Below are 54,055 nucleotides of genomic sequence, written 5' to 3' on the forward strand. Positions count from 1 at the left end.
CCCGCGCCAAACGGCCCGCGGTGGCCAACGCGGCCATCGCCCGGGAGCTGGCCGGCTGGTGCTGGTCACTGGCCGTGCTCGAGGAGTAAATCCCCCACAACGTTCAGTAGCTGACGTCGATGCCGGGGTACTGGCGGGCACGCTGACGGTGACCCGCGAGAATGCTATGAGCAACCCCACCCTCGGGGCCACGCTCGTGAATAGACAGCGGTCCACCGTCACTCGAAACACCGTCCTGCGGTAACCAACCCGCGCATTTCAGACTGACAAGCCGTCGCCAAGACACGCGCGCCAGTCCCGACACTCGACACCCAGCACTGACCGACGAAGCGGCGGCCGCAACGACGGTTGAGGCCGCCGCTTCACCCTGCCCACTTGACACAACGCATTCCATATCAGCGTTCCTGGCTGCCGGCCGGCCCGAATCGCAGCCCTGGCTTCTCACTCACGCCGATGTGCCCCGCACCACACCTCTTGGTACAAAGTGCAAAATTTGTAACACTGTTCGCATGACGGAGTTGGCGCAGCAGACCGAACCCCTCGACGACGCGCTGCCCCTGGGCCCGGGCTCGCTGGTGTGGAAGTACTTCGGCGACAACCGGATGTATCTCATCGGCCCGCGTCCGGCGGTGCTGCAGAACATGCTCGCCGAGCTCGGGCAGGGCGTCTACGACCACTCGACGTTCTTCGCCGACACCGCCGAACGGCTGCGGCGCACCATTCCGCCGATCTTCAACACCGTCTACGGCTCCGACACCGACAACGCGGGGACCCAGGTTCGCGACTTCCATCACCACGTCAAAGGCGAACTGCCCGGTACCGACCGCCGCTACCACGCGCTCGACCCGGACACCTATTTCTGGGCGCACGCGACGTTCGTCGAGCAGATCTACTACTTCGTCGACACCTTCGTGAAACGTCTGAGCCCTGCCGAGCGCGAGCAGATCTGGCTGGAATCCAAGACCTGGTATCGCCGATACGGGGTCAGCGACCGGCCGATGCCCGCGACCTATGCCGATTTCGAACGCTACTGGGACACGATGATGGAGCGCGTGCTCATCGCGCACCCGTCGGCGAAGTACGGCGTCGGCTATGTCACCAAGGGGTTCCCCAAGCCCAAGGCCGTGCACCCGCTGGTGTGGCGGATCGTCGCACCGATCTTCAACCCGATCGCCGCCTTCCTGACCACCGGCGGACTCCCGCCCCGAGCCCGCGAGCTGCTCAACCTGCCCTGGTCCGAGCGTCAGGATCGGCGCTATCGACGATTCGCGGCCTTCTGGCGGTCACGGCCTGTCACCTGGACGTGGGACCATCTGCCGATGCGTGTGCGGATGACCGGATATGCGCTCAAGGGCTATGCCCGCGGCTGACGCGACGACACAGATCCTCGACGCCGCCGTGCTCGAGTTCGAGCGGCACGGCTACCGACGTGTCGCGCTCGACGACGTCGCCCGTCGCGCCGGGGTCAGCCGCACCACGATCTACCGGCGCTTCGTCAACAAGGACGAGCTCGTCGGCGCCGTGATCGAACGGGAGAACATCAGGCTGTTCGCGCACATCGCTTCCGAGCTGAAAAGCATTGCGCCGCAAGAGGACTACTATGTCGAGGCGTTCACGCTCTCGATCATGGAGTTCCGCAACCATCGGGTGCTGCACCGCATGGTCGGCGACGATCCCGGGCTGGCGCTCGAACTCGCCGGGCGGTATCACCGCGCCGCCGTCGCGCGGATGATCGACGCGCTGCAGCAGATCTTCCCGCCCGGCTTCGCCGAACGCATCGGCCCCGATGCCGTCGAGGACTTCGCCGACTGCATCCTGCGGTACGCCGAGATGGTGCTGCTACTGCCCAGCGCGCAGCCCGTCGAGACACCCGACGAGATCCGCGCGTTCGCGCGCCGCCACTTCCTGCCGAGCCTCCCCACAGTCCTGCGTGGCGCGCTGGCCTGAGCGCCGTCGACTGTTTCGTTGCTCACACTTTCGGGCAGTCCCATGGCCATGAGCGCCGACGACACCTCCACCGAACAGCGGTCCCCGGACGACACACCCGACGTCCAACTCGAGCACGTGACCGAGACCCCGGATCCCGACAATCAGGAACTCACCGAGAAGCCCGAGGTCACCGACGAGCACCGCGAGAAGGCCAAAGAAATGGCCGAGGCCTACAAAGAAGAGAACCTGCAGACCACCACGCTGCCGGGCAGCAGTGGCACCGTGTCGGGCACGTCGGTGACGGACTGGGTGGACGACGACGACAAGGGCAAGATCGAGACCAGTGCCGACATCGGCAACGTCGAGTACCGCAACACCGAAGAGTTCAAGAAGAAGCTCGACAGCTGACACCTCCGTCGCGACGCGGCGCGTTTGCCTAGGCTTGACGGTCGTGACCCCTCTGGCTCAGATCGCGCCCGCGTTCGTCGAGATGGCCCACTCGATCGTGTGGGCCTCGGTCGCCACCGTCGACGCGGACGGCAAACCGCGCACGCGCATCCTGCACCCGATCTGGGAGTGGGACGGCACCGATCTGTTCGGCTGGATCGCCACCGTCCCCAGCCCGGTGAAGCGGGCTCACCTGGCCGTCCATCCCGAGGTATCGGTCAGCTACTGGACCACGACGCATGACACCTGCAGCGCGGAGTGCCTCGTGGAGTGGTACACCGACGAGGAGACGCGCCGCGATGTCTGGCAGCGGTTCGCCACGGCACCGCAGCCCGTCGGCTATGACCCGGCGATCATCCCGTTCTGGGCCGACGGGCCCACCAGCGAGCAGTTCGCCGTTCTGCGGTTGGCGCCCTACCGCCTGCGGGTGATGCCCGGGTCCACGATGACCGCCGGCGCCGGCGAGGTGCTGACCTGGCGGTCCACGTGACGGTGCGCGACGATCGCACGGTCGACGTGCGGTCGCTGCCTCCGGTTCCGCGCAATCCGTTGCCGTTGCGTGACCTCGTCAAGCTGGTCCGGCGACTCGACACTGGGCAGGAGGTCATCCGCGACGCGGGCGGTCCCGTCACCCGAATCCAGCTGGGGCCCACCGGCGTCGTCCCGGCGATCGTCGCGGTGATGTCCCCGGCCGGAATGCGAGATGTGTTGGGCCGCAACGACGCCGCAACCGATCGGTGCATCATCCACGACGAGGTGCGCCAGATGGCAGGCGACAGCCTGTTCGTGCTGCCCAATGAACAGTGGCGTCCGCGCAAACGCGCGCTGCAGCCGGTGTTCACCAAGCTCAACGTGCGTACGTTCGGCGGCCACATGTCCGGCGCAGCGCAGGCATTCGTGGATCGCTGGCCGGCAGGCGGCGAGGTCGACCTGGACACCGAGTGCCGTCGCGTCGCGATGCAGTCGCTGGGCCGCTCGGTGCTCGGCGTCGACCTCAACGAACGCGGCGACACTATCGCCCGGTGCATGCACGTCGCGTCCTCGTACACCGCTGACCGCGCGTTGCGTCCGGTGCGGGCACCGCGGTGGCTGCCCACCCTGGCGCGGCGGCGCGCGCGCCGCGCCGTCGACGAGATGCGCCGCATCACCGACGAGATGGTCCAGGCGTGCCGGGCTGATTCGGACCGGGACGCGCCGCTGGTGCAGGCGCTGCTCCGGGCGACCGATCCGCAGACCGATCGCCCGCTCACCGACGAGGAGATCTCCAACGATCTGCTGATCTTCATGCTGGCCGGGCACGACACCACGGCGACGGCGTTGACCTACGCGCTGTGGATTCTCGGACGCCACCCCGACATCCAGGACCGGGTGGCCGCCGAGGCCGCAGCGATCGGTGACGGCGAGCTGACCCCGGCCGACGTGTCTCGCCTCGGCTACACCGTGCAGGTGCTGCACGAGGCGGTCCGGCTGTGTCCGCCGGCCGCGGGGGTGGCCCGCGTGGCCACCCGGGACATCGAGGTGACGGGCTATCGGGTGCCGGCGGGCAGCCTGGTGGCTCTCGGCTTGTACGCGCTGCACCATGATCCTGCCCTGTGGCCCGATCCGATGACGTTCGATCCGGACCGCTTCAGCCCGGAGAACGTTGCCGCCCGGGACCGTTGGCAGTTCCTGCCCTTCCTGGGCGGCTCGCGGCCGTGCATCGGCGAGCACTTCGCCCGCCTGGAGACGACGTTGGCGCTGGCCACGGTGGTCCGCGCGATGACCGTGGAGTCGCTCGACGACGACTTCGCCTGCGAGGTGCCGTTCACCACGGTGGCCAAAGGCCCGATCAGGGCACGGCTGACTCCGCGGCGATAGGCGCCCGCCGCCTCGCGTCGGGGTGTCGACCGCCCTCCGCGATCCACACCGACGTCAACCGTGTGATCGGGCAGATGATCAGCAGGGTGAGGGGCACCAGATACGACATGTTCACGCTCTCGTGCTGCCGATGCGTTCATCCGGGGTCATCGTCGTCGTACGTCCTTTCGCTCTCGCGTCGCCACCGATTGTGTTCGGCATACGGGCTCGTCGGGGCGTCCTTGACGCTTCCCTGACGGTCGGACGCGGAACTTTTGCGATGTCCTGACAGCGCGTCGACAGCCGTCGATTCGGCGCCGTAAAAAAGCGCGGCGGGGCCGTAAAGGTTCCGTCAGCGAGCCCGAACTCGATGACCGGCGGGGGTGGAATGTGACTGTGAACCCTGCTCACGCACCCGAAATGAGTGACTTCGTCGAGACCCTGCTCGTGATGGCGGTGCCGGTCGTCGTGATGGTGCTGTTGCGCTACCTGGTCCGACGTGACAATCGCCTGGCGGAGATGGAGTCACCAGGATCGCGCGTCAGTTCCGACGCAACAGCACCGCCTGCTCGAACGGCAGCGCTGCGAACAGCGGCCGCATCCACCCGGTCACCGTCGGTGCCGCCTCGGCCCTACTCACCACCTGCGGATCGGTGACCGTAAACGATCGGCCGTAGCGGCGCATCGTGCCGCAACCGGCCGCGGTCAGGTTCTTCAGCCAATCCCGGTCCGGGCCGTAGGTCAGCAGCACGGCGATCCCGTCGCGGGTCGGGAACACCGTCAAGGGCGTGCGGTACTGCCTGCCCGACGTGCGACCGACGTGGGTGAGAATCCCCATCGTCGGAGCCCAGCCGGCCCACAGCCGCTGAATCGGGTTGGTGACGTGGCGGTTGAACCGCGCCAGTCGTTGCGGCAACTGCATGTGACCATCATCGCCCCGGGGCCGACCACTACACCCTGTAGTTGACCGTTTTGACCCGGCTGGGACACTGGGTGCCATGAGCAGTACCGACGTCTCCGCGAAGCTCTTCGCCGATGCGGCCTCGGTCATCCCCGGTGGCGTGAACTCGCCGGTGCGTGCCTTCGCCGCTGTGGGCGGCACCCCACGGTTCATCACGTCGGCGCAGGGCTGCTGGCTGACCGACGCCGACGGCAACCGCTACGCCGACCTGGTGTGCTCGTGGGGCCCGATGATCCTGGGCCACGCGCATCCCGCCGTGGTCGAGGCCGTGCAGCGCGTCGCCGCCGACGGGCTGTCGTTCGGGGCGCCGACGCCCTCGGAGTCCGAGCTGGCCCGCGAGATCATCGACCGAGTCGCGCCCGTGGAGCGGCTGCGCCTGGTCAACTCGGGCACCGAGGCGACGATGAGCGCGATCCGGCTGGCGCGCGGATTCACCGGCCGGGCCAAGATCGTCAAGTTCTCCGGGTGCTATCACGGCCACAGCGATGCGCTGCTCGCCGACGCCGGCTCGGGGGTCGCGACGCTGGGTCTGCCGTCCTCACCGGGGGTGACGGGTGCGGCCGCCGCTGACACGGTCGTGCTGCCTTACAACAACGTCGCCGCGGTCGAGGACGTCTTCGCCCGGTTCGGCGACGAGATCGCTTGCGTGATCACCGAGGCGAGCCCCGGCAACATGGGCACCGTCCCGCCGCTGCCCGGCTTTAACGCCGCGCTGCGCCGCATCACCGCCGCGCATGGCGCGTTGCTGATTAGTGACGAGGTGATGACGGGATTCCGGGTCAGCCGGTCCGGCTGGTACGGCCTCGATCCGGTCGATGCCGACCTCTTCGCTTTCGGCAAGGTGATGAGCGGCGGGCTGCCTGCGGCGGCGTTCGGGGGCAGCGCCGAAGTCATGGGCCGACTCGCCCCGCTGGGCCCGGTCTATCAGGCCGGCACGCTGTCGGGAAATCCCGTCGCGATGGCGGCGGGGCTGGCCACGTTGCGGGCCGCCGACGATGCCGTGTACGCGACGCTGGACGCCAATGCCGACCGGCTGATCGGCCTCATCGGTGGCGCGTTGACCGAAGCCGGTGTCGCCCACCAGATTCCGCGCGCAGGCAACATGTTCAGCGTGTTCTTCGGCGACGCCGATCCGGTCACCGACTTCGCCTCGGCGAAGGCCACCGAGACGTGGCGGTTCCCGGCCTTCTTCCACGCGTTGCTCGACGCGGGTGTCTACCCGCCGCCCAGCGCTTTCGAATGCTGGTTCGTCTCCACGGCTCTCGATGACGACGCGTTCGCGCAGATCGAGAAGGCGCTGCCCGGTGCGGCGCGCGCCGCGGCTGCGGCGAGCCGCCCGTGATCAAGACTGTGGTGCACGTGATGCGGCACGGCGAGGTGCACAACCCGGAGAAGATCCTCTACGGCCGGCTACCCGACTACCACCTCTCTGAGCGGGGGCAGGCGCAGGCGCGGCGGGTCGCCGAGTGGCTCGCCGGCCGCGACATCACCCACGTGGTCGCGTCACCGCTGGAGCGGGCGCAGGAAACCGCCGCGCCGATCGCCGCGCACCACGGCCTGCCGGTCGGGACCGACGAGGAACTGATCGAGTCGGCCAACGTGTTCCAGGGCCAGAAGGTCTCTCCTGGCGACGGCGCGCTGCGCGATCCGCGCAACTGGTGGCATCTGCGCAACCCGCGCACCCCGTCGTGGGGGGAGCCGTACACCGAGATCGCCGAACGCATGATCCGGGCCGTGCGACGCGCCAGGGGTGCCGCCGCCGGTCACGAGGCCGTCTGCGTCAGCCATCAGCTACCGGTCGAGACGCTGCGCCGCGCGATGACCGACAAGGCGTTGCACCACTTCCCGACGCGGCGCATGTGCAACCTCGCCTCGGTCACGTCGTTCTATTTCCACGACGACGCCTGCGTGGGCTGGGGGTACGCGGAGCTGGCCGGGCAGTGACTCGTCTGGTTGCCCTGCTGATGGCGGCGGTCGTGCTCGCGGGATGCTCGACCGGCAGCGACGCCGTCGCCCAGGGGGGCAGCTTCGAATTCGTCGCTCCCGGCGGCAAGACGGACATCTTCTACGACCCGCCGGCCGAGCGCGGCACACCGGGTCCGGTGTCGGGCCCCGACCTGATGGACACCGGCAAGACGTTGTCGCTCAGCGACTTCACCGGCAAGGTGGTCGTGCTCAACGTGTGGGGTCAGTGGTGCGGGCCGTGCCGCACCGAGATCACCCAACTCGAACAGGTGTACCGGGCGACGAAAGACCGTGGCGTCGCGTTCCTCGGAATCGACGTGCGGGACAACAACATCGATGCGGCGCGTGACTTCATCGTCGACCGCGGTGTGACGTTCCCGTCCATCTACGACCCGGCGATGCGCACCCTGATCGCGTTCGGTGGGCGCTATCCGACCACGGTGATCCCGTCCACGGTGGTGCTCGACCGCCGGCACCGGGTCGCCGCGGTGTTCCTGCGGGAGTTGTTGGCCACCGACCTGCAGCCGGTCGTCGAACGGTTGGCGGACGAGAAGTGAACATCGCCGAGATCGCCTCCAGCGGACCGCTTCTGATCGCCGTCGGCATCAGTGTGCTGGCCGGTGTGGTGTCGTTCGCCTCGCCGTGTGTGGTGCCGCTGGTGCCGGGCTACGTGTCGTATCTGGCCGCCGTCGTCGGTGTCGAGGATTCGCCGGCCGCACCGGGGGCGTCGGTGACGATGCGCGGGGCGCGCCTGCGGGTCGCCGGCGCCGCGGCGTTGTTCGTGGCCGGTTTCACCGCGGTGTTCCTGCTCGGCACCGTCGCAGTGCTGGGGATGACGACGACGTTGATCACCAACGAGGTGCTGCTGCAACGTCTCGGCGGCGTGGTGACGATCCTGATGGGGCTCGTGTTCGTCGGGCTGGTGCCCGCGCTGCAGCGAGATACCCGGTTCACCCCGCGTCAGATCTCCACCCTCGGCGGCGCTCCGTTGCTCGGGGCGGTGTTCGCGCTGGGGTGGACGCCGTGCCTGGGGCCGACGCTGACCGGGGTGATCGCGGTGGCCTCGGCGACCGAGGGCAGCAATGTCGCTCGCGGCGTGGTGCTGGTGATCGCCTACTGCCTGGGCTTGGGAATCCCGTTCGTACTGCTGGCGTTCGGTTCCGCCCGTGCGGTCAGCGGCCTGGGCTGGCTGCGCCGCCACACCCGCGCCATCCAGATCTTCGGGGGCGTGCTGCTGATCCTGGTCGGCACCGCGCTGGTCACCGGCCTCTGGGGCGAGTTCGTGTCCTGGGTGCGCGATGCGTTCGTCAGCGACGTGAGGCTCCCGATCTGATGGTCACCTCCTCTGCGCGAGCAGACATGAACTCGAGCAATCGGGGCCCGCAGCGCTCGAGTTCGCGTCTGCTCGCCCTGATCCGGAACACCTGGCGGACGCTGACGTCGATGGGCACCGCGCTGGTGCTGCTGTTCCTGCTGGCGCTCGCCGCGATCCCGGGCGCACTGCTGCCGCAGCGCAGCCTCAACGAGAGCAAGGTCGCCGAGTACCTCGCCGAGCACCCGACGATCGGGCCCTGGCTGGACCGCGTGCAGGCCTTCGACGTGTTCTCCAGCTTCTGGTTCACCGCGATCTACGTGTTGCTGTTCGTATCGCTGGTCGGCTGTCTGACCCCCCGGCTGGCCGAACACGTACGCAGTCTGCGCGCCGACCCGGTCGCCGCACCGCGCAACCTGGGACGGCTGCCCAAGCACCACATCGCACAGGTCGACGGCGAGATCACTGCGGTGGCCGAGGCGATGGACCGGCAACTGTCCGGCTGGCGGCGGTTCACCCGCAGCGCGGGGAGCGCAACAGAGATCTCCGCGGAGAAGGGCTATCTGCGCGAGTTCGGCAACATCGTGTTCCACTTCTCGCTGCTGGGTCTGCTCGTCGCGGTCGCGGCCGGCAAGCTGTTCAGCTACGAGGGCAACGTCATCGTCGTCGCCGACGGTGGGCCCGGCTTCTGCTCGGCGTCGCCCGCAGCGTTCGACTCCTTCCGGGCGGGCAACACCGTCGACGGCACCTCGCTGTATCCGATGTGCGTGCGGGTCAACGACTTCCAGGCGAATTACCTCGACAACGGACAGGCCACGTCCTTCCAGGCCGACATCGACTACCAGGCCGGTGACGATCTGACGTCGGGCACCTGGCGGCCCTACCTGCTGAAGGTCAACGAGCCGTTGCGCGTCGGCGGTGACCGCGTCTACCTGCAGGGCCACGGCTACGCACCGACGTTCAGCGTGACGTTCCCCGACGGCCAGACCCGCACGCAGACACTCCAGTGGCGCCCCGAGGACCAGATCACCTTTCTGTCCTCGGGCGCGATGCGCTTCGACCCGCCGGGCGGGACGTATTCCGACGAGCGGGAGCGGCGCCGCAACCAGATCGCGATCCAGGGCCTGTTCGCCCCGACCGAGCAACTCGACGGCACGCTGCTGTCGTCGAAGTTCCCGGCGCTGAACGATCCCGCGGTCGCCATCGACATCTACAAGGGCGACACCGGACTGGACACCGGCCGTCCCCAGTCGCTGTTCTCACTGGATCCTCGGATGATCGACCAGGGCCGGTTGACCAAGGTCGCCCGCGTCAACCTGAGCAAGGGCCAGGACACGCGGCTGCCCGACGGCACGATCGTGCGCTTCGACGGCGCGGTGCCGTTCGTCAACCTGCAGGTCTCCCACGACCCCGCCCAGGTCTGGGTGCTGGTGTTCGCGATGACGATGATGGGCGGACTGATCGTGTCGCTGGTGGTGCGTCGTCGCCGCGTCTGGGTGCGTCTGACGTCGGGACCGCCGGGTACCGTGAACGTCGAGCTCGGCGGGCTGGCGCGCACCGACAATTCAGGGTGGGGCGACGAGTTCGAGCGCCTCACGGCGAAGTTGCTCTCGGCTGCCGGGGGCACCACACCGTCCAGGGAGAAGGAAACGGATCGGGCATGAACACCACCCACATCGATCTCGGGCTGGCCCGCTACTCCGACTGGGCGTTCACGTCGTCGATCGTCGTGCTCGTGGTGGCCCTGCTGCTGCTCGCCGTCGAGCTGGCCTACAGCCGTGGGCGCCGGGTCGAGCATCGCGATCTCGTGGCCGCCGGCTCGGTGGCCGGTGACGGACCCGGTCGGGTGTACGACGCGCCGCGGCGGCCGTTCGACGAGCGGATCGGGTCGGCCGGCCTGGCCATGGTGTACGTCGGCATCGGCCTGTTGCTGGCCTGCATCGTGCTGCGCGGACTGTCCACGGCGCGGGTGCCGTGGGGCAACATGTACGAGTTCATCAACCTGACCAGCTTCTGTGGTCTGGTGGCGGGTGCCGTGGTCCTGCGGAAACCGCAGTACCGGTCGCTGTGGGTGTTCGTGCTGGTGCCGGTACTGATCCTGCTGACGGTGTCGGGCAAATGGCTGTACTCACATGCCGCCCCCGTGATGCCGGCGCTGCAGTCCTACTGGCTGCCCATCCACGTCTCTGTCGTCAGCCTCGGCTCCGGGGTGTTCCTGGTGGCCGGGGTGGCGAGCATCCTGTTCCTGCTGAAGATGTCTGCGCTGGGAGATGCCGGCCGCACCGACACCATCGGCCGCATCGTGTCGCGGCTGCCCGACGCGCAGACACTCGACCGCATCGCCTACCGGACCACCATCTTCGCGTTCCCGATCTTCGGGTTCGGCGTGATCTTCGGCGCCATCTGGGCCGAGGAGGCGTGGGGCCGCTACTGGGGTTGGGACCCCAAGGAGACGGTGTCGTTCATCGCCTGGGTCGTCTACGCGGCGTACCTGCACGCCCGGTCGACGGCCGGCTGGCGCGACCGCAAGGCCGCCTGGATCAACGTGGTCGGCTTCGTCGCGATGGTCTTCAACCTGTTCTTCATCAACCTGGTGACGGTCGGACTGCACTCGTACGCCGGCGTCGGCTGAGACCGGGTGTAGGAATGATCGGGTGGTGACCGATACGCCGGGGAGCTTTCGCGCGCAACATCGATTCTCCGACCCGATGGCCGAGGTACCGGCGGAGTGGACGGCGCCGACGCCGCCGCGGGGCTTGCCGAGGGTGACCGTCGCCGACGCTGCCCCCCGACCCGGCTCCGACGTTCCCGATCCGCCGCCGTATCTGGATCTGTCGACGGTCGCGCTGCTGGGCAAGGCCCGCAAGGGGCCGTCGTCGGGATGGCGGAAGTGGCTGTACCGGGGTTCCGGTGGTCTCGTCGACGCGGGGGAGAGCCCGCGCGCCGTGCGGCACGACCAGCTGGTGGCGCAGGTCCAGACACCGCTGCGCAGCTGCTACCGGATCGCGATGCTGTCGCAGAAGGGCGGCGTGGGCAAGACGACGATCACCGCGACGCTCGGTGCGACGTTCGCGAGTACCCGTGGCGACCGGGTGGTCGCGGTGGACGCGAACCCCGACCGCGGCACGTTGAGCCAGAAGGTGCCGGTGGAAACCGCCGCGACAGTCCGGCACCTGTTGCGTGACATCGAGGGCATCGACTCCTACAGCGATGTGCGGCAGTACACGTCGCAGGGCGCCAGCCGGCTCGAGGTGCTGGCGTCGGAGAGTGATCCGGCGGTGTCGGAGGCGTTCAGCGCCGACGACTACGGGCGCACGCTCGACCTGCTCGAGCGGTTCTACAGCGTGGTGCTCACCGACTGCGGGACGGGCATGCTGCATTCGGCGATGTCAGCCGTGCTCGACAAGGCCGACGCGCTCGTGGTGATCAGTTCGGGCTCGGTGGACGGGGCGCGCAGCGCGTCGGCGACCCTGGACTGGCTCGACGCGCACGGGCGAGAAGACCTGGTGCGCACCTCGATTGCGGTCATCAACGGGGTGCGGCCGCGGTCGCGGCGCAGCGACAGGAAGGTCGACCTCGACAAGGTCGTCGACCACTTCACCCGACGCTGCCGAGCCGTCTGCCAGGTTCCGTTCGATCCGCATCTGGAAGAAGGCGCCGAAGTGGCCCTCGAGCGATTGCGCCCCGCGACCTCAGAAGCGCTGCTGGAGTTGGCTGCGACCGTCGCGCAAGGCTTTCCGGGCGCGCGGCAGTCGTCGCCGTCGCCGGCCTAGCCGATCAGGACCGCGGTTTGTCGTCGCGCGGGGTGATCCGGCGCAGGAAATCGGGATCGTCGTCGGGTCCGATGGTCCGCGTGCGCGGGCGCTGCGCAGACATCCGGGCCACCCGCCATCCGACGTAGACCAGTGCGGCCAGCACGAGAATCAGGAGCAAATAGGCCACTCGAAACCTCCTTCCTGTCAATATACGCGCCCTCGGTAGGCTCGGACCGTGACTGACGAACGGCCTCGATCCCGGCTGCTGCTCGACGTCGCGGCGTACGTGGTGGCCCGCCTCGTCCTCGTCGTGGTGGTCACCGCGGCCATCCTCGGCATCGGAGCACTGATCGGGCTACAGGACTTCCCCGTCGTGGTGGCACTGATGTTCGCGATCGTGATCGCACTCCCGCTGGGCATCTGGTTGTTCGCCCCGCTGCGGCGGCGGGCCACCGAGAGCATCGCCGCGTTCGACGAGCGCCGCCGCACCGAACGCGCGCAGCTACAGGCCCGGCTGCGGGGAGACGATCCGTCCGGCCCCGAGAAGGGCTGACCGGCCCCAGCAAACTTCAGCGGAATACTCACCGGAAGCGGTGGGTAACCCGCGTCACATGAGCGAGCACGATCTCATGACCGAACAGGGCGCCACCGGCGAGGGTGACGCGGGGGGTGCGGTAGCGCTGTACCAGCGCTGGATCAAAGAGCTGTGGGCCGGCAGGACCACCGCAGCCGAGTTGGTGTCCGACGATTTCGTGGGTCATTGGCCCACCCGTGACGTGCAGGGGCCCGACCAGCTGCAGGCGATCGTCGACGACACACGCAAGCGACTGCGCGAATTGATGTTCGTCATCGATGTCGGGCCGCTCGTCGACGGGGATCTCGTGGCGGCCCGGTGGATCAGTACGGGGGCCACTACCTCGGGTCCGGCACGCTTCACCGGCAACGACATCCTGCGGGTGGCCGACGGCAAGGTCGTCGAGTACTGGACCGGCACGGCCCCCGCTTAGCGGGGTGCGGCGTCGGTGAGCAGTCGCTGCAGCGCGTCGAGGGGATCGCCTTGGCCCGGGTCGAGACGACGTGTCTGCGGCGACTGCTCAGGGTTCGTTCCGCCGCTCGGCGCCGGCGGTGCGGCGGCTACCGCGGGCGGGGGCGGCGGGGGCGCAAGAGGTGCGACGGTCCCCAGGTTCTGGAGCTTGGCCGCGATTCGACCGGCGGCGTCCGCCCGCACCGCACGCCGATCCGCGTCCGGGTCGTCGTTGCCCGTGAAGCATCCCGGCGGGGCACCGTCGATGACGTCCAGGGCGGCCGCGTAGCGCTCGCGGGCGTCGTCGAGCCGCGCTTCCCACGCCGCGACGTCACCTTGGCGTTCCCGTACCAGTTCGAGGTTGACCCGCACCGGGCAGGAGCGGTCGAAGGCGCTGTGCGCCAACGACTCCGAGAACTCGGCGTCGGCGTCGGCGAGCCGGTCCTCGCGCACCGCCAGCGCGCCCGCGGCGAAATGTGCTGTCGCCGGTTCGATCACGCCGAATCTCTGCAGTACCGCGACGTCGTCGGAGAGCGCTCCGGTGGCGCCGGAGGCGAAGTCCTGCTGCGCCGATCGGCCTGCGACGACGACGGAGATCAGTATGCCGCCGATGACCAGCGCGAGAACGGCGGGCAGCGCCGACAGCAGCATGACGCGTCGCCGCCGCCGCAGCCGAGCGGGGCGGGGAGAGCCGGTCATGTCAGTACCTCGCGTGCCGTGGCGCGGGCGCGCCGTAGATCCCGCAGCGACCAGCCGATCTCGACGAGCAGCAGGGCCGACGCGACGAGCGTGAGCAGCCAGTAGAACTCGTCGCGCCGCTCACCGGCGATGCCGTCGGTCGGTGACGATTCGCTGGGCTGGTCCGTCGGTGGGAGCGGCTGGCCGGGGGACCGTGCCGACATTCCGACGCCGAGTTGGTCGGCGACCTCACGCAGCCGCTGCTCGCCGAGTGCGTCCGAGCCGTACCCGAACACCTGACCGCCGTCGATCCGTCCGACCTCGAACTGCCCTTGAGGGACGGTGGACTGCGGCGCCCCTGAGCCGAAGTAATAGACCAGGTTGTCAGAACCGGGGTACTGCTGAGCCGCGGAGATGAGCTGGTAGCGCAACACCGTGGCAGCGGCGGCAGCGTCGACCGCATCGACGTCGTCACCGGCCACGGGCTCGAGTCCGGCGACGACGGGACGAAGGCTCCAGGTGTCCGCGGACAGCGGCCAGTCGATGGCGGGCCGGTCGGCGAAGGAGATCAGCGCGAACCGGGCGTCGGGATGGGCGTCGATCACGGCCCGGATGTCGTCGCGGATGCCGGTCATCCGGGGCCGGCCGGCGAAGTCCGGGATGGCCGAATCGGGGGAGCGGTCCACGACGAGGTAGATGTTCTCGCCGCCTCGAGCGGACGACGGTGCGCGCACCTCGGAGCGCATGCCGCCCGCCGGGCGCGCTGCGGCCAGCAAGAGCAGGGCCACGGCGAGTGTCATCGCGCCCCAACGCAGCGGTGCCCACCCGCCGGACGTGATCGCGGGCCAGGCGGACAGCGCGCGCAGGAGCAGCAGCACCGCGGCGACCGCGGCCAAGACCAGGGGAGGCAGCACCGGGTCGAACGTCATCGCCGCACCGCCAGCAGGGAGACCCCGAGCAGTCCGGCCAGCGCGAGACCGGCCACGAGGACCACGGTGGGAGCGTCGCGTCGCTGGTCTGCGACACCGCGCCCCCCGGCGCTCATGGCGTCGAGCTCGCCGTCGAGGGTTGCCGCATCGAACCGGACGAACGTGCCGCCGCTGGATCGGGAGATGGCGGCCAGGTCGTCGGTTCGGCGTCCGGCTGTCGCGACGGCGTCGATCTGGATGCCGCCGCGGCGGGCCATGTCGATCACCTGCTGGTCGGTGAACAGCGACGGCCTGTCGTCACCGGGCGCCCGCAACGATCCCGGCCCCAGGTAGATCACGGAGCGGCGGGTGTCGCCGGGCGCGTCGAAGCCGGGAAATCCGGTCAGGCACAGCGACAGGACGTCGGCGACGGTCGGGGCGTAGTCGGTGTATTCGACCGCGCCGGTGAAGGATTCCAGGCGCGACCGATTGTCGGTGCGGCCCGCGTCGGCGTATTCGCCGAATCGTCCTGCGGCGAACTGGTAGTCGCGGGTCAGGGGCACGAGCCGGCGGTCAGCGGAGGTGAGCCCGATGCGCTGGGTGCCGTAGGTCAGTGCCTGGCGCGCGAAGTACCCGAGGAATTGTCCGGTCGCCGGATCGGTGGCGGGTTGACCGACGCAGAGCATGATGTCGTCGCGCGGTCCGGCCCCGGTGTCGACCGGCGCAGTCGGTCGCGCGGTGGCCCAGACCGCCGTTGCGAACAGGAGGATCAGCAGCGCGACGGCGATCGCCGTCGCCCGGGTCTGCCGCCGCACCACCGCGCGGTATTCCGGGAGCCGCGTCATACGGCTGGTGTGAGCCAGCGGTTCTCGTCGCTGCGCCGCGCGCGGGGTCGGGAGCGCCACCGCGGCCACGACGACCAGAGTCAGCACGACCGCCCCGATGACGGGCACGGTCCACCAGGTCAGCCCCATGAGCGGATCACGTCCTCGGTGTCGGCGCCGAGCTCGTCGACGTCGGCCGCCGGGTCGGCGCTGAACTGGGCGTCACCGAGCGCTTCGAGAATCGGGGCCGCCGCGGCGAGATCGCTTGCGGCGATGTCCTTGAGCTGCATGTACTGGGCGCGTCGGCCGGTGGCCTGATGCAAGAAACTACGCAGCGTCCGGCTCAGGGCGGCGCTGGCGGCGACGTCGGTGAGCTCGCCGGCCCGGTGGCGACGCAGGATCGTGCGGACGCGTCCTGCGAAGCGATGCCGCAGTAGACGTGCGTGGGCGTCTCGCACCAGGGGCATCGTGCGCAACCGCCCTGACGGCAGCGTCGAGACGAAAACGGCGGCGTACCAGAGGAGTACGACGAGGATCAAGCCCAGTCCGAGCCACAACCACCACAGGGAGTAGCCCGGCGGTCCACTGACGAAGCGCAGGAGATCATCCGGCACGGGATCGCACCCTCGTCAATTCGGCTACGCGAGAACGCAACTCGGCGCTGCTCACCACCCTCACATGGGGAATCGCGTGCTCGGCCAACATCTCGGCAAGGCGTTGCCGGCGCCGGTGTTCGGCCCGCTCGTAGGCTCCGACCACTCGGGGATCGGCAGCGGCGGTCGCGAGCACCGGTCGACCGTCGCCGACGTCGTAGCCGCCGTCACGACCCACCTCCGTCGGCGAACGGTCGGCGACCATCGCCCAGAGCACGTCGTGGCGGGCTGCCAGGCGGCCCACGACATCGCCGAGCCGGCCGTCCACCTCGGGTTCGTCGGAGACCACGACGATGAGCATCGGGTGTCGGTAATGCGTTGCCACATACTGTAATTGGCACGTGATGTCGCTTCCGGCGCGATCACTGCCGGCGTCGTGGAAGCGGTGCAGCATGCTCTCGATGTGGGTCTCACCGCGGCGCAGCCGGATGTTCACGCTGCCGCGCCGGTCTCCGAACACCATGCCGATCTCGTCGGATCGGCCCAGCGTGATCAGTCCGATCGCACCGACGATGAGCCCGGCGATGTCGCTTTTGGTCTCTCCGCTCGGGGTTCTCGCGGTCATGTCGCGACCGGTGTCGGCCACCACGAGCACCTTGTGGTGCTTTTCGGAGACGAAGCGTTTGATCAGCACGTCGCCGGAGCGCGCGGAGGCCTTCCAGTCGATGTCGCGGACGTCGTCGCCGGGAACGTAGGGCCGCAGTTCGTCGAACTCCAGGGTGCGGGTGTGCACCAGCGCGTGCCGACCCCCGTCGAGCATGCCGCGGGTGTCGCCGCCGATAAGCGACCGGACCCTGCCCAGGTACTTACCCACCGCCGCCCCGCTAGGGCACCCGCACCGCAGCCAGCGCCGCGTCGATGACCCGGCCGGGCGTCACGCCCGTACTGGCTGCCTCGAAGCTCAGGATCAACCGGTGCTGCAGGACGCGGTGCGCGAGATCGGCGATGTCGCCGGGCAAGACGTGGGTACGGCCCGACAGCAGCGCCAGCGCACGCGCCGCCGTGCACAGCGCGATGGTGGCGCGCGGGCTCGCGCCGTATTCGACGACGCGGGCGACGTGGGAGGGCAGGTACTTCTCGGCGTCGCGGGTGACGCCGACGAGGCGGCCGGCGTAGAGCATCAGATCCCGGCTGAGGTGCACCTCGCGTACGACGCGCTGGACGGTCCGGATGTCGTCGAGCGTCGCGACGGGGCGAGTGCGGTGCCCCCGGTCGTACAGCCCGGTGTCCCGCCGGATGAGCACCTCGACCTCTTCCTCAGGCGAGGGGTAGCTGACGATCTCCTTGATCAGGAACCTGTCGGTCTGCGCCTCCGACAGCGCGTAGGTGCCCTCCTGGTCGACGGGGTTCTGCGTGGCGATGACCAGGAACGGCTCCTCGATCGGATAGACGGTGCCCGCGATCGTGGTCTGGCGCTCTTCCATCGCCTCGAGCATCGCGCTCTGGGTCTTGGCGCTGGAGCGGTTGATCTCGTCGAGCAGCACCACGTTGGCGTGGACCGGTCCGAGTTGGGTGACGAACGATGTGGTCGACGCGTCGTAGACCTGGGTCCCGATGATGTCGCTGGGCAGCAGGTCGGGGGTGCACTGGATGCGGCGGAACTGTCCGTCGATGGATTCGGCGATCACCCGCGCGGCGGTGGTCTTGGCCAGACCCGGCACGCTCTCGAGCAGCACGTGGCCGCTGGTCAGCAACCCGATCAGCAGGGATTCTCGCAGGTGTTGCTGGCCCACCACCTTCGCCGAGAATGCCGTCGACAAGGCGGCGACGACCTGCTGCGCGGCGCGCGCGTCGTCGTCGAACGCTCGGGGTGCGGGGGCTGCGGTCATCCCGCGGTTAATACCACCGGGATCGGGCCGGCAAACGGGCGAGGCAGCGGGACGGGTCTTTATCCTGGTGGGCGTGGCCGAGGGAATCTCTGTCGCCGCGTCAGCCGAGGGCCAGCGCGGCGGCCACCGCCACCGACCAGACCAGCATCGTGAGGCCCGTGTCGCGCAGCACCGGGATCAGGTCCCGGCCACCCAGCCCGGCGCGCACGGGCCGGGTCGCGCGCACGGCCAGCGGTGTCGCCAGGTACCCGGCCCCGCACGCCGGCGTCGCCACGAAGCACAGCACCAGCGTGAGAAGCACCCAGACCATGAGCAGCCCCTGATACAGCACCCGGGTCCGCGCATCGCCCAGCCGGACCGCCAGCGTGATCTTGCCGGTCTGTGCGTCGGTCGGGATGTCGCGCAGGTTGTTCGCCACCAACACGGCGGAGGACAGGCAGCCCATCGCGACGGCGCACAACACGCCCACCCCGTCGATGCGCAGCGCCTGGGTGAACTGGGTGCCCAGCACGGCGACCAGCCCGAAGAACACGAACACCGCGATCTCGCCGAAACCCAGGTATCCGTAGGGCTTGGAGCCGCCGGTGTAGAGCCAGGCGCCGGCGATGCAGAAGGCTCCGACGGCGATCAGCCACGGTGCGGAGAACCACGCGAGCACCAGCCCGGCGACCGCGCCGACGGCCAGGCTCACCACCGCGGCCGTGAGGACGGCGCGGGGCGCCGCGAGCTTCGAACCGACCAGTCGCAGCGGCCCCGCCCGCACGTCGTCGGTGCCTCGGATGCCGTCGGAGTAGTCGTTGGCGTAGTTGACCCCGACGATCATCCCGACCGCAACGAGCAGCGCCAGCAACGCTTTCCACCACGACGCCGCATCGAGCCACGCCGCGGCGCCGGTGCCGGCGATCACGGGTGCGACGGCGTTGGGCAGCGTGCGTGGACGTGCCCCTTCCACCCACTGGCCGAATGTCGCCACGAGGTCAGTCTTGCAGGTGCCTGCCGTGGCAGACTGAGCGCATGGACGACCGGCTCAGCAAGGGCGAGATCAGCAAGGACATGGTGCAGGAGATCGTCGGTGCGGGTGCCACGGCAGTCGGTGAGGTCGCCTCGATCATCACGACTGCGGTGCGTGATGTCGCGAACGCGATCGGTGGTTTCGCCACGGACGTCTTCGAGATCCGTGACGGCGCCCGCCGCGCCGCGGAGCAGCACGTCGACGGGGAGTGATCCTCACCGCTCGGGCCGTGGGCCGGGACTGCCGACACCCCAGTTCGTCGATCTCGTCGTGGCACGCGCGTAGCGGTCCTGCACGGGCGGGGACACTCGTACGCTGCCCCAATCGATCTCGGGGTGACCGACGACTCGGCTCGGAATCTCGCCGAGCGACGCGAACTCGCTGAGCCCGGCGAAGGTGCCGCCGATCGCGGGGTTGCGATCGTCGGTGAGCCACGGCCGCGGTGACTCGATCACCGTGCGCGGCGTCTGGGCCACGCCGCCGGAGACCACGGCGTTGTTGTGCACGCACGGGAACAGGAAGGCTTGTGGCCAGCTGATCAGCACCGGGCCGTTGGCCGCCAAGAAGGTGGACAGCGGAACCGTCGAGCGCAACCGCGGACCGGTGAAGGCCAACCATCCCCGCTCGTCGGTGCGGCCGTCGGTGGCGCGGATGCGGACCCGATCCGAACCTGCGGGCACCTCGGCGGCATCGACGCCGATCGAACGCCACAGCGGCTTGTCGGGCGTCTCGTCGGCTGCGGGCCGATCGACCGGAACGCGCGCACCGGTCGGTGCGACACCCGAGCCGCCCGCGGAGCCGAACTCCAGGCGCAGCGCGTTGCCATCGGTGGTTCGGCCCGACACCGACAGTGCCAGACCGGAGTCGTCGGCGAGCGGGGGCAGCGTGAACCACGGGGTGGTGACGTCGGCGGTGGCGCCCGGGCCGGTCGTCCAGCTGCCCCAGAGGTACTGCGACGTGCCCGAGCCAGGGGCGTCCGGCGGTGGTGCGCCCGGGTAGAAGCCCGCGCCGATGGCGAAACCCGAGTCCGAACTGTCGGATTCGGCGGCGGTGAGAACTTCGCCGTCGGGCAGGACCTCGATATCGTCGGCCAGCCCGCACACGCGGGTGGACGCGATGCGGTGCAGGTTCGCCAGCGCCAGAGAGCCTTCGGGTCGCCGGACCGGCGCCGCGGCGAACGATGCGACGAGCACGGTCAGCACTGTGCCGAACGCGACCAGGGTCAGCACGGCCGGGCCGAGGGCCAGTAGCGGCGCCGGCGTGCTCCGGCGGAGACTGAGCATCGCGAGGGTCCCCGCCGCGAGCAGCCCGATCCACAGCACGGGGTTGTCGAGCGGCACATCGGCGGGCCGGATCGGGCTCGACGCCCACGGCAGGTCGTACAGGTTCGGCAACCACCACGCGTTCGGTCCCGCGAAGGCCAGCGCGACGGTCGCGGCCAGCAGCACCGATCCGACGACGCCGACGACGACCTCGCGCCGGCCCGCAATACGGGACCGGCACGCCAGCGCCACGATCGCGACCGTCACGAACGCCGCGACCACGCCGGCGCCCGCGCCGAAGTGGTAGGACCACTTCGACGGCACCACGGCGAACAACGCGAGCATCACCACCAGGACGGCCGCGAGTCGTCGCATCGCCGCGGCCGTGCGGTCACGGCGGCGCAGTGCCAGCAGCGTCGCCACCGGCAGCAGCGCGACACCGACCAGGATCGGCATCCGCTTGGCGAAGCTGCCCTGCTGGTCGGCCTGCAGGAGATAGCGGTACCGCGTCGGCTCCTCATACCACGGCAGCGACGGCCCGAAGAAGGCGTGCCAATCGGTCGCGGTGACCAGCGCGTCCCAGGTCTGGTCGGCGAAGATCACGGTGAGTCCTACGGCGCCGACGGCGCCCACCAGCGCGGCGACGGTCAGTCGCGAATGAGGTCCGTGCCGCGCCGCCGCGCGCAGCCGGCCCGCGAAGACCAGGACCGGGGCGAGCACGAGCACCCCCGTCGGGCTGATCGGCACGGTCAGCGCACAGACGAGTGCCAGCCAGCCCAGCGAGCTCGGGGTGCGTGCGCGCCAGGCGAGCGCCAGCGCGGCAGTCACCCCCAGGGCGACGAAGGACTCCGGTCGCGTGCCGAGGTTGAACGGCAGCCATGCGCACAGCAGGGCCAGCGCTGCGAGGATGCGGACCCGGGCCGTCGCGGCGATGGTCGGCAGCGCCGCGGCGAGCACGCCCCGGCTGAGCACGAACCAGGTCGCCGTCGCGAGCACGGTGCTGGGCAGCCGCAGCCACAGGGGAGCGATGCTGACCTCGGTCAGCGGGGCCAGCAGTTGCTGGCTGAAGGCGAACGGCACCTCGGCGGCATCCCACCACCGGTAGTAGTTCCCCGGGTTGCCGGTCATCGCGGCATGGCGGGCGATCATGGTCGCCCACCCGTCGTCGACGGCGAGCGGGCCGATCACCGCCCAGCCACAGAACGTTGCGATCATCGCTGCGTCGATCAGCCACAGCCGGGACCACCTGCTCGGGAGCGGCAACGGGGCGCCTCGACCGGAGCGCAACAGAACCAACGCCGCGCCAGCGGCGAGCAACTGCACGGTCAGCAGCGCCGCCTTGATCGCCGTCGGCGTCGTCGTGAACGGAGCCGCGATGACCGCTGTCAAGGAAAGACCCTCGGCTGCGGCGGGATCGAGGTCGGTGTGCATGCCGAACACTCGAGGCACCGGCTGGCCGGCGAGGCGGGTGACTCGGCCGTCGGCCTGGGTGATCGAGACCCCCGCGGGGCCGGCCTGGAAACGGACCGCGCAGTCGGTCCGACCGGGCAGGGGCACGCGCACCTCGACATCGCCCGTCCGCAGCGTCGCGCCGTCCGCGCCGTCAGTGATCGACAATCCACCGGTTCCGGTGTCCAGCACGCTGACCGCGGTCGGCGACACGGTGCGTAACGCCGCACACGGCACCGTCGCCGTCAGCTGCTGGGGCCGGTAGGGCACTACGAGTGCGGCGCTCGAGAGGGTCGGCTGCCCGGGGGCGGGCCAGCTGATGGTCGTCGTATCGGTGAACACGGGCGCGAACGGCAGCGCCAGCCCACTCAGGACACCGACGAGTCCGATCAGCGCAGCGATCCAGGTCCGAGGGCTCCGCTGTCGGTGTCGCATGGCTGTCGGCCAGCCTGCCGAGCCCGGGGCGGTTTTCCCCGCACTCAGGCCGAGACGTCACGCCACCGTCACCGTCGCAGCGGCAATCGCATGCACCACAATGGTCTCCAGTGTTCGACAGACGTGAGGAGCAAGTGAGTGCTGGGAGTCATCGGCGGCAGCGGGTTCTACTCGTTCTTCGGTCCCGACGCGCGGACGGTGAATCTCGACACGCCCTACGGTGCACCGAGCGCGGCGATCACCATCGGGACGGTGGGACAGCACGAGGTCGCGTTCCTGCCCCGGCACGGCGTCGACCACGAATTCTCTCCGCACACCGTGCCGTACCGCGCCAACATGTGGGCGTTGCGTGCGCTGGGGGTGCGCCGCATCTTCGGCCCGTGCGCCGTCGGCAGTCTCGACCCGGCGCTCGGTCCCGGCGCGATGGTGGTGCCCGACCAGCTCGTCGACCGGACGTCCGGCCGTGCGGACACCTACTTCGACTCCGGCGGCATCCACGTCGGCTTCGCCGATCCGTACTGCCCAACGCTGCGTGAGGCGGTCACCGGACTGCCCGACGTCGTCGACGGCGGCACGATGGTGGTGATCCAGGGCCCGCGCTTTTCCACCAGGGCGGAGAGCCAGTGGTTCGCCGGACAGGGCTTCCATCTGGTCAACATGACCGGCTACCCGGAGGCAGTGCTCGCGCGTGAGCTGGAAATGTGTTATGCAGCAATAGCTTTGATCACCGACCTCGACGCGGGCATCGAGTCGGGGGGTGGCGTGACGGCGGTCGACGTGTTCGCCGAGTTCGAACGCAACCTCGTGCCGTTCAAACAGCTCGTGCACGAGGCGATCGCCAACGTCGACTCCGAGCGCACGTGCACCCACTGCCTGCCGCACGCCGGCGTCACGCTGCCGTTCGAGCTGCCGTGAGGGTGCTGCTGACCGGTGCTGCCGGCTTCATCGGTTCCCGCATCCGGGCCCAGCTCGGCGATGCCGGGCACGACGTCGTCGCGGTCGACGCGATGCTGCCCGCCGCCCACGGGGAGGGTGCCGAACTCCCCGCCGGGGTCACACACGTCGACGTCCGAGACGCGGCGGCCGTTGCGCGCGTGCTGGACGGCGTCGACGTGGTCTGTCATCAGGCGGCGGTCGTCGGGGCCGGGGTGAACGCTGCCGACGCGCCCAAGTACGCGTCGCACAACGACCTGGGCACCGCGGTGCTAGTGGCGGAGATGTTCGCTGCCGGCTGCCGACGTCTGGTGCTGGCGTCGTCGATGGTGGTCTACGGCCAGGGGCGCTTCGTCTGCCCCGAGCACGGCGACGTCGAACCGCAGCCGCGTCGACGCGAGGATCTCGACGCGGGCATGTTCGATCACCTCTGCCCCGTCGGCGGTGAGCGGGTGGACTGGGCGCTGGTCGACGAGGACGCCGCGCTGCGGCCGCGCAGCCTGTACGCGGCGAGCAAGGTGGCGCAGGAGCACTACGCGCTGGCCTGGACCGAGTCGACGGGTGGTTCGGTCGTCGCGTTGCGCTACCACAACGTCTACGGGCCGGGTATGCCGCGCGACACCCCGTACTCCGGCGTCGCCGCGATCTTCCGGTCGTCTCTCGAAAAGGGCGGCGTGCCAAGGGTTTTCGAGGACGGCGGGCAGATGAGGGACTTCGTCCACGTCGACGATGTGGCGGCGGCCAACGTCGCGGCCGTCGAGGCGGATGCACAGGGCTTCGACGCGTTCAACGTGTGCTCGGGGCGCCCGATCTCGATCCTGGACGTGGCGACTGAACTGTGCGCTGCGCGAGGTGACGTGACCCCGGTCGTGACCGGGCAATACCGCAGCGGCGACGTGCGACACATCGTCGCCTCTCCTGCCAAGGCGGCGGAGGTGCTCGGCTTCCGCGCGGCGGTCGACCCGGCCGATGGCCTGGCCGAGTTCGCCACGGCGCCGCTGCGGGGCCTTCCCTCTTGACACCTTCCTTTGCTCTTCGCGCAAGCGCTCATCGGCCGTCAAGCGATACTGGGGCCCATGAGCTCAGCGCTGTGCGACCAGTTCGGTATCGACTTTCCCCTCTTTGCGTTCAGCCACTGCCGGGATGTGGTGGCCGCCGTGACCAACGCCGGCGGGTTCGGCGTGCTGGGCGCGACGGCGTACAGCCCGTCGCAGCTGGATCGCGAGCTGGCGTGGATCGACGACGCGGTGGGCGGCAAGCCCTACGGCGTGGACCTGATCGTGCCGGCGAAGTTCGAGGGCAAGGGGGAGAAGCTCTCGCGCGCCGACCTCGCCTCCCGGATCCCCCAGAGCTACCGCGAGCTGGTCGACGATCTGCTGCGCGCGCACGACATCGAGCCCGAGCCGGAGCGGCGGCTGGGCGGTTCGTCGCTGTCGGGCAACACCGGTCCGGAGCTTCTCGACGTGGCGCTGACGCACCCGGTGAAGCTGATCGCCAACGCACTCGGCGTACCGCCGGACTACATGATTGAGGCGGGCAAGGAGCGGGGCATCCCGGTCGCTGCGCTGGTGGGCGCCAAGGAGCACGCGGTCAAGCAGGTCGCCGCGGGCGTGGATCTGATCGTCGCGCAGGGCACCGAGGCGGGCGGCCACTGCGGCGAGGTGAGCACGCTGGTCGTCGTGCCTGAAGTGATCGAGGCCGTCGACGGCGCGGTGCCTGTGTTGGCGGCCGGCGGCATCGTGACCGGACGGCAGATGGCCGGCATGGTGGCGATGGGCGCGGCCGGGGCGTGGACCGGTTCGGTGTGGCTGACCACCGAGGAGGCCGAGACGGCGCCGCACACGGTCGCCAAGATGCTGGCCGCATCCTCCCGCGACACCGTGCGATCGGCGGGCCGTACGGGCAAGCCCTCGCGGCAGCTGAAGTCCGAGTGGACCGACGCGTGGCTGCCGAGCGCGCAGGGCCATCAGCCGCTGCCGTTGCCGTTGCAGTCGATGCTGTGCGAGCCGGTGATCCGCCGCATCGACGTGCTCGCCGCGCAGGGGCACGAGGGTGCCCAGGCGCTGGCCACCTACTTCGTCGGCCAGGGCGTCGGGCTCATGAACAAGGTGAAGCCGGCCCGCGAGGTCGTGCGCGAGTTCATCGAGGACTACCTGGCTGCCGCGGAGCGCCTCAGCACCTCACTGCCCGGCTGACCCACCCGCGACAGTGCTTTCTCGGTAGCCGCGCAGCAATCGCCGCTACCGCCACGGCACTCTCGCGGAAGCCCTCTCAGTCGACGGCCAGCGGCAGCCGCACCTCGAAGCGGGCGCCCGTCGGAAGGTTGTGCGCCGACAGCGTGCCGCGGTGTGCCTGCACCAGCCCGGCCGCGATCGCCAGACCCAGCCCGGAGCCGCTCGGGAGCGAGGAGTCGGCGCGGGGCACCCGGCTGTTCGAGCCGCGGTAGGCGACGTCGAACACCCGCGGCAGGTCGGCCTCGTCGATGCCCACGCCGGTGTCGTCGACGCGCGCCCACGCGCTGTTCTCGTCGGCGCCCAGCGCCAGCTCGACCCTGCCGCCTTCGGGCGTGTGCGCGATCGCGTTGGCCACCAGATTGGACAGCACCCGCACCAGCGCCCGGTCGCTGCCGACCACCCGCACCGGCTCCTCGGGCAGGTTCGCCTCGAGCTGCACGCCCGCGCGTTCGGCGGCGATGCGGTGCGCCGCCAGGACGTCGTCGACGACCTCGTCGAGGGCCACCTTGTCGAACGACGGCGACAGTGCCCCGGCGTTGATCTTCGACATCTCGAACAGGTCGTCGACCATCTCGGACAGGCGCACCGATTCGTGCTCGATGTGCTTGGCGTGCACCCGCACCTCGTCGTCGGGGACCACGCCGTCGGCGATGGCCTCGGACACGGCGCGGATGCCGGCCAGCGGCGTGCGCAGATCATGACTGACGAATGCGACGAGCCGGCGCCGCGAATGCTCGGCGGCGCGTTCGGAGTCGCGGATCTCGGCTTCCCAGACCGTCCGCCTAGCCTGGTAGCGGCCCAGCATCACGGCGGCGGGGATCGTCACCACCGAGACGATGACCAGCACCACCGCCGTCCGCTCGAAGGTCTCGGTGATCATGAATCCGCTGGCGCCGATCACCCCGGCCAGCGTGGCGAGCAGTGGGATCAGGACGAGCATCACCATGCTGACGGCCAACGACCACGTCCGCGCCAGCCGGATCATCACCCCGCCGACCAGGACCACCGGCACCGAACATGCCAACGCCCAGCCGACGATCTCCCAGAATTCAGTCGTCGGCATCCGGGCTTCCGGCGCTCGGCTCGTCAGAACCCTCGGAGGCCCACATGTACCCGCGGCCCCACACCGTCTGCACCCGATGGCGGTCGCCGAGCTTGGATCGCAGCCGCTTGACGTGCACGGTGACCGTGGACAGGTCACCGAAGTCCCAGTGCCACACCTGCTTGAGCAGGTCCTCGCGGGTGAACACGGTGTCGGTGTGGGTGAGGAAGAACAGCAGTAGGTCGAACTCCCGGTTGGTGAGGCTCACGGGTTTGCCCGCCGAGCTGACGGTGCGCGCAGCGGTCGACACGGTCAGCTCTCCGGCCCGCAGCTCCATGGGCAGCACGCCGGGGGCAGCCGGGGCGCGGCGCAGCACCGAGCGCACCCGCAGCGCGAGCTCACGCGGACTGAAGGGCTTGGTCAGATAGTCGTCGGCGCCCGCCTCGAGCCCGGCGATGCGATCGTCTTCTTCGCCGAGAGCGGTCAGCAGGATCACCGGCACGGCGTATCCGCCCCGTTTGCGCAGGTTGCGGCACAGCGAGAGGCCATCCGGCCCGGGCATCATCACGTCGAGAACGGCCACGTCGATGCGCTGGGAGCCCAGGAGACGCAGCGCTTCGGTGCCGTCGTGCGCGGTGGACACGTCGAGTCCGTCGCGTTCCAGGTATCGGCGCACGACATCGCGGACGACGTCATCGTCGTCGGCGATCAGCACACGGGTCACCCCCCGAGGTTAGCTGGACGCGGCCACTACCTGCACCTATGTCACGCATTCGTCAGGCTTGCCGCTCGCGCCCACCGCCCTGCTGGCCTAGCGTTGCGAGCTATGCCCGACAGTCCGGTCACGGTGGTGCTCCCGTGCCTCAATGAGGCCGAGTCTCTGCCGGGGGTGTTGGCGGCGATCCCGGCGGGGTACCGCGCTCTGGTGGTGGACAACAACAGCACCGACGCGACGGCGCTGGTGGCCCGGCGATGCGGTGCCACCGTGGTTGCCGAGACGACGCCCGGGTACGGGGCTGCCGTGCATGCGGGGGTGGAGGCGGCCGAGACGCCGATCGTGGCGGTGCTCGACGGCGACGGTTCGCTGGACCCGCTGAATCTGCCCACCCTCGTCGACGACGTCGAGCGGGGCGCCGACATGGCCATCGGCCGGCGCCGCGCCACCCCCGGGTTGACGTGGCCCTGGCATGCGCGCCTCGGCACCGCGGCGGTCTGCTGGCGGCTGCGCCGCCGCTACGGCCTGCCGGTGCACGACATCGCGCCGATGCGGGTGGCCCGCCGCGACGCGCTGCTCGGCCTCGGGGTCACCGATCGCCGCTCCGGCTATCCGCTCGAGCTGTTGGTGAAGGCGGCGCAGGCGGGGTGGACCGTCGTCGAACGCGACGTCGCCTACGGCCCCCGCACCGGCGGCACCTCGAAGGTGAGCGGCTCGATGAGGGGCAGTGCCGTTGCAGCACTCGACTTCATGAAGGTGATCCGGTGACGGGCACCTGTCTGCTGGTGGTGGCCAAGGCTCCGGTGCCGGGCCTGGCGAAGACGCGGTTGGCGGCCACGGTCGGTGACGCGACGGCCGCCGATATCGCCGCGGCCGCCCTGTTGGACACTCTGGACGCGGTGGCGGGCACCTCTGCCGATGCGCGCGTGGTCGCGATGACCGGCGATCTCGCCGCCGCCGCCCGCTCCGCGGAGATCCGGGACCGGCTCGGCGATTTCGTCGTGGTCCCCCAGCGCGGGGAACACTTCGCCGATCGGCTGGCCAATGCCCACGTCGACGCCGTCGCTGCGACCGGGACGACCGCGGTGGTGCAGATCGGCATGGACACCCCCCAGGTGAGCCCGGATCTGTTGGCCGAGTGCGTCGACGGGTTGCGCGACGACGACGCCGTGTTGGGGATGGCCCGCGACGGCGGGTGGTGGGTGCTCGGCGTGCGCGTCGCCGCGGCCGCGGACTGTCTGCGGGAGGTGCCGATGTCGGCACCCGACACGGGTGCCGTAACGCTGGCCGCGCTGCGGGACACCGGGTTGTCCGTGGGGCTGGTCACCGAACTCGCCGACGTCGACACGATCGACGACGTCGAAGCGGTGCGCAGCGCCTGTCCGGCGGGCTCGCGATTCGCCCGGATCACAGCGACGGTGGAGGCCTGATGTTCGGACAGCTCTACGACCGAGCCCTGACCGGGGAACGATGTTGGGTACGCCGCGACGACGGCCGGGTGAGCCGGTTGCCGGTGCACAACTGGTTGGGCGGCAGGCACGCCGACGATCGGTTCGACACCGCGGTCGTCGACATGTGCGAGGGCCCGACGATCGACTTGGGTTGCGGCCCTGGCCGTCTGGTGTCGTATCTGGTGCAGCGCGGCGTCCCTGCGCTCGGGGTCGATCTCTCACCCACCGCCGTGCGGCTGGCGCGCAGCAGTGGAGCGCCCGCGCTGCATCGCGATCTGTTCGAGCCGTTGCCGGGGACGGGCCGCTGGCAGACCGTGCTGCTGGCCGACGGCAACATCGGGCTCGGCGGCGACCCGGCGAGGGTGCTGCGCCGGGCCGCTGAGCTGCTGCGCAGCGGCGGTCGCTGTCTGGCCGAGTTCGATTCCGCGGCAATAGGAATCGATGTCGGTTGGGTGCGGTTGGAGTCATCGAGCACCATCGGGCCGTGGTTCAAGTGGGCGTCGGTGGGTATCGACAGCATGCCCGCGCTGGCCGCAGAGGTGGGTCTCGCGGTCGCAGGCATCCGGCACATCGGCACGAGGGTGATCGCCACCCTCGCCGCAGCGTGACGCGCTTCTCGACGCTGCGCGGCACCCCGATCACCGCCCGGGTCGGGCTGGCACTCGGTGTCGCCGTGGGGATCTGCTTTCTGACCGGGCTGATCAGCCACCTCATCCAGCACCCGCAGCCCTGGTTCTGGTGGCCCACCCGACCGGTGTGGCTCTACCGCCTCACTCAGGGTCTGCACGTCGCCAGCGGCATCGCGGCGATTCCCCTGCTCGTGGTCAAGCTGTGGTCGGTGTGGCCGAAACTGTTCGAACGGCCGTTGCTCGGCGGCCCGGTCCGCGCGCTGGAACGGCTCTCCATCCTCGTCCTGGTCGCGTCGATCATCTTCCAGCTGAGCACCGGTCTGCTCAACACCGCGCAGTGGTATGTCTTCGGATTCTTCTTCACCACAGCGCATTACGCGGTCGCCTGGGTCGCGGTCGGCGCGGTCGTGGTGCACATCGGGGTCAAGCTGCCGGTGATCCGGCGTGCGCTCGGCGAACCTCTCGACGACGTGGCAGTGGGCGGCCCCGGGCCGTCCCGGCGCACAGTGTTGCTCGGCACCTGGCTGGCGGTCGCGACAGCCACCGTGGTCACGGTGGGGCAGACGGTCCCGCTGCTGCGCCGGGTCTCGGTGCTGGCGCCGCGTTCGGGTCAGGGGCCACAGGGTGTTCCGGTGAACCGTTCGGCGATCGCGGCCGGCGTGATCGCCGCTGCCAGCTCGCCGAGCTTCCGGCTGACCGTCGTCAACGGCGCCCGCAGCCGCGAGTTCAGCGTCGCCGAACTCGCCGCTCTGCCGCAGAGCACGCACCGGCTGCCGATTGCATGCGTGGAAGGGTGGAGCGTCGACGCGCAGTGGTCCGGGGTGGTGCTCGCCCAGTTGCTCGCCGCGGTCGGCGCGTCCCCGGACTCCGATGTCCGGATGATCTCGCTCGAAGGCCCGGGGCCGTACTCCCGAACCGTGCTGCCCGCCCGGCACGCCCGCGACGACATGACCTTGATCGCGCTGCGGGTGAACGGCGAGACGCTCGATCTGGACCACGGGTACCCGTGCCGGTTGATCGCGCCCTCGAGACCCGGTGTGCTGCAGACCAAGTGGCTGACCCGGATCGAGGTGGTGCCGTGAGGGTCGTGCGAACGGTGCTGGTGGCCGCGGGCCTCGCGCTCGCGGGTTACGGTGCGCTGCTACTCGTCGACTTCTCGACGGCGGTGTTGATCCGCATCGCGATCTGGGCGGCGGCGGGCGTCGTCCTGCACGACTTCGTGTTCGCTCCGCTGTGCGCCGCACTGGGTTTCGCGGGGCGGCGCCTGATCCCGGCCCGGTGGCGCGCCCCGGCGGGGATCGCCGCGCTGTGCAGCGTGGTGCTGGCACTGCTGGCGGTGCCGGTGTACGACAAACCGGGTATGCGGCCGGACAACATGACGGTGCTCGACCGTGACTACGTGACCGGGTTCTGGGTCGCGCTGGCGGTCGTGTGGGTGTTGGTGCCGCTGTCGGTTCTCGCGCGGCGGCTGCTACCAGTTAGTCAGGATGAAGTGGTTGATCGCCAACGCCCCGATGACGTTGAGCGCCAACCACCAACGGTGTGACCGCCGCGGCAGCAGAGCCGCCGAGGCCACCAGCCACACCATGAACGGCAGCCAGATGCGCTCGGTCTCGGCCTTGCTCAATCGGGACAGATCGGCGGCCACGATGGCCAGCAGGGCACCGAGCACCACCAGGTGCAGCCCGCTGCGACGGCGCAGGGCAGCGAGATCGAACACCCGGGCCAGGCCGGCCACGCTGCCGAGGCCGATTGCGCACACCACCGCGGCAAGGTTGCCCCACCCCCAGTAGGCGAACGGCCGGTCGTTGGCGATGCCCTGCCAATATCGCTCCTGCACGAGGTGGTAGCCGTCGAGCCACCAGAATCCGGCGGCCGCGAAGATCGCCACCACCAGCAGCGCGGCCAGCACCGCGGGCACCAGCGCGGTCAGCAGCGACCGCCGAGTGCGCGCGGTGGTCAGCACCGCGACCGCAGGCAGCGCCATCAACCCCAGGCCGTAGTTGCAGAAGATGCCCCAGCCGAGCAGCAGCCCGGCGCCCGCCGCCGCGACGAGGGGCCACCGCGCCGTCCCGGTGACCGCGAGGGCGAGCAAGGCGATGCCCCAGGCGGCGACCCCGGCGAAGTAGCCGTCGGCCGACACCGCGATCCAGATCGCCGTCGGCGCCACCGCGACGAACGGGGCCGCCCGGCGCGCGGTGTCCTCGTCGCTCAGCGCGCGCGCGGCGACGACGATCGCGGCGGCGGCGCTCGAGCCGGCCAGCAGGCACAGCAGTCCAGCCCACCCTCCGCCACCGAGTCCGATGCGATCCAGCCACACGAAGGTCAGCAGCGCACCCGGGGGATGCCCGGACACGTGGGTGATCCAGGAGTCGGGCTGGTAGTCCAGGATCCGGCCGGCGAAGGTGCGGACCGCTTCGCCGACGTCGTCGATCGTCGGCACCTGGCGCAGGTATTCGTGGCGGGCGGTCAGCCGTCCCGCGAAACCGCGCTGCCAGCCGTCCACCATGGCGAGGCTGAAGGCCCACGCACAGGATGTCGCCCACGCCGCCCACGGCACCGCGCGCCAGGGCAGCCGCGCGGCGAGCGCGGGGCCCCACAGCACCGCGGCCAACCCGATCGCGATCGCCGGGACGGTGCCCGGGCCCACGTGGGCGTTCCACCATCCGAAGATGGGTGCGGTGTCGGCGAAGTCGTGGAACCGATCCGGACCCGCGTTGAGCAGCGGGGTCACCACGGGCAGGTGCAGGCGTGGCACGACGAAGGCCGCCGCCACCAGGATCACGGCGCCGGTGACGGCCACTGCTTCTCTGCGAGACACGGACATCCCCGACAGCCTAGGGACCGCGACCCCGTCGCAGGTCTGACAGGTCGGTGACGGCCGTTTCACCGCGCCGGACGCGGGGGTACCGGAACATTTCGCTCGTGTGCTCACACCTGGTGGTGTGTGCGGGATTACATCGAGTCGGCATTCGGATCGGACGCGGGGCGACGACTGAAGACCTGTAGGAACACCGACACATCACCGTAGGAGGACCGTCATGACCACCCCCACCACCACCACCACCGTTGCCAAGGCCGGCTCCGGCCCGCTGGTGACCACGCAGGGCAGCACCACCATCGCCGATGTCGTGGTGTCCAAGATCGCTGGTCTGGCCGCGCGCGAAGTCCACGGCGTGCACGACCTCGGCGGCAACGCCAGCCGCGCCGTCGGCGCCCTGCGTGACCGCATCCCCGGCGCCTCGACCAACTACTCGCAGGGCGTCTCCGTCGAGGTGGGTGAGAAGCAGGCCGCAGTCGACCTCGACATCGTCGCCGAGTACGGCGTCTCGATCTCCGACGTGGCAGCGGGTATCCGCCGTAACGTCATCGCAGCGCTGGAGCGCATGACGGGCCTGGAGGTCGTCGAGGTCAACATCACCGTCCACGACATCCACGTGCCCGACGAGGGTGGTGACGACACCGAGGACCGGTCGGGCCGGGTCGAGTGACGGACCACGGCAGCGACGTACGGCAGAGGAGAGAGACGATGACCACAGCGACAGTCGGCATGCTGGCCGGGGTGCTTCTCGGAGTGGCCGCCGCGGCCGGTGGATTCACCGGCTTCCTCATCGCGTTCGTTCTCGGCGCGATCGGGTACGTGATCGGGGGCCAGCGCGACGGCGAGTTCGACGTCACGAGCTGGCTGCAGGGCCGGGGCCGTGGCTGAGGAAGGCACCGCCGTCGTCGACGAGGCGGCTGCGGTCACCGATCCCGGTGACCGCGGCAGCCTCCGGGTCCGCGACCGCGCGATCGAGCACCTGGTGGAGGCTGCCGTGCTCACCACCCCCGGAGTGCGGCGGCACGGCCGAGCGTTGACCAACCTGGTCGGCCACGACCTGCCGCGTGTCGACGCCGTCGTCGCAGCCGACCACGTCCGCACCGCGGTCGAGATCGCCGCTGAATGGGGCCGGCCCCTGGCCGCGCTGTCGGCGGACGCACGTGACCGCGTCACGACCGCCCTGCGCGACCACGCCGGGCTGGCCGTGGACGGCGTGACAGTGCACGTCGCGGCGATCATTCCGCCCAGTACTGAGAGGAAACTGTCATGACCACGGTGGACGAGACTGTCGGAACCGAAGCGCCGGAACGTTTGTCCGTGCGTTCGGCGCCGGTTCCGGTGGCGGCGGCCGGGGCGAGCAAGGTCGCGGTGGTGCTGGCGATCCTGCTGGCCGCACTCGGTGTGGTCGCTGTGCGCGACGCCGCCGTCGGGCTGGGCTGGGCCTCTGGCTCGACGTGGCTTCCTGCTGCTGCCGCCGTGGACGGTGTCGAACCCGCCGGCTGGATGGCGGTCGCCGGCGTCGCGGTGCTGCTTTGCGGTCTGGTGTTGACCGCGACCGCCCTGGCGCCGCGTCGGCGCACGGCGGTGGCCGTCGCCGCGCAGACACCGATGTACCTGACCGTCGACGGCGTCGCGGCACTGGCGAGTGCTGCGGCTCGCGACGTCGCCGGGGTCGTCGACGCGCGCGCCTCGGCGTCGCGCCGTCGCGTCGTCGTGCGCTGTCGCGTCACCCGCGATGACGCCGACGCGATGCGCCGTAGCATCACCGACGCGGTGACGCGCAGACTGGCCGTGCTGCAGAGCCCGCCACGCATCGTCGTCCGCACCCGAACGGAGGAGGTCCGATGACCCGCGCCGCTGTCGCGTTCGACCGCGTCGTGACCCTGCTGACCGGCATCGCCATGGTGGCGCTCGGGCTGGCTGCTGTCGCCTGGACCCGAGGGGACCTCGGCGCCGGGCGAGCCCTGACGACGCCGCTGGCCGGCTGGACGTCGGCGCCGTGGTGGCCGTGGGCGCTCGGCGGTGCCGGGGTCGTGCTGGTCCTGGCGGCGCTGCGCTGGCTCGCCGCGCATCGCTGGCCGGCCAAGGCAGCCCGGGTCGATGTGAGCGGTGACGCCACCGCGACCGCCGACGCGACCTCGGTGGCCTCCGCTGCCGCTGAGGTGTTGGCTGCCGATCCGGCCGTCATCAAGGCCTCCGGAAGCGCCACGCGCGACCACGGGCGCCCCACCGTGACGCTCACCGTGCGGGTTCCCGCCCGGTCCGGTCTGTCCGCCGCCATCACTGCTGCAGACGACACCGCCCGCACGGCAGTGGCGATGCTCGGCGGCAGTGTCGCGATCCGCACCGTTCTGCGCGTCGACGCCAAGGCCGGAACCGTCGTGCGATGACGGCTGGCGAGCAGACGAGCGCCGTCCTCGAGCCGGGTGTGACGTGCTGGCGCAGTGAACGCGCCGGCACGTTCAGCCGGCTCGTCGACGGTGCGGACTACCTCTATTACGTCAAAGAGGCGATGCTCAACGCGCGCCGCCGGATCATGCTGATCGGCTGGGATCTGGACGCGCGCACGGCATTCGAGCCGACCGGTTCGACGCTGAGCGGGCCCGACACCCTCGGGTTGTTCCTGACCTGGCTGGTGTGGCGGCGCCCTGAGCTCGAGGTGTATCTGCTCAAGTCGAACCTGAACCTGCTGCCCGCACTCGACCAGTTCTGGTTCGGTCTCACGCCTGTCTCGCTGGTCAATCGATTCACGTTGCCCCGCATGCATTTCGCGGTCGACGGGGCCCGGCCCACCGGCGCCGTGCACCACCAGAAGATCGTCGTGATCGACGACGCGGTGGCGTTCTGCGGCGGCATCGACCTGACGCTCGGCCGCTGGGACCGGCGTGATCATGCCCGGCACGACCGCGGCCGGTCGTCGGCAGGACACACCTACGGACCTCGTCACGAAGTGGCGGCTGTGGTCGACGACGCCGCCGCGCTGGCGCTGGCCGAGGAGGCCCGGCGGCGTTGGTGCGACGCGACAGGAACCGACCTCCAACCGGTGACCCCGGTGGGGCCGACGTGGCCGCGCGGGTTACGCCCCGACGTGCGCGACGTGGACGTCGCGATCGCCCGCACCCTTCCTTCCTTCGGGTCGCGCGCAGAGGTGCGCGAGGTCGAAGCGCTCAACCTCGCCGCGATCGCCAGCGCCCGCTCCGTGATCTATCTGGAGAACCAGTATCTCGCCTCGCGGCGCCTGGCTGACGCACTCGCGGCCCGGTTGCGCGAACCCGACGGCCCGGAGGTCGTGATCGTCCTGCCCCGCAGCTCGGAGAGCCGCCTCGAGCAGGAGTCGATGGACAGCGCGCGCGAGCGGCTGCTGCGAATGCTCTGGAAAGCCGATCAGCACAACCGATTCGGTGTCTACTGGCCCGTGACCACCGGAGGAATGCCGGTCTATGTGCACTCCAAGGTGATGGTGATCGACGACCGCCTGCTGCGGATCGGCTCGTCGAATCTGAACAACCGATCGCTGGGCTTCGACAGCGAGTGCGATGTGGCCATCGAGGCCGGCGAGCGCACCGACGTGGCCCATGAAATCCTGCTCACGCGAGACGATCTCGTCGCAGAACACCTCGGCGTCTCCGTCAGTGACTTCCGCCGGGAGTTGGAGCGCCGCGGTTCCTTCCTGGCCGCGGTCAACGCCCTGCGCGGCACCGGTCGTTCACTGCGAACGTTCACCCGCTACATGGTGTCGAGGGAAGCCGGACCCCTCGGCGAGAACGACCTGATGGACCCCGATCATGTGCCGCCCTCCCTTCTAGAGGGACTGGCCAGCATGGTGACCGGGCTGGTGTTGTGGCCGGTGGCCCGCGTCTATCCGAACATCGTGTCGCACATCACCTCCTGGGCACGTACGGGATCCGCCGACGCAGACGACCAAGTGATGTCAGCGCCCAGAGGGGGCGCTCATCACGAGAAAGGGTGAAACGACATGGGTTTCATCGACAAGGCCAAGAACGCCGCTGAGGATGCCGTGGGCAAGGCCAAGGAAGTGGTCGGCGACGTCACGGGCAACGACGACCTGAAGGCCGAAGGTCAGAAGGATCAGGGCGTCTCGGGCGCCAAGAAGGTCGGCGAGAACATCAAGGACAAGCTCAGCTAGTCGCCGGCGGTGAATCGGCGGATGAGTTCGCGTCTGTCGATCTTGCCGATACCGCGCCGCGGCAGCTCGGCGACGACGTGCACCTCCCGGGGTGCCGCCGTCGCCGGAAGCTCCGCGGCGACATGCGAACGCAATTCGGGCAGCGTGATCGTCGCCCCGTCCGTCACGACGACGGCCGCGACGACACGCTGCCCCAGTCTTTGGTCGGCCACCCCGAACACCGCGCACTCCGCCACCGCGGGGTGGCTGGCCACCGCCGCCTCCACGATCCCCGGCAGCACGGTCAGCCCGCCGGTGCTGATCGCATCGTCGACGCGACCCAGGACCCGCAGAACCCCCGAGTCATCCAAAGCGCCAATGTCATCCGTGCGGAACCACCCCGGTTCGACGAACGGGTCCGGTGTGATCGGGTTGCGGTAGCCCAGCGCCACCGTCTCGCCGCCCAGAGAGATGCGGCCGGACCCGTCGAGGGCCACCTGCACCCCGGTCAGCGGCATGCCGTCGTAGACGCACCCACCCGCGGTCTCGCTCATGCCGTAGGTTCGGATCACCGGAACGCCTGCGGCAGCGGCTTTCTCGGCCACCGCCGCGGGCATCGGACCGCCGCCGATCAGGACCGCATCCAACGAGGCCAGCGCATCGGCGGCCGCTGGGTCGTCCAGTGCTTTCGTCAACTGGGCAGCGACCAGTGACGCGTAGCGCCGGCCCGTACCCATCACCGAGACGGCCAGGGCCAGGTCGGCCGGCGGCGCATTGGCCGGGATCGCGACCGGCGTGGTGCCGGCCACGACGCTGCGGACGAGCACCTGGAATCCCGCCACGTGATAAGCGGGCAGGGCCAACAACCATTTCCCCGGCCCGCCGAGCCTCTCGTGCGTGGCGTGCGCACTGGCCAGCAGCGCCGAGGTGCTCAGCAGTGCGCCCTTGGGAGTCCCGGTCGTGCCCGATGTCGACAGCACCGCCGCCACCGCATCGGCGATCGCGTCCCCGGCGCGCAGTGCGCGGGCCAGCATCGCCGACTGGCCCGGATCCTCGGCCGGTACCGGAAGCAGACTGGCCCGGTCCTGCAGCGCCGCTTCGACGTCGGGCAGCGCAGCCAACGCCGCGACGCCGGCGGCCACGGGAAGCGGGCGCAGGGTGGCTATGGCGTGTCCTCACTGTCGCGCGGATCATCGAGCGGCCAGCCCTGCGCGGCGAGCCGTTCGCGCACCCGCTCGACGTCGTCGGGGGACGGCAAATCGTCGGTGATCTGGGTGATCAGGACGCCGATGTCGACGGTGTCGATGCCGGGCGGGTCAGAGGGAGAGGAACCGTCGGTCAGGGCGGCCACGACTGCTTTGACCTCGTCGTCGGTCAGCCGGCGGCGCAGGAGCGCCAGCAGCGGGATGCGATCAGGGCCGGGCACCCCTTCGGGATAGCCGGCCGCGACCCACGCCACGATCCTTGCCAGGAATTTGGTCAACGTCTCATCTCCCGTGCAGACGTCGGGGCGAGGTGCCCTCGGCAGCTCGATAGTAGCCGCGGGCCGGTCCGGAGGGTGTTCGGCGGCGCGGGGACACAACGGTTGCCGGCGCCAAGATGAACAGCAGATGAACACCTGGCCCGCTTTGGAAAAAGTGCCATGTGGCACCTCGGTTGGGGGCCTGTGTCGATTAGTCAAAAACGATTGCGGGCCAGCAGAATCATCACCATGAGCGGAGAGCTGATCATCCTCGTGCTGTTGATTGCCACGGCGCTGGCATTCGACTTCACGAACGGGTTCCACGACACGGGGAACGCGATGGCGACGTCCATCGCGACCGGTGCGCTCAAGCCCAAGACGGCGGTGATCCTGGCCGGCATGCTCAACCTCGTCGGTGCGTTCCTGTCGGTCGAGGTCGCGATCACGGTCACCACGTCGGTGCTCAAGATCCAGGACAGCAAGACCGGTTCGCTGGTGGCGGGGATCGACGCCTCCACGGGGTTGACGATCATCTTCGCCGGCCTCATCGGCGGCATCCTGTGGAACCTGCTCACCTGGCTGTTCGGCATCCCGTCGAGCTCGTCGCACGCGCTTTTCGGCGGGCTCATCGGCGCCGGCCTCGCCGCGCTCGGCACCTCCGGGGTCAACTGGAGTGGTGTGATCAGCAAGGTCGTCATCCCCGCTCTGGCGGCGCCGTTCATCGCCGGGCTGGTCGCCGCATGCGGCACCTGGCTCGTCTACCGCCTCACCCGCAGCGTCCTGAAGAAGCGCCGTGAAGAGGGATTCCGCTGGGGCCAGATCGCCACCGCTTCGCTCGTCGCTCTCGCGCACGGCACCAACGACGCGCAGAAGACGATGGGCGTGATCGCCCTCGCGTTGATCACCACCGGCCACCTCACCGGCAACGTGAAGGAGGACGGTCTGCCGTTCTGGATCATCGCGTCCTGCGCCCTGGCCATCGGACTGGGCACCTACATCGGCGGTTGGCGCGTGATCCGCACCCTGGGCAAGGGCCTGGTCGAGATCGAGGCCCCGCAGGGCCTGGCCGCCGAGGCGTCGTCGGCCGCGATCATCCTGTCCTCCAGCGCCGCGGGCATGGCGCTGTCCACCACCCACGTCGCGACCGGCTCCATCCTGGGCAGCGGTGTCGGCAAGCCCGGCGCGCAGGTGCGCTGGGCCGTCGCCGGCCGGATGGCCACCGCATGGGTGATCACGCTGCCCGCCGCAGGTATCGTCGGCGCGCTCTCGTTCTGGCTCTCGCACATGGTCGAGAAGGTGACCGGTAACGCGCTGGCCGGTGACGGTCTGATCTTCGTCGTCCTGGTGGCCCTCTCGGGCTACATGTACTGGCGGGCCCAGCAGCAGAAGGTCAACCACCACAACGTCAACGCCGACTGGGACGAGGCCACCAACTCGGTGGTCCCCGCCGACGCGCGCGCCCTCACCCAGGCCGCCGACAAGGCCACAGACAAGCCCGCTGCCTCGGTCTAACCGGGTAACGAGACAAGGAACGTACATGTCCTATCTGGAAGCGATCCTCAAGGTGCTCGCCGTGGGCCTCGTCCTCGGTGCCGGCCTCCCCGCGCTGTTCGCCGTCGGGCTGGTCGCCTACTCCCGCGGAGCCGGCGGCGCCGAGGCGGACGGAACGGTCGACGCCCCCAACCCGGCGCTCAAGGCACTCGGTCTGTTGCTGTTCGCCGTCGTCGCCGTCGTGATCGTGATCGGCATCCTGTACATCACCAAGGGCACCATCAACCACCACTTCGGGTTCAACCCCGTCCCCTTCCTTCCCTGAAAGTGAGCTGATCACGATGCCCGAGAACAGTTTCAGCAACATCCTGACCTGGCTGCACGACGGCTATCCGCAGGGTGTGCCGCAGAAGGACTACTTTCCGTTGCTGGCGCTGCTCTCGCGCACGCTGACCGAGGAAGAGGTCGTGAAGGCGGCTCAGACCGTCCTCAAGGGGTCCGACTCCGACGAGGTCACCGAGCAGGAGATCCGTGCGGCCATTCACGTGGTCACCGACAAAGAACCCAACCCGGAGGAGATGCACCAGGTCGCATCCCGCCTGGCATCGGTCGGCTGGCCGTTGGCGGCGCCGGCGCGCTAGCCGCGGGTGTCGCGACGCAGCGGGTGCTCGTCGGGCACTTCGACGACGATCAGCAGTACCCCGTCCGGGTCGTGGACGTGCATCTCGAGCAACCCCCACGGCTCCTGCCGCGCTTCGCGAGCAATCTGAATCCCGCGCTGACGCAACGCCTCCTGGGTCGCGGCCAGGTCACGGACCTGCAGCCACAGCGCCCCGGGGAACGGCGGTGCCCCCGCGGTCGGCGCCCCGTGCCCGGCGATCTCGATCAGAGACTGGCCGGCGTGGAACACGGTGCCCCCGGGATACTCGCGGGCGATCGCCAACTCGAGGCCGTCGCGGTAGAACGCCAGCGAGCGGTCGTAATCCGCGGGCCGCAACAGCACCCGGCTGGCCAGGATCTCCATGGCCCGTGTCTATCACGTCAGCCGACGGGCCGGCTCTCGCCTCGCCAATAGGGTTCTCGCACAGTTCGTTTCAGGATCTTGCCGCTCGGGTTGCGGGGTAGCGCATCGATGAAGTCGACGCTCTTGGGCAGCTTGAAGCCCGCGAGATGCCCGCGCGCGAAGTCGATGAGGGCGTGCTCGCTCGGGTGTGCTCCCGCCGCGGGCACCACGACGGCTTTGACCGCCTCTCCCCACCGATTGTCGGGCACCCCGATCACGGCGACGTCGGCCACGTCGGGATGGGTCATCAGCACGTTCTCCACCTCGGCGGGGTACACGTTCTCCCCGCCGGTGACGATCATGTCCTTGATGCGGTCGTGCAGGTACAGCCGCCCTCGGGCGTCGAGGTAGCCGGCGTCGCCGGTCCGTAGCCAGCCGTCGGGGGTCAGTGTCGCCGCGGTGGCCTCCGGGTTCTGCCAGTACCCCAGCATGTTCTGCCGCGACTTCGTCCACACCTCACCAACGGCACCGGTCGGCACGTCCAGCCCGTCGGGGTCGGTGATGCGCACCTGCACCCACGGATACGGTGTGCCGCAGGAGCGCATCGTCTCGGCGCTCAACTCGGACGCCGCCAGCTGAGTGATCGAGCCGGTGGTCTCGGTCATCCCGTACACCTGGGCGAACACTGCGCCGAACCGCTCCACCCCGCGCCGCAGCACATCGTCGCTGATGGGGGACGCGCCGAACACCACGATCCGCAGGCTCGACACGTCGGCCGTCGCGATGCCCGGGGTGTCGAGCAGCATCCGCACCACCGCCGGCACCACCAGCATGTTCGTGACGCGATGGGTGTCGATCGCGTCGAGGATCGCCACCGGGTCGACGTCGCGCAGCACCACGGTCCGCGCGCCGTGCCACAGCCCGGCGAACGCCCAGCCGGAGCCGGCCATGTGGAACAGCGGCATCACGGCCATGCTGACCGCGCCGGGGTCCAGCAGCCACGGGCCCGCCACGCCGCGGGTCTTGCAGACGTAGTTGGCGTTGGAGAGCATCGCGCCCTTCGGCCGGCCCGTCGTCCCCGAGGTGTACATCAGCAGGACGAGGTCGTCGGGGCCGGTGACCACGCCGGGATCGGTGGCGGGGTGGGCGTGCAGCCAGTCGTCGAAGGCCGGCCAGCGGGGGTGGGCGCCGATCGCGATGACGTGCCGGCTCAGGTGTGCCTCGATGGCCTCGACGTGGGCGAAGAAGTCGGCGCCGACGACGACGGCGGTGGCTTCGCAGTCGGCGAGGACGTGCGCCATCTCCGCCGGTGCGAGCCGCCAGTTCACCGGCACACCGACGGCCCCCAGCTTGGCGAGCCCGAACATCACCTCGAAGAACTCGGCGCCGTTGCGGTCGATGAAGGCGACCCGGTCACCGCGGCCCACACCCATGGCGGCGAACGCCTGGGCCACCTGGTTGGAGCGGGCGTCGAGCTCGCCGTAGGTGATGGTGCGGTCGTCGACGCCCAGCGCCGGGGCGTCGGGACGCTGCCGGGCGTGCCCCCGAACGACGTCCGCCAGGCCCGCGAACGTCACTGCCGCGGCTGCATGCGCTGACGCTTCATGATCGTGTCGACCGCGGCGGGGGCGATGCTGTTGATCGCGTGCGCGGTGACGGCGATGCGGGGGGCGATGCTGACGGGGCGATGCCGCGCGGCGGTGACGATCCAGCCTGCCGCCTCGCTCGCCGAGAGGCCGGGCAGCCCGTCGTAGGCGCGCGTCGGGGCGATCATCGGAGTCTTCACCAGTGGATAGAACAGCGTCGTGGCGCGTACGCCCCGGTCACCCCACTCCGTTTCGATGATCCTGCTGATCGACGACAGCGCCGCTTTTGAGGCGTTGTACGCCCCGAACAGCGGCGGCGACTCGGTCTTCACGCCCCAGGTCGAGACGTTGATGATGTGCCCATCTCCCTGCTCGAGCATGCCGGGCGCCAGGCCGCGGATCAGCCGCATCGGGCCGTAGTAATTGAGCGTCATCGTGCGTTCGACGTCGTGCCACCGCTCCAGGGACTCCTCCAACGGCCGGCGGATCGAGCGCCCGGCGTTGTTCACCAGGATGTCGACGCCGCCGAACTCGGCGTCGACGGTGTCGACCAGCGCGTCGATCGCGTCGAGGTCGGACAGATCGCAGGCGTGGGCGCGCGCGCTGCCCCCGGCGACGGTGATGCGGGTGACCAGCTCGTCGAGGAGCTCCTGCCTGCGGGCCACCGCGATCACCGTCGCGCCGCGGCGGGCCAGCTTCTCAGCCGCGGCCTCTCCGATGCCCGATGAGGCGCCGGTCAACAGGATGCGCTTGCCGGCCAGGTCGACGATCTCCCGGTCGGGCCGATACTGCAGCAAGGTGGGGATCAGCGGCGGCCGCATGCTCGTCAACACGACCTGCTCGGCGAGCCGCCGCAGCGGATTGCGTGCCATGGGGATCTCCTGCTGTCAGAAGTAGCGGGGGAACGGGGTCCAGTCGGGGTCGCGCTTCTCCAGGAACGCATCACGCCCCTCGACGGCCTCGTCGGTCATGTACGCCAGCCGGGTCGCTTCCCCGGCGAAGAGCTGCTGGCCCACCAGCCCGTCCTCGGGAAGATTGAAGGCATACTTCAGCATCCGGATCGCCTGCGGTGACTTCCCGTTGATCTCCGAGGCCCACTGCAGCGCAGCGGTTTCCAGCTCAGCGTGGTCCACGACCTCGTTGACCGCGCCCATCGCGTGCATCTGCTCGGCGGTGTAGGGCCGGCCGAGAAAGAAGATCTCGCGGGCGAACTTCTGCCCGACCTGGCTGGCCAGATACGCCGATCCGTACCCGGCGTCGAACGAGCCGACATCGGCGTCGGTCTGCTTGAACCGGGCGTGCTCGCGCGAGGCCAGCGTCAGGTCGCACACCACGTGCAGCGAATGGCCGCCGCCGGCGGCCCAGCCGTTGACCAGACAGATCACCGGCTTCGGCATGAACCGGATCAGGCGCTGCACCTCGAGGATGTGCAGCCGGCCGGCGCGCGCCGGGTCGACGGTCTCGGCGGTGTCGCCCGAGGCGTACTGATAGCCCGAGCGGCCGCGGATGCGTTGGTCACCGCCCGAGCAGAACGCCCAGCCGCCGTCCTTGGGCGACGGGCCGTTCCCGGTCAGCAGCACGGTCCCGACGTCGGAGCTCATCCGGGCGTGGTCGAGGGCGCGATACAACTCGTCGACGGTGTGCGGGCGGAACGCGTTGCGCACCTCCGGCCGGTCGAATGCGACGCGCACGGTCGGCTGGCTGACGTGCCGGTGGTAGGTGATGTCGGTCAGGTCGTCGAAGCCGGCGACCGGCTGCCACAGACTGGAATCGAACGGGTTGCTCACCCGTCAGACGGTATCGAACCGGAAGACCGCGCAGCGCCCGGCCAGCGCCTCGAACTCATCAGGGTTGGGGCCGGTGACCAATCCGGCGTTGCGCATGAAGCTCACCCCGGTCGGCACCAGCACGGGGAACTGCCGCAGCAGCGGACGGGCTTCCTCGGCGGACAGCTCGACCATCCGGACATGTTCGCGGGTCTTCCCCTGCGTGAGCACCGCCTCGGGGTTGGCTCGCGCATTGCGCACCCAGTCGGCCCCGGGGAATCCGCCGACGACGTAACGGCGGCCGTCCACCTCGAACGGCGTGATCGGCGTCGACCGGGGCTGGCCGGACGTGCGGCCCGTCACCGTGAGCACCATCGGCCCGTCTCGAATGATCCCGATCCGCGTCGCCGCCATCAGGACCTTGTTCATCGGCTTGAGCCACCACGGCGGACGGGGATTCGCAGGCTTGGGATTCGCCATGGTGTTCGACGCTACAGCGGGATTCCGTGTGCCCACAGCGCCGCGACCAGACCGTCGCGCCGATCCTGGGTGGGCAGCGGGTCGACGAGCGCGAACCGGCAGCCCAGGGCGCGGGCACCTCCGTCTGCCTCGTCGCTGTCGCCGACCATCAGGGCCCGCTCGGCGGGCACCCCGAGCTGCTCCAGGGCGGCGCTGAAAATCGCCGGGTCCGGCTTGGTCGCGCCCACTTCGAACGACAGCACGAAGACGTCGACATCGTCGGCGACACCGAGCGCGTCGAAGGCTGGCCGGATGTCGAAGGCGATGTTGGACACCACCGCGGTCTTGATGCCTCGCTCCGTGAGCCCGGCCAGGACGGTCGCGGTGTCGGGGTAGGGCGTCCAGTAGGCAGGGTCGATCACCTTGGCGTACAAGGCTTCCGCGTGGTGGCGAGCCAGCCCGGATTCGCGCAGGACGTGCAGGTACGCCTCGCGATGTAGATGCGGCGCGAGGTCCCGGTTGACCCACGCGTCGAGCGCCTCGGGGGTCATCGACACCGTGCGCCCGGTGGGTGCGGTCAGTCGGTGCACCAGCTCGGCCTGGACATGCGCGTCCACGACCCTGTCGTCCTCGAGGGTCATGCCCTCGAACCAGCTGTCGTCTTCCTCGAGCCGGAACAGGGTGCCGGAGAAGTCGAACAGCACTGCATCCACGTCGGTCACGGAGTCGGCCACGTCGACCATCGTGCCAGGTGTGAAACCGAGGTTTTGCGGCTAACTAAGCGGTATGCGCACCCAGGAGTGGTCTCTGCAGCAGATCGTGGTCGTGGTGCCGGCCCACAACGAGATCGATCAGCTGCCCGAGTGCCTGCGCGCGCTGACCACCGCGGCGTTGTGCGTGTCCGTGCCGGTGTCGATCGTCGTCGTGCTCGATGCCTGCGATGACGGCAGCGAGACACTGGCCGGGCAGTTCGGCCCCGACGTCCACGTCGTGTCGGTCGACGCGGGCAATGTCGGTGCCGCACGTGCCGCGGGCTTCGAGTACGCACGCACACTGTGCGACGACGGGCCGACGACCTGGTACGCCACGACGGACGCCGACAGCGTCGTCAGCCCCGACTGGCTGATCAGGATGACTGCCCCCGGTGCCGACATGGTGCTCGGTGTGGTGCGGGTTCCGTTGTGGCGCAATCTTTCTGCCGCAGTGGTACGCCGTTACCTGCGTGCCTACAACGCGGACGGGCCGGGGCATTCGCACGTGCACGGCGCGAACATGGGGTTCCGCGCCTCGGCCTACTGGCAGGTCGGCGGCTTTCGGGCTCTCGCGACGGCAGAGGATGCCGACCTGGTGGAACGTTTCCTGTCGGCACGGCTGCTGGTCCACCGGGACCGGGGACTGTCGGTGGCGACGTCGGATCGTGTCGATGGTCGCGCACCGGGCGGCTTCGCCGCGCACCTGCGGGGGCTGTCCCGAAAAGCCGCCTCGTGAGTGTCGGGCTGGTCGAGCGCTGGCTGGCCGCAGGCGAACTCGACCTGCCCCTGCCCGGTCGCGGTGAGACCCGGCAGCGGTGGCGGCGGTTGGCGGCGATGGCCGAGCAGGACGTGACGGCCGGCCGGTTGGCCGAGGCGCACGCCGATGCTGTCGCGATCCTCGCCGAATTGGGCGGGCCCCGTCCGGAGCCAGGACAGTGGTGGGGCGTGTGGGCGGCAGAACCTCCCGATGCGGTGGTTGTGGCCACCGGCGACGGTGACGCGCTCCGGCTCGACGGGGTGAAAGCGTGGTGCTCCGGGGCGGGGCTGTGCTCGCATGCCTTGGTGACGGCACGGCTGGCCGACGGCGAGCGCGGCCTGTTCGCGGTCGACCTCGGCGCCGCCGGGGTGCATCAGCTGCCGAGTACCTGGCAGGCGGCGGGGATGGCCGAATCCGACACCCGCTCGGTGCGTTTCGAGAACACTCCCGCGGTGGCGGTCGGGGGGCCGGGGGAGTACCTGAGCCGACCGGGATTCTGGCAGGGTGGCGCGGGCGTGGCGGCGTGCTGGCTGGGCGGCGCACGCGCGGTGGCGCAGCCTCTCTACCGTCGGGCAGCTGCCGGCATCGCGGATCCGCACGCGCTCGCGCACCTGGGCGCAGTCGACGCCGCGCTCGCCGCCGCGGACGCCACCCTGGCCCTCACCGCCGCCGCCGTCGACGCCGACCCTGCGGCGCCTGCCGAGCTGTGGGCTCGCCGCGCGAGGGCTGCCGCCGAGACCGCGGTGGAGGAGGCCATCGGGCGGACCGCCCGCGCGCTGGGCCCCGCACCGCTGGCCCTGGACGGTGAGCATGCGCGACGGGTGGCCGACCTGTCGGTCTACGTTCGTCAGAGCCACGCCGAGCGCGACCTGGAACGTCTCGGTCAACTGGCAGGAGCCTCGGCGTGACGGCGGCTCAGGTCGGCAACGGAACCAGATTCGCCGCGCAGCCCGTCCCGGACGGCGGTACTCCCACCCGCGTCTGGGTCGACGCCGAGCTGCAGTTGCCGGAACTCGACCTCACCGGGTGTCCGGAACTCGTCGTGATCGGAGCGCATCCGGACGACGAGACACTCGGTTTCGGCGCGACCGCGTCGCTGCTCGCGCGGGCCGGCGTGCGCACGCAGATCATCTCGGCCACCGACGGCGGGGCGGCCTACCCGGAATTGTCCGTCTTGCAGAGATACCAGCTCGAGCGGACGCGACGCGACGAACTGCGCAGGGCAGCAACAGTATTGGGCATGTACGCACCGGTGAGCCTCGGGCTGCCTGACGGGCGGGTGGCCCAGCACGAGGGACGGCTCACCGATCTGCTGGTCGAGATCCTCGACGGGAAGCCGGCGGGGACCTGGTGCGCGGCACCGTGGCGCGGGGATGGTCACCCCGATCACGAGGCGGTCGGGCGGGCCGCGGCGGCCGCGATTGCGCAGACGGGTGCGGTGTTGGTGGAGTATCCGGTGTGGATGTGGCACTGGTCGTTTCCGGGCGACATCGCCGTCCCGTGGCAGCGGGCGCGGATGGCCCGGCTCACCGCCGAGGCGCTGGAGACCAAGCGGCAGGCCGCGCGGTGCTTCGAAAGTCAGTACGCCGCACCCACTCCCGGCGGTGATCCGGTGTTGCCGCCCGAGGTGCTGCATCGGCTGCTGACGGTCGGCGAAGTGGCGTTCTGTTGAGTGCCCGACTCCCCGACGACTTCTTCGACCGCATGTACGCCGAGGCGGAGGACCCGTGGTCGCTCGGCACGCGCTGGTACGAGGAGCGCAAGTACGCGATCACGACGGCGGTGCTTCCGTATCGGCGCTATCGCCACGCATTCGAACCGGGCTGTTCGGTCGGGGTGCTCACCGAGCGGCTGCTGCACCGCTGCGACAGGATCACCGCGATCGATGTGAGCGTCGCGGCGCTGGACGCCACGCACCGACGTCTGGCCGGGTCGCGCATGATCGGCCGCGCCGATCTGCGACGCGGGTCGATCGACGCCCCATGGCCGAGCGGGCCCTTCGATCTGGTGGTGCTCTCAGAGGTGTGCTACTACCTGCAGCCGGAGACTCTGCGAACGGTGCTGGAGCGTGAGGTACCGCGGCTGCCACGCCCTGCCACGGTCGTGGCCGCGCACTGGCGGCATGCGGTCGAGGACTATCCGATGACCGGCGACGAGGCCAACGACATCATCACGCGGGCGGCCGGCCTGCACCGTCTCGGCGGGTACCGCGACGACGACGTCGTCATCGACGTCTTCGACACCGCAGGCCCCGACTCCGTCGCGACGCGCACCAACATCCCGGGCGCCTAGTTCGGCGAGCGCGCGCGTCTGCACGCAACACGCCGCGAATTTCTGGCATTTCGCGCGCGCTCGCCGCAACCGAGCGAACCCATCGTCAGCCGACGCTGCCTGATTGTCGGCTTCCTCCTCGGCTCGTCCCTCGCCGCATCGTCAGCCGACGGCCCGCCCCGCGCCCTCCCAGAACTGCGCCCGCACCGCCTTCTTGTCCGGCTTGCCCAGCGCCGTCACCGGCACGGAGTCGACCACCACCACCTGCTTGGGCGTGTGCACCGAGCCCTTGCGATCCTTCACCGCAGCCTGGATCTCGCCGATCATCGTCGCCACGGCACCCTCGTCGGACGCGGCGTCGGGCCGCAGCACCACCACGGCTGTCACCGCTTCGCCCCACTTCTCGTCGGGTGTGCCGATCACACACACCTGCGCTACCGAAGGATGCTCTGCCACAACATCTTCCACTTCGCGCGGGAACACGTTGAAGCCGCCGGTGACGATCATGTCCTTGGTCCGGTCGACGATGTAGTAGAAGCCGTCCTCGTCCTCGCGAGCCAGGTCGCCGGTGTGCATCCACCCGTCGCGGAACGTCTCCGCCGTCGCGTCGGGCAGCTTCCAGTACCCGCCCGACAGCAGCGGCCCGGACACGCAGATCTCACCCACCTCGCCCTGCGGCACCGGCTGCCCGTCGTCGCCGAGCAACGCCACCCGCGCGAACAACGTCGGCCGTCCGCACGAGGTCAGCCGCTTCTCGTCGTGGTCCTTCTTCGACAGATACGTGATCACCATCGGCGCTTCGGACTGCCCGTAGTACTGCGCGAAGATCGGGCCGAACCGGCGGATCGCCTCCTTCAGGCGCACCGGATTCATCGCCGACGCACCGTAATACACGGTTTCCAACGACGACAGGTCCCGCGTGTGCGAGTCCGGATGATCCATCAGCGCGTAGATCATCGACGGCACCAGCATGGTCGCGGTGATCTTCTGCTCCTCGATCACCCGCAGCACCTCGGCCGGGTCGAACTTGGTCAGCACGATCAGTTCGCCACCCTTGACGACGACGGGGGTGAAGAACGCCGCGCCGGCGTGCGACAGCGGTGTGCACATCAGGAAGCGCGGGTTCTCCGGCCACTCCCACTCGGCCAGCTGCACGGTCGTCATCGTGGTGATCGACTGCGTCGTCCCCATGACGCCCTTGGGCTTGCCTGTCGTGCCGCCGGTGTAGGTCAGGCCGCCGATGTGGTCGGGCGGCAGGTCCGCGGCCACCAGTGGCCGGGGCGGGTACTTCGCGGCTTCGGCGCTCAGGTCCACCGCGACGTCGGCAAGCTCGGACGGCACCGGGCCGATGGTCAGGATCTGCTTCAACGACGGCACCTTGTCGAGCAGCCCCAGCGCACGTTCGACGAACATCGGGTTCGGGTCGATGATCAACGACGTCACCTCGGCGTCGGACAGCACGTAGGCGTGATCGTCGAGTGAGCCGAGAGGGTGTAGTGCCGTGCGGCGGTATCCCTGGGTCTGCCCGGCGCCGATGATCATGAGCACCTCGGGCCTGTTCAGGCTCAACAACCCCACTGCGGCACCCGTGCCGGCGCCCAGCGCTTCGAACGCCTGAATGTACTGGCTGATGCGATCGGCCAGCTCACCGCCGGTGAGCGTCGTGTCGCCGAGGAACAGCACGGGCCGGTCGCGGTGCCTCTTGAGGGCGCCGACGGTGAGGTGTCCGGAGTGCACGGGGTGCCGCAGCAGATCGGTCATGTGCTCCAGACTAGAACGTGTTCCAGTTCTGACCAAGCCTCGGATCCGCCCAAACGACGGTTCCGACGAGCACCGGCGTGGCACGCTGCTGCCCATGGCTGATCTGCCCGAACCCCGCTTCCTCGACGAACGCGTCGCCCACTGGGCCGCGACCCAGCCCGACGCGGAGGCGATGGACTATCTCGACCGGAACTGGACCTGGGCGCAGTGGGACGACCGCATCCGGCGGCTCGCCGGCGCGCTCACCGAGCGTGGCGTCACGCGCGGCGACGTCGTCGCGTTCCTCGACAAGAACCATCCCGCATGCGTCGAGTTGACCATCGCCGCCGCGTCTCTGGGTGCGGCCACCGCGATCATCAACTTCCGCCTCGCCGCCGACGAACTCGACTACGTGCTCAACGACTCCGACGCCAAGGTGCTCATCGCAGGCAAGGAGTTCATGGCGTCGATCGACAAGATCCGCGACAAGCTCACCAACATCGAGCACGTCATCTCGGTGACGCCCGAGGGGGACGACGAGTACGAGAAGGTCCTGGAGGCCGCGACACCGGTGCAGCGCTCCGACGATGTCGAACCCGACGACGTCGCGATCATCATGTACTCATCGGGCACCACCGGCCGCCCGAAGGGCGTCGAGCTCACCCAGGCCAACATCATCGCCCACACCGTCAACGCCCACGAGGGGTTCGAGTTCGACGAGGGCGACAAGAACATGGTGTCGATGCCGCTGTTCCACGTCGGCGGTTCGTCCTACGCGCAGTTCGCGATCCACGACGGGTTCCCGAGCGTGATGACCCGCGAGGTCGACGGCGCATCGCTGGCCGGCGCCATCTTCAAGGGCGCCAACCGAACCTTCCTCGTCCCGGCGGTGTTGGCCAAGGTGCTCGACTCCGGTGAGGACGCCGTGAAGCTGTTCGCGTCGCTGAAGACCTACGGCTACGGCGCGTCTCCGATGCCGCTGCCACTGCTGCGGCGGGCGCTCGAGGCCTGGCCGGACACGGATTTTATCCAGGCCTACGGCCTGACCGAACTGTGCGGGGTGATCAGCCACCTGCTCCCCGAGGCGCACCGCGATCCCGGCCGGGAGGAACGGCTTTCCAGCGCAGGGACACTGGTGCCCAACGCCGAGGTGCGCGTGGTCGATCCCGACACGCTCGAGGACGTGCCCGCCGGTGAACAGGGCGAGTTGTGGTTCCGCTCACCGCAATTGATGAAGGGCTACCACAACAAGCCCGACGCCACCGCCGAGGCGATCACCGAGGACGGTTGGTTCCGCACCGGGGACATCGGCCGGGTCGACGACGGCGGCTTCATCTTCGTCGAGGACCGCCTCAAGGACATGATCATCTCGGGCGGCGAGAACATCTACTCGATCGAGGTCGAACGCGTGCTCGCCGAGCACGACGCCGTGGTCGAGGTCGCGGTGATCGGTGTCCCCGACGAGAAGTGGGGTGAGGTGGTCAAGGCGGTGGTGGTGGTCGAACAGGAGGTGTCCGAAAAGGACTTGATCGCGTTCGCCCGCGAGCGCCTGGCGGCCTACAAGTGCCCCAAGACCATCGACATCACCGACGAGTTACCTCGCAATCCCACCGGCAAGGTCTTGAAGAAGGAGCTGCGCAAACCGCATTGGGACGGCCGGGACCGCACGACGGTCTAGCTCCCTAGATGGTGACGACGACCTCGTTGCGCCGCCGGAACGGCAGCGTCCACGGGGGATCGTAGAACCACGCGGTCGTCTCGCCTTTGGGTTCGATACCGTTGTCCCGCAGCGTCGTTCGGAGTTCCTCGCTGCGGGCGGCGACGGCTCCCGCGCTGCGATCGCCGGTGAACGACAGCACTGCGACCGTCTGCGGTGGCACGGTGACCAGCCGGACGTTCTCGTCGTCGGGCTGCGGCAGCGTTTCCATCGACCACCTCGACGGCATGAAGAACCGGACCGTCCAACCGTCCTCGGCGTTCCCGGTCTGCGAGACGGGCGCGGTCATCGCGATCTCCTCGCTGTCCCCGTTTCTGACGGACTGGCTCACCGGCGCGGTCATCGCGATCTCGGTGTCGCGGTGGTTGCCGCCGAAGATGTAGCCGGCCAGCCGCCGGAAGCCGGCGTTGAGAGCCTTCTGCTTCTCGCCGGTCACCGTGGTCTCGGCAGCGATCCGCGAGCCGTACTGGCGGATCTCCACCCGATCGGTCAGCGGCCGCTTGATGTAGTGGGGTTCCTCGACGGTCCGCACGCCGACGATGGACAGCGCAGACTCACCGAGCTGGCTGGCGAACTTCAGGATCGGATTCACAACGTGCTCCTCGGCATATCGGCGATCTACCCGCGTCGCACTCGACGCAATCTTTCTTCGTCGCCGCGACGCGATCGGATAGGCGGTCACATCGTCGGAGGCGTCCATTGTGCGATGAGAGCCCGCCGATGATCGGCTTCCGCGGTGCTGAGGGGCCCGGCGAGTGAGGCAGACATCTGCTCGATGGCCTCGGCGAAGCGCCCCTCCCGGGCGAGCAACTCGGCGCGAACGGCGTGTCCGCGGTGGTCGAGATCGATGTCGGAGAGTGCCCGTAGTCCCGCCGCGGGGCCCGACATCTCGGCGATGGCGACGGCCCGTGCCACTCGGTTGGCGGGGCTCGGTGCCACCTCTGTCAGCAGGGTGTAGAGCCGGACGATCTCGGCCCAGTCGGTGTCGCGGTACGACGTGGCGCGCGCATGCTCCATCGCGATGGCAGCTTGCAGCTGGTAGGGATCGGCGATGCCGTCGGAGCGCCGCAGCGATGCTGCGAGCAGCCGGGACCCCTCGTCGATCGCCGCGCGGTCCCATCTGGCGCGGTCCTGATCGGCCAGAACCACCGGATGCCCGTCAGGGTCGGTGCGCGCGCCGCGACGGGCCTCGGTGAGTAGCAACAGTGCCAGCAGGGACATGGGCGCCCCCTCATCAGGCATCAGCTCGACCACCAGACGGGCGAGTCGCACGGCTTCCCGGCAGCCGTCGACATCGCTGAGGTGTGGACCCGATGTCGCGGTGTGCGCGCTGGTGTAGAGGGTGTACACGACCGCGCAGACTGCCGCGAGTCGTGACGGCAATTCCGCTGCTGATGGCACCTGGTACGGAATTCCGGCGCGGGCGATCTTGGCGCGCGTCCGAGTCAGTCGCTTGGCCACGGCTGCCTCGCTGGTCAGCAGCACCGACGCGATCTGGGTTGTCGACAGCCCGCACAGCGTTCGCAGCGCAAGGGTGACCTGGGCGGGCAGGCCGAGGGACGGATGTGCGCAGGTGAAGATCAGCCGCAGTATGTCATCCTCGACGATGTGCTCCAGGGGATCGTCGTCGACGTGGAGATCCACAGCGGCTCGCTCCTTGAACGTGCGCGCCGTCTCCCGGCGCAAGACGTCGATGGCTGCTCGCCGGGCAGTGACGGTCAGCCACGCCCTCGGGGAGTCGGGAACGCCTGTGACGGGCCATTGGGCCAGAGCCCGCAGCATCGCGTCCTGCACGGCATCCTCGGCCAGGTGCAGATCGCCGAGCTTCCGGACCAGCGTGGCGAGGATGCGCGCACCCTCGGCCCGGACCGTCTCGGCAAGCTGTTGATCTGCCCGGTTCACTCCCCGAATTCGATCACCGGACGGACCTCCACTGCTCCGCCCCACGCGGCGGGAATGTCCGCGGCGATTCGCAGAGCCTCGTCGAGATCGGCGGCCTCGAGGAGGTAGAAGCCGGTCAACGCTTCCTTTGTCTCGGCGTACGGGCCGTCGCTGAGCACGACCTCGCCGCCGCGAGCGCCGCGCACCCGCACCGTGGTGGCCGTCGCGGTGGGGTACAACGCGGCTCCACCGCGAATCGAGGCGCCATGGGCCGCGCCGAACTCGCCATACTCGGCCATGGTGGCCGCGTGCTCAGGCGCCGTCCAGTCGACGTCGGCGGAAAAGATGATGGCGGCGTACTGGGGCATCGTGTTCTCCTTCGTTCGGGCGGTCCCACTGTTGGGATCACATCAGTAAGACGATCGCGACGAACGGAAAAGGACATCACCGGACTTCTCGTTCTTCTGCGTACGCCTTGAGCTGCTCGAGATCCTTGATGTGGAGGCGGCGGACCCGACGCGCCATCGCTGCCTCCACCAGCTGGCGCAGACCCGGTGGCAGTGGTGCCGTGGCGCTGAAGTCCAGGTGAACCCGCGTGTGCCGGCCATCGATGTCCTCCAGGCGGAAGGTCAGCTGCGGAGTCATCTCCCGGCCACCGGGCCCCCGATTGCGTAACCGGTAGTCGACCGTCCGCTCGTCGGCGGCGTGGAGCACCTGACGACCCTGGGTGACCCCCTTGGTGTCGGTGAACACGATCGCCGATCCGGGGCTGCGCCCGTCGCCGTCGATGCGGCAGCGGTAGCCGGTGGCGTCCGGCCACGCCGACCACTTCAGCAATTCGTGCTCATCGGCGATCGCCCTCTGTACCGCGGCGACGGGGCGGGCGATGAGGACACTATCGGTCCAGCGCATGGCACCTCCTGAATGATTCGATGATCGA

At 69.7% G+C, this 54,055-nt stretch carries 64 protein-coding genes; 38 read left to right on the top strand and 26 right to left on the bottom strand.

Annotated features, from left to right (window positions below; all coding sequences use genetic code 11):
- Nucleotides 1–509 precede the first annotated feature (509 nt).
- Genes MHN84_RS14155 through MHN84_RS14175 form a run of 5 tightly spaced genes read left to right on the top strand, consistent with a single transcriptional unit; the run spans nt 510 to nt 4,233 of the window.
- Nucleotides 510–1,370, top strand: a complete 861-nt coding sequence (locus MHN84_RS14155) for an oxygenase MpaB family protein (protein WP_241205172.1) — start codon at nt 510–512, stop codon at nt 1,368–1,370.
- Entirely contained in the window at nt 1,357–1,947 is a 591-nt protein-coding gene (locus tag MHN84_RS14160; RefSeq protein ID WP_241205173.1) for a TetR/AcrR family transcriptional regulator, read from the top strand. Before MHN84_RS14155 ends, MHN84_RS14160 begins: the two co-directional genes overlap by 14 nt.
- Nucleotides 1,948–1,995: 48 nt before the next feature.
- Entirely contained in the window at nt 1,996–2,337 is a 342-nt protein-coding gene (locus MHN84_RS14165) for a hypothetical protein (protein WP_241205344.1), read from the top strand.
- A 43-nt stretch (nt 2,338–2,380) separates the two neighbouring features.
- Complete coding sequence (locus MHN84_RS14170; protein ID WP_241205174.1) at nt 2,381–2,866, top strand: pyridoxamine 5'-phosphate oxidase family protein; 486 nt, start codon at nt 2,381–2,383, stop codon at nt 2,864–2,866.
- Nucleotides 2,863–4,233, top strand: a complete 1,371-nt coding sequence (locus MHN84_RS14175; protein ID WP_241205175.1) for a cytochrome P450 — start codon at nt 2,863–2,865, stop codon at nt 4,231–4,233. The genes MHN84_RS14170 and MHN84_RS14175 overlap by 4 nt, the downstream gene beginning before the upstream one ends.
- 520 nt (nt 4,234–4,753) lie before the next feature.
- Here MHN84_RS14175 and MHN84_RS14180 read toward each other — a convergent pair.
- Entirely contained in the window at nt 4,754–5,134 is a 381-nt protein-coding gene (locus MHN84_RS14180) for a nitroreductase family deazaflavin-dependent oxidoreductase (RefSeq protein ID WP_241205176.1), read from the bottom strand.
- Between the two features lie 76 nt (nt 5,135–5,210).
- On the opposite strand from MHN84_RS14180, the gene hemL reads away from it, so the two are divergent.
- The 7 genes from hemL (at nt 5,211) to MHN84_RS14215 (ending at nt 12,223) form a co-directional block, all read left to right on the top strand.
- Nucleotides 5,211–6,515 (top strand): glutamate-1-semialdehyde 2,1-aminomutase, encoded by a 1,305-nt coding sequence (gene hemL, locus MHN84_RS14185; RefSeq protein ID WP_241205177.1) that lies wholly within the window; start codon nt 5,211–5,213, stop codon nt 6,513–6,515.
- Between the two features lie 20 nt (nt 6,516–6,535).
- Nucleotides 6,536–7,117 (top strand): histidine phosphatase family protein, encoded by a 582-nt coding sequence (locus tag MHN84_RS14190; protein WP_241205345.1) that lies wholly within the window; start codon nt 6,536–6,538, stop codon nt 7,115–7,117.
- Nucleotides 7,114–7,695, top strand: coding sequence for a TlpA disulfide reductase family protein (locus MHN84_RS14195; protein WP_374238368.1), 582 nt, complete (start codon nt 7,114–7,116; stop codon nt 7,693–7,695). Before MHN84_RS14190 ends, MHN84_RS14195 begins: the two co-directional genes overlap by 4 nt.
- The gene (locus MHN84_RS14200; protein ID WP_241205178.1) at nt 7,692–8,471 is read left to right on the top strand and encodes a cytochrome c biogenesis CcdA family protein; all 780 of its coding nucleotides are present in this window, start codon (nt 7,692–7,694) and stop codon (nt 8,469–8,471) included. Before MHN84_RS14195 ends, MHN84_RS14200 begins: the two co-directional genes overlap by 4 nt.
- A gap of 110 nt (nt 8,472–8,581) precedes the next feature.
- Nucleotides 8,582–10,114: a cytochrome c biogenesis protein ResB gene (locus MHN84_RS14205; protein ID WP_241205347.1), complete on the top strand. Its 1,533-nt coding sequence runs from the start codon at nt 8,582–8,584 to the stop codon at nt 10,112–10,114.
- Nucleotides 10,111–11,082 (top strand): c-type cytochrome biogenesis protein CcsB, encoded by a 972-nt coding sequence (gene ccsB / locus MHN84_RS14210; protein ID WP_241205179.1) that lies wholly within the window; start codon nt 10,111–10,113, stop codon nt 11,080–11,082. The genes MHN84_RS14205 and ccsB overlap by 4 nt, the downstream gene beginning before the upstream one ends.
- A 76-nt stretch (nt 11,083–11,158) precedes the next feature.
- Nucleotides 11,159–12,223 carry a MinD/ParA family protein gene (locus MHN84_RS14215; RefSeq protein ID WP_241205348.1) on the top strand — a complete coding sequence of 355 codons (1,065 nt, stop codon included), beginning with the start codon at nt 11,159–11,161 and terminating at the stop codon, nt 12,221–12,223.
- Between the two features lie 4 nt (nt 12,224–12,227).
- Here MHN84_RS14215 and MHN84_RS14220 read toward each other — a convergent pair whose 3' ends face one another.
- A complete protein-coding gene (locus MHN84_RS14220) occupies nt 12,228–12,392 on the bottom strand; it encodes a hypothetical protein (protein ID WP_241205180.1) in 165 nt (54 codons plus the stop codon).
- A 48-nt stretch (nt 12,393–12,440) separates the two neighbouring features.
- On the opposite strand from MHN84_RS14220, the gene MHN84_RS14225 reads away from it, so the two are divergent.
- On the top strand, nt 12,441–12,758 hold the full coding sequence (locus MHN84_RS14225) for a DUF4229 domain-containing protein (protein WP_241205181.1): 318 nt from the start codon (nt 12,441–12,443) through the stop codon (nt 12,756–12,758).
- Between the two features lie 76 nt (nt 12,759–12,834).
- Nucleotides 12,835–13,212, top strand: coding sequence for an ester cyclase (locus MHN84_RS14230; protein WP_241205349.1), 378 nt, complete (start codon nt 12,835–12,837; stop codon nt 13,210–13,212).
- On the opposite strand, the gene MHN84_RS14235 is transcribed toward MHN84_RS14230, so the two are convergent.
- From MHN84_RS14235 to MHN84_RS14265, 7 genes are all read right to left on the bottom strand, one after another.
- The gene (locus tag MHN84_RS14235) at nt 13,209–13,928 is read right to left on the bottom strand and encodes a hypothetical protein (RefSeq protein WP_241205182.1); all 720 of its coding nucleotides are present in this window, start codon (nt 13,926–13,928) and stop codon (nt 13,209–13,211) included. The two genes, MHN84_RS14230 and MHN84_RS14235, sit on opposite strands and share 4 nt — an antisense overlap.
- Nucleotides 13,925–14,836: a VWA domain-containing protein gene (locus MHN84_RS14240; protein WP_241205183.1), complete on the bottom strand. Its 912-nt coding sequence runs from the start codon at nt 14,834–14,836 to the stop codon at nt 13,925–13,927. Before MHN84_RS14240 ends, MHN84_RS14235 begins: the two co-directional genes overlap by 4 nt.
- Nucleotides 14,833–15,789 carry a hypothetical protein gene (locus tag MHN84_RS14245; protein WP_241205184.1) on the bottom strand — a complete coding sequence of 319 codons (957 nt, stop codon included), beginning with the start codon at nt 15,787–15,789 and terminating at the stop codon, nt 14,833–14,835. The genes MHN84_RS14240 and MHN84_RS14245 overlap by 4 nt, the downstream gene beginning before the upstream one ends.
- Nucleotides 15,780–16,253: a hypothetical protein gene (locus tag MHN84_RS14250; protein ID WP_241205185.1), complete on the bottom strand. Its 474-nt coding sequence runs from the start codon at nt 16,251–16,253 to the stop codon at nt 15,780–15,782. Before MHN84_RS14250 ends, MHN84_RS14245 begins: the two co-directional genes overlap by 10 nt.
- Nucleotides 16,243–17,106 (bottom strand): DUF58 domain-containing protein, encoded by an 864-nt coding sequence (locus MHN84_RS14255; RefSeq protein WP_241205186.1) that lies wholly within the window; start codon nt 17,104–17,106, stop codon nt 16,243–16,245. The genes MHN84_RS14250 and MHN84_RS14255 overlap by 11 nt, the downstream gene beginning before the upstream one ends.
- A gap of 10 nt (nt 17,107–17,116) precedes the next feature.
- Nucleotides 17,117–18,121, bottom strand: a complete 1,005-nt coding sequence (locus tag MHN84_RS14260; protein WP_241205187.1) for a MoxR family ATPase — start codon at nt 18,119–18,121, stop codon at nt 17,117–17,119.
- 100 nt (nt 18,122–18,221) lie between these two features.
- Nucleotides 18,222–19,094: a 1,4-dihydroxy-2-naphthoate polyprenyltransferase gene (locus MHN84_RS14265; protein WP_241205188.1), complete on the bottom strand. Its 873-nt coding sequence runs from the start codon at nt 19,092–19,094 to the stop codon at nt 18,222–18,224.
- A gap of 41 nt (nt 19,095–19,135) precedes the next feature.
- Here MHN84_RS14265 and MHN84_RS14270 point away from each other — a divergent pair, with 41 nt between their 5' ends.
- Nucleotides 19,136–19,345, top strand: coding sequence for a hypothetical protein (locus MHN84_RS14270; protein WP_241205189.1), 210 nt, complete (start codon nt 19,136–19,138; stop codon nt 19,343–19,345).
- Between the two features lie 3 nt (nt 19,346–19,348).
- On the opposite strand, the gene MHN84_RS14275 is transcribed toward MHN84_RS14270, so the two are convergent.
- Entirely contained in the window at nt 19,349–22,279 is a 2,931-nt protein-coding gene (locus MHN84_RS14275) for an arabinosyltransferase domain-containing protein (RefSeq protein ID WP_241205190.1), read from the bottom strand.
- 138 nt (nt 22,280–22,417) lie between these two features.
- On the opposite strand from MHN84_RS14275, the gene MHN84_RS14280 reads away from it, so the two are divergent.
- The 3 genes from MHN84_RS14280 to MHN84_RS14290 are packed head-to-tail and all read left to right on the top strand — an operon-like array spanning nt 22,418 to nt 25,407.
- Nucleotides 22,418–23,194, top strand: coding sequence for an S-methyl-5'-thioadenosine phosphorylase (locus tag MHN84_RS14280; protein ID WP_241205191.1), 777 nt, complete (start codon nt 22,418–22,420; stop codon nt 23,192–23,194).
- A complete protein-coding gene (locus MHN84_RS14285; protein WP_241205192.1) occupies nt 23,191–24,231 on the top strand; it encodes an NAD(P)-dependent oxidoreductase in 1,041 nt (346 codons plus the stop codon). Before MHN84_RS14280 ends, MHN84_RS14285 begins: the two co-directional genes overlap by 4 nt.
- Nucleotides 24,232–24,288: 57 nt before the next feature.
- The gene (locus tag MHN84_RS14290) at nt 24,289–25,407 is read left to right on the top strand and encodes a nitronate monooxygenase family protein (protein ID WP_241205193.1); all 1,119 of its coding nucleotides are present in this window, start codon (nt 24,289–24,291) and stop codon (nt 25,405–25,407) included.
- Nucleotides 25,408–25,483: 76 nt separating this feature from the next.
- On the opposite strand, the gene MHN84_RS14295 is transcribed toward MHN84_RS14290, so the two are convergent.
- A complete protein-coding gene (locus MHN84_RS14295) occupies nt 25,484–26,509 on the bottom strand; it encodes a cell wall metabolism sensor histidine kinase WalK (RefSeq protein ID WP_241205194.1) in 1,026 nt (341 codons plus the stop codon).
- On the bottom strand, nt 26,496–27,212 hold the full coding sequence (locus MHN84_RS14300) for a response regulator transcription factor (RefSeq protein ID WP_241205195.1): 717 nt from the start codon (nt 27,210–27,212) through the stop codon (nt 26,496–26,498). Before MHN84_RS14300 ends, MHN84_RS14295 begins: the two co-directional genes overlap by 14 nt.
- 102 nt (nt 27,213–27,314) lie before the next feature.
- Between MHN84_RS14300 and MHN84_RS14305 the strand changes: the two genes are divergently transcribed.
- From MHN84_RS14305 to MHN84_RS14325, 5 genes are read left to right on the top strand one after another with little or no spacing between them, the layout of a single operon-like run.
- The gene (locus MHN84_RS14305) at nt 27,315–27,971 is read left to right on the top strand and encodes a glycosyltransferase family 2 protein (RefSeq protein ID WP_241205196.1); all 657 of its coding nucleotides are present in this window, start codon (nt 27,315–27,317) and stop codon (nt 27,969–27,971) included.
- Nucleotides 27,968–28,633 carry a DUF2064 domain-containing protein gene (locus MHN84_RS14310; RefSeq protein WP_241205197.1) on the top strand — a complete coding sequence of 222 codons (666 nt, stop codon included), beginning with the start codon at nt 27,968–27,970 and terminating at the stop codon, nt 28,631–28,633. The genes MHN84_RS14305 and MHN84_RS14310 overlap by 4 nt, the downstream gene beginning before the upstream one ends.
- Complete coding sequence (locus MHN84_RS14315; protein WP_241205198.1) at nt 28,633–29,262, top strand: class I SAM-dependent methyltransferase; 630 nt, start codon at nt 28,633–28,635, stop codon at nt 29,260–29,262. The genes MHN84_RS14310 and MHN84_RS14315 overlap by 1 nt, the downstream gene beginning before the upstream one ends.
- On the top strand, nt 29,259–30,365 hold the full coding sequence (locus MHN84_RS14320) for a molybdopterin-dependent oxidoreductase (RefSeq protein ID WP_241205199.1): 1,107 nt from the start codon (nt 29,259–29,261) through the stop codon (nt 30,363–30,365). The genes MHN84_RS14315 and MHN84_RS14320 overlap by 4 nt, the downstream gene beginning before the upstream one ends.
- Nucleotides 30,362–30,829 (top strand): hypothetical protein, encoded by a 468-nt coding sequence (locus MHN84_RS14325; protein WP_241205200.1) that lies wholly within the window; start codon nt 30,362–30,364, stop codon nt 30,827–30,829. Before MHN84_RS14320 ends, MHN84_RS14325 begins: the two co-directional genes overlap by 4 nt.
- On the opposite strand, the gene MHN84_RS14330 is transcribed toward MHN84_RS14325, so the two are convergent.
- Entirely contained in the window at nt 30,755–32,110 is a 1,356-nt protein-coding gene (locus tag MHN84_RS14330; protein ID WP_241205201.1) for a hypothetical protein, read from the bottom strand. The two genes, MHN84_RS14325 and MHN84_RS14330, sit on opposite strands and share 75 nt — an antisense overlap.
- A gap of 214 nt (nt 32,111–32,324) precedes the next feature.
- Here MHN84_RS14330 and MHN84_RS14335 point away from each other — a divergent pair, with 214 nt between their 5' ends.
- The 7 genes from MHN84_RS14335 to MHN84_RS14365 are packed head-to-tail and all read left to right on the top strand — an operon-like array spanning nt 32,325 to nt 36,251.
- On the top strand, nt 32,325–32,774 hold the full coding sequence (locus MHN84_RS14335; protein WP_241205202.1) for an Asp23/Gls24 family envelope stress response protein: 450 nt from the start codon (nt 32,325–32,327) through the stop codon (nt 32,772–32,774).
- A gap of 38 nt (nt 32,775–32,812) precedes the next feature.
- The gene (locus tag MHN84_RS14340; RefSeq protein ID WP_241205203.1) at nt 32,813–32,992 is read left to right on the top strand and encodes a hypothetical protein; all 180 of its coding nucleotides are present in this window, start codon (nt 32,813–32,815) and stop codon (nt 32,990–32,992) included.
- Complete coding sequence (locus MHN84_RS14345) at nt 32,985–33,374, top strand: Asp23/Gls24 family envelope stress response protein (protein WP_241205204.1); 390 nt, start codon at nt 32,985–32,987, stop codon at nt 33,372–33,374. The genes MHN84_RS14340 and MHN84_RS14345 overlap by 8 nt, the downstream gene beginning before the upstream one ends.
- Complete coding sequence (locus tag MHN84_RS14350; RefSeq protein ID WP_241205205.1) at nt 33,371–33,952, top strand: DUF6286 domain-containing protein; 582 nt, start codon at nt 33,371–33,373, stop codon at nt 33,950–33,952. The genes MHN84_RS14345 and MHN84_RS14350 overlap by 4 nt, the downstream gene beginning before the upstream one ends.
- Complete coding sequence (locus MHN84_RS14355) at nt 33,949–34,494, top strand: hypothetical protein (RefSeq protein ID WP_241205206.1); 546 nt, start codon at nt 33,949–33,951, stop codon at nt 34,492–34,494. The genes MHN84_RS14350 and MHN84_RS14355 overlap by 4 nt, the downstream gene beginning before the upstream one ends.
- Entirely contained in the window at nt 34,491–36,074 is a 1,584-nt protein-coding gene (locus tag MHN84_RS14360; protein WP_241205207.1) for a phospholipase D-like domain-containing protein, read from the top strand. The genes MHN84_RS14355 and MHN84_RS14360 overlap by 4 nt, the downstream gene beginning before the upstream one ends.
- Nucleotides 36,075–36,080: 6 nt before the next feature.
- Nucleotides 36,081–36,251: a CsbD family protein gene (locus tag MHN84_RS14365; RefSeq protein ID WP_221361395.1), complete on the top strand. Its 171-nt coding sequence runs from the start codon at nt 36,081–36,083 to the stop codon at nt 36,249–36,251.
- Here MHN84_RS14365 and menE read toward each other — a convergent pair.
- Both menE and MHN84_RS14375 read right to left on the bottom strand, forming a co-directional pair.
- The gene (gene menE, locus MHN84_RS14370) at nt 36,248–37,396 is read right to left on the bottom strand and encodes an o-succinylbenzoate--CoA ligase (protein ID WP_374238371.1); all 1,149 of its coding nucleotides are present in this window, start codon (nt 37,394–37,396) and stop codon (nt 36,248–36,250) included. The genes MHN84_RS14365 and menE overlap by 4 nt on opposite strands.
- Nucleotides 37,393–37,713, bottom strand: coding sequence for a DUF3349 domain-containing protein (locus MHN84_RS14375; protein ID WP_241205208.1), 321 nt, complete (start codon nt 37,711–37,713; stop codon nt 37,393–37,395). The genes menE and MHN84_RS14375 overlap by 4 nt, the downstream gene beginning before the upstream one ends.
- A gap of 228 nt (nt 37,714–37,941) precedes the next feature.
- Here MHN84_RS14375 and MHN84_RS14380 point away from each other — a divergent pair, with 228 nt between their 5' ends.
- From MHN84_RS14380 to MHN84_RS14390, 3 genes are read left to right on the top strand one after another with little or no spacing between them, the layout of a single operon-like run.
- On the top strand, nt 37,942–39,204 hold the full coding sequence (locus MHN84_RS14380) for an inorganic phosphate transporter (RefSeq protein WP_241205209.1): 1,263 nt from the start codon (nt 37,942–37,944) through the stop codon (nt 39,202–39,204).
- Nucleotides 39,205–39,229: 25 nt separating this feature from the next.
- Nucleotides 39,230–39,508, top strand: coding sequence for a hypothetical protein (locus MHN84_RS14385; protein WP_241205210.1), 279 nt, complete (start codon nt 39,230–39,232; stop codon nt 39,506–39,508).
- A gap of 16 nt (nt 39,509–39,524) precedes the next feature.
- Nucleotides 39,525–39,824: a DUF3349 domain-containing protein gene (locus MHN84_RS14390; protein WP_241205211.1), complete on the top strand. Its 300-nt coding sequence runs from the start codon at nt 39,525–39,527 to the stop codon at nt 39,822–39,824.
- On the opposite strand, the gene MHN84_RS14395 is transcribed toward MHN84_RS14390, so the two are convergent.
- The 6 genes from MHN84_RS14395 to MHN84_RS14420 are packed head-to-tail and all read right to left on the bottom strand — an operon-like array spanning nt 39,821 to nt 44,740.
- Nucleotides 39,821–40,207 carry a VOC family protein gene (locus MHN84_RS14395; protein ID WP_241205212.1) on the bottom strand — a complete coding sequence of 129 codons (387 nt, stop codon included), beginning with the start codon at nt 40,205–40,207 and terminating at the stop codon, nt 39,821–39,823. The genes MHN84_RS14390 and MHN84_RS14395 overlap by 4 nt on opposite strands.
- Nucleotides 40,208–40,224: 17 nt before the next feature.
- The gene (locus MHN84_RS14400) at nt 40,225–41,763 is read right to left on the bottom strand and encodes a long-chain-fatty-acid--CoA ligase (RefSeq protein WP_241205213.1); all 1,539 of its coding nucleotides are present in this window, start codon (nt 41,761–41,763) and stop codon (nt 40,225–40,227) included.
- The gene (locus tag MHN84_RS14405) at nt 41,760–42,644 is read right to left on the bottom strand and encodes an SDR family oxidoreductase (protein WP_241205214.1); all 885 of its coding nucleotides are present in this window, start codon (nt 42,642–42,644) and stop codon (nt 41,760–41,762) included. The genes MHN84_RS14400 and MHN84_RS14405 overlap by 4 nt, the downstream gene beginning before the upstream one ends.
- Before the next feature lie 15 nt (nt 42,645–42,659).
- Entirely contained in the window at nt 42,660–43,559 is a 900-nt protein-coding gene (locus tag MHN84_RS14410) for a 1,4-dihydroxy-2-naphthoyl-CoA synthase (RefSeq protein WP_241205215.1), read from the bottom strand.
- A 3-nt stretch (nt 43,560–43,562) separates the two neighbouring features.
- Nucleotides 43,563–44,018, bottom strand: coding sequence for a nitroreductase family deazaflavin-dependent oxidoreductase (locus MHN84_RS14415; RefSeq protein WP_241205216.1), 456 nt, complete (start codon nt 44,016–44,018; stop codon nt 43,563–43,565).
- Nucleotides 44,019–44,029: 11 nt separating this feature from the next.
- The gene (locus MHN84_RS14420) at nt 44,030–44,740 is read right to left on the bottom strand and encodes an HAD family hydrolase (protein WP_374238369.1); all 711 of its coding nucleotides are present in this window, start codon (nt 44,738–44,740) and stop codon (nt 44,030–44,032) included.
- A 43-nt stretch (nt 44,741–44,783) separates the two neighbouring features.
- Here MHN84_RS14420 and MHN84_RS14425 point away from each other — a divergent pair, with 43 nt between their 5' ends.
- From MHN84_RS14425 to MHN84_RS14440, 4 genes are read left to right on the top strand one after another with little or no spacing between them, the layout of a single operon-like run.
- Nucleotides 44,784–45,485 carry a glycosyltransferase family 2 protein gene (locus MHN84_RS14425; RefSeq protein ID WP_241205217.1) on the top strand — a complete coding sequence of 234 codons (702 nt, stop codon included), beginning with the start codon at nt 44,784–44,786 and terminating at the stop codon, nt 45,483–45,485.
- Nucleotides 45,482–46,414, top strand: a complete 933-nt coding sequence (locus MHN84_RS14430; protein ID WP_241205218.1) for an acyl-CoA dehydrogenase family protein — start codon at nt 45,482–45,484, stop codon at nt 46,412–46,414. The genes MHN84_RS14425 and MHN84_RS14430 overlap by 4 nt, the downstream gene beginning before the upstream one ends.
- A complete protein-coding gene (locus MHN84_RS14435) occupies nt 46,411–47,178 on the top strand; it encodes a PIG-L deacetylase family protein (RefSeq protein WP_241205219.1) in 768 nt (255 codons plus the stop codon). The genes MHN84_RS14430 and MHN84_RS14435 overlap by 4 nt, the downstream gene beginning before the upstream one ends.
- Nucleotides 47,175–47,798 (top strand): SAM-dependent methyltransferase, encoded by a 624-nt coding sequence (locus MHN84_RS14440; RefSeq protein ID WP_241205220.1) that lies wholly within the window; start codon nt 47,175–47,177, stop codon nt 47,796–47,798. Before MHN84_RS14435 ends, MHN84_RS14440 begins: the two co-directional genes overlap by 4 nt.
- A 141-nt stretch (nt 47,799–47,939) precedes the next feature.
- Here the strand turns inward: MHN84_RS14440 and fadD8 are convergent, their stop codons facing one another.
- Nucleotides 47,940–49,538, bottom strand: coding sequence for a fatty-acid--CoA ligase FadD8 (gene fadD8 / locus MHN84_RS14445; RefSeq protein ID WP_241205221.1), 1,599 nt, complete (start codon nt 49,536–49,538; stop codon nt 47,940–47,942).
- 94 nt (nt 49,539–49,632) lie between these two features.
- Here fadD8 and MHN84_RS14450 point away from each other — a divergent pair, with 94 nt between their 5' ends.
- Nucleotides 49,633–51,195, top strand: a complete 1,563-nt coding sequence (locus MHN84_RS14450; RefSeq protein ID WP_241205222.1) for a long-chain-fatty-acid--CoA ligase — start codon at nt 49,633–49,635, stop codon at nt 51,193–51,195.
- A 4-nt stretch (nt 51,196–51,199) separates the two neighbouring features.
- Here MHN84_RS14450 and MHN84_RS14455 read toward each other — a convergent pair whose 3' ends face one another.
- The 4 genes from MHN84_RS14455 to MHN84_RS14470 all read right to left on the bottom strand — a co-directional run bounded on the left by MHN84_RS14455 (nt 51,200) and on the right by MHN84_RS14470 (nt 54,027).
- Nucleotides 51,200–51,826 (bottom strand): heme-binding protein, encoded by a 627-nt coding sequence (locus tag MHN84_RS14455; RefSeq protein ID WP_241205223.1) that lies wholly within the window; start codon nt 51,824–51,826, stop codon nt 51,200–51,202.
- An 86-nt stretch (nt 51,827–51,912) separates the two neighbouring features.
- Nucleotides 51,913–53,136: an RNA polymerase sigma factor gene (locus MHN84_RS14460; protein WP_241205224.1), complete on the bottom strand. Its 1,224-nt coding sequence runs from the start codon at nt 53,134–53,136 to the stop codon at nt 51,913–51,915.
- Nucleotides 53,133–53,414: a YciI family protein gene (locus MHN84_RS14465; RefSeq protein ID WP_374238372.1), complete on the bottom strand. Its 282-nt coding sequence runs from the start codon at nt 53,412–53,414 to the stop codon at nt 53,133–53,135. Before MHN84_RS14465 ends, MHN84_RS14460 begins: the two co-directional genes overlap by 4 nt.
- 145 nt (nt 53,415–53,559) lie before the next feature.
- Nucleotides 53,560–54,027: an SRPBCC family protein gene (locus MHN84_RS14470; protein ID WP_241205226.1), complete on the bottom strand. Its 468-nt coding sequence runs from the start codon at nt 54,025–54,027 to the stop codon at nt 53,560–53,562.
- Between the last annotated feature and the right edge of the window lie 28 nt (nt 54,028–54,055).

Origin of the sequence: Mycobacterium sp. PSTR-4-N (assembly GCF_022348085.1) — a bacterium.
Lineage (GTDB): Bacteria > Actinomycetota > Actinomycetes > Mycobacteriales > Mycobacteriaceae > Mycobacterium.

Coding starts and splice junctions, on each gene's coding strand:
- MHN84_RS14155 (WP_241205172.1), top strand. CDS start 510: ATGACGGAGTTGGCGCAGCAGACCGAACCCCTCGACGACGCGCTGCCC.
- MHN84_RS14160 (WP_241205173.1), top strand. CDS start 1,357: ATGCCCGCGGCTGACGCGACGACACAGATCCTCGACGCCGCCGTGCTC.
- MHN84_RS14165 (WP_241205344.1), top strand. CDS start 1,996: ATGAGCGCCGACGACACCTCCACCGAACAGCGGTCCCCGGACGACACA.
- MHN84_RS14180 (WP_241205176.1), bottom strand. CDS start 5,134: ATGCAGTTGCCGCAACGACTGGCGCGGTTCAACCGCCACGTCACCAAC.
- hemL (WP_241205177.1), top strand. CDS start 5,211: ATGAGCAGTACCGACGTCTCCGCGAAGCTCTTCGCCGATGCGGCCTCG.
- MHN84_RS14190 (WP_241205345.1), top strand. CDS start 6,536: ATGCGGCACGGCGAGGTGCACAACCCGGAGAAGATCCTCTACGGCCGG.
- MHN84_RS14205 (WP_241205347.1), top strand. CDS start 8,582: ATGGGCACCGCGCTGGTGCTGCTGTTCCTGCTGGCGCTCGCCGCGATC.
- ccsB (WP_241205179.1), top strand. CDS start 10,111: ATGAACACCACCCACATCGATCTCGGGCTGGCCCGCTACTCCGACTGG.
- MHN84_RS14215 (WP_241205348.1), top strand. CDS start 11,159: ATGGCCGAGGTACCGGCGGAGTGGACGGCGCCGACGCCGCCGCGGGGC.
- MHN84_RS14230 (WP_241205349.1), top strand. CDS start 12,835: ATGACCGAACAGGGCGCCACCGGCGAGGGTGACGCGGGGGGTGCGGTA.
- MHN84_RS14235 (WP_241205182.1), bottom strand. CDS start 13,928: ATGACCGGCTCTCCCCGCCCCGCTCGGCTGCGGCGGCGGCGACGCGTC.
- MHN84_RS14240 (WP_241205183.1), bottom strand. CDS start 14,836: ATGACGTTCGACCCGGTGCTGCCTCCCCTGGTCTTGGCCGCGGTCGCC.
- MHN84_RS14245 (WP_241205184.1), bottom strand. CDS start 15,789: ATGGGGCTGACCTGGTGGACCGTGCCCGTCATCGGGGCGGTCGTGCTG.
- MHN84_RS14260 (WP_241205187.1), bottom strand. CDS start 18,121: ATGACCGCAGCCCCCGCACCCCGAGCGTTCGACGACGACGCGCGCGCC.
- MHN84_RS14270 (WP_241205189.1), top strand. CDS start 19,136: ATGGACGACCGGCTCAGCAAGGGCGAGATCAGCAAGGACATGGTGCAG.
- MHN84_RS14275 (WP_241205190.1), bottom strand. CDS start 22,279: ATGCGACACCGACAGCGGAGCCCTCGGACCTGGATCGCTGCGCTGATC.
- MHN84_RS14290 (WP_241205193.1), top strand. CDS start 24,289: ATGAGCTCAGCGCTGTGCGACCAGTTCGGTATCGACTTTCCCCTCTTT.
- MHN84_RS14295 (WP_241205194.1), bottom strand. CDS start 26,509: ATGCCGACGACTGAATTCTGGGAGATCGTCGGCTGGGCGTTGGCATGT.
- MHN84_RS14305 (WP_241205196.1), top strand. CDS start 27,315: ATGCCCGACAGTCCGGTCACGGTGGTGCTCCCGTGCCTCAATGAGGCC.
- MHN84_RS14315 (WP_241205198.1), top strand. CDS start 28,633: ATGTTCGGACAGCTCTACGACCGAGCCCTGACCGGGGAACGATGTTGG.
- MHN84_RS14330 (WP_241205201.1), bottom strand. CDS start 32,110: ATGTCCGTGTCTCGCAGAGAAGCAGTGGCCGTCACCGGCGCCGTGATC.
- MHN84_RS14335 (WP_241205202.1), top strand. CDS start 32,325: ATGACCACCCCCACCACCACCACCACCGTTGCCAAGGCCGGCTCCGGC.
- MHN84_RS14340 (WP_241205203.1), top strand. CDS start 32,813: ATGACCACAGCGACAGTCGGCATGCTGGCCGGGGTGCTTCTCGGAGTG.
- MHN84_RS14350 (WP_241205205.1), top strand. CDS start 33,371: ATGACCACGGTGGACGAGACTGTCGGAACCGAAGCGCCGGAACGTTTG.
- MHN84_RS14355 (WP_241205206.1), top strand. CDS start 33,949: ATGACCCGCGCCGCTGTCGCGTTCGACCGCGTCGTGACCCTGCTGACC.
- MHN84_RS14360 (WP_241205207.1), top strand. CDS start 34,491: ATGACGGCTGGCGAGCAGACGAGCGCCGTCCTCGAGCCGGGTGTGACG.
- MHN84_RS14365 (WP_221361395.1), top strand. CDS start 36,081: ATGGGTTTCATCGACAAGGCCAAGAACGCCGCTGAGGATGCCGTGGGC.
- MHN84_RS14380 (WP_241205209.1), top strand. CDS start 37,942: ATGAGCGGAGAGCTGATCATCCTCGTGCTGTTGATTGCCACGGCGCTG.
- MHN84_RS14385 (WP_241205210.1), top strand. CDS start 39,230: ATGTCCTATCTGGAAGCGATCCTCAAGGTGCTCGCCGTGGGCCTCGTC.
- MHN84_RS14390 (WP_241205211.1), top strand. CDS start 39,525: ATGCCCGAGAACAGTTTCAGCAACATCCTGACCTGGCTGCACGACGGC.
- MHN84_RS14395 (WP_241205212.1), bottom strand. CDS start 40,207: ATGGAGATCCTGGCCAGCCGGGTGCTGTTGCGGCCCGCGGATTACGAC.
- MHN84_RS14405 (WP_241205214.1), bottom strand. CDS start 42,644: ATGGCACGCAATCCGCTGCGGCGGCTCGCCGAGCAGGTCGTGTTGACG.
- MHN84_RS14415 (WP_241205216.1), bottom strand. CDS start 44,018: ATGGCGAATCCCAAGCCTGCGAATCCCCGTCCGCCGTGGTGGCTCAAG.
- MHN84_RS14420 (WP_374238369.1), bottom strand. CDS start 44,740: ATGGTCGACGTGGCCGACTCCGTGACCGACGTGGATGCAGTGCTGTTC.
- MHN84_RS14425 (WP_241205217.1), top strand. CDS start 44,784: ATGCGCACCCAGGAGTGGTCTCTGCAGCAGATCGTGGTCGTGGTGCCG.
- fadD8 (WP_241205221.1), bottom strand. CDS start 49,538: ATGACCGATCTGCTGCGGCACCCCGTGCACTCCGGACACCTCACCGTC.
- MHN84_RS14450 (WP_241205222.1), top strand. CDS start 49,633: ATGGCTGATCTGCCCGAACCCCGCTTCCTCGACGAACGCGTCGCCCAC.
- MHN84_RS14465 (WP_374238372.1), bottom strand. CDS start 53,414: ATGGCCGAGTATGGCGAGTTCGGCGCGGCCCATGGCGCCTCGATTCGC.
- MHN84_RS14470 (WP_241205226.1), bottom strand. CDS start 54,027: ATGCGCTGGACCGATAGTGTCCTCATCGCCCGCCCCGTCGCCGCGGTA.